The 57,671-nt window shown below is 67.9% G+C and carries 45 protein-coding genes and 6 pseudogenes (2 of these 51 cut by a window edge); 25 read left to right on the top strand and 26 right to left on the bottom strand.

From position 1 onward, the window contains the following. Together OG214_RS34965 and OG214_RS34960 are read left to right on the top strand one after the other, a co-directional pair. On the top strand, positions 1-1,198 hold the 3' portion of the coding sequence (locus OG214_RS34965) for a helix-turn-helix domain-containing protein (RefSeq protein WP_405987014.1). The gene continues 542 nt to the left of window position 1, outside the view; only the last 1,198 of its 1,740 coding nucleotides appear in the window; its start codon lies off the left edge, out of view; its stop codon occupies positions 1,196-1,198. A gap of 188 nt (positions 1,199-1,386) precedes the next feature. Beyond that, on the top strand, positions 1,387-1,809 hold the full coding sequence (locus OG214_RS34960; RefSeq protein WP_405987013.1) for a GNAT family N-acetyltransferase: 423 nt from the start codon (positions 1,387-1,389) through the stop codon (positions 1,807-1,809). A gap of 155 nt (positions 1,810-1,964) precedes the next feature. Here the strand turns inward: OG214_RS34960 and OG214_RS34955 are convergent, their stop codons facing one another. After that, the gene (locus tag OG214_RS34955; RefSeq protein ID WP_405987012.1) at positions 1,965-2,321 is read right to left on the bottom strand and encodes a DoxX family protein; all 357 of its coding nucleotides are present in this window, start codon (positions 2,319-2,321) and stop codon (positions 1,965-1,967) included. Positions 2,322-2,646: 325 nt separating this feature from the next. Here OG214_RS34955 and OG214_RS34950 point away from each other — a divergent pair, with 325 nt between their 5' ends. Continuing rightward, positions 2,647-4,242, top strand: a complete 1,596-nt coding sequence (locus OG214_RS34950) for an endonuclease/exonuclease/phosphatase family protein (RefSeq protein WP_405987011.1) — start codon at positions 2,647-2,649, stop codon at positions 4,240-4,242. A 234-nt stretch (positions 4,243-4,476) separates the two neighbouring features. Continuing rightward, positions 4,477-5,325, top strand: a complete 849-nt coding sequence (locus OG214_RS34945; RefSeq protein ID WP_405987010.1) for a GNAT family N-acetyltransferase — start codon at positions 4,477-4,479, stop codon at positions 5,323-5,325. Positions 5,326-5,507: 182 nt separating this feature from the next. On the opposite strand, the gene OG214_RS34940 is transcribed toward OG214_RS34945, so the two are convergent. Then, positions 5,508-6,896 carry an MFS transporter gene (locus OG214_RS34940; protein ID WP_363084901.1) on the bottom strand — a complete coding sequence of 463 codons (1,389 nt, stop codon included), beginning with the start codon at positions 6,894-6,896 and terminating at the stop codon, positions 5,508-5,510. Positions 6,897-7,768: 872 nt separating this feature from the next. Here OG214_RS34940 and OG214_RS34935 point away from each other — a divergent pair. Then, a complete protein-coding gene (locus OG214_RS34935; RefSeq protein ID WP_363084902.1) occupies positions 7,769-8,257 on the top strand; it encodes a lamin tail domain-containing protein in 489 nt (162 codons plus the stop codon). Positions 8,258-8,420: 163 nt separating this feature from the next. Beyond that, entirely contained in the window at positions 8,421-8,987 is a 567-nt protein-coding gene (locus OG214_RS34930; RefSeq protein ID WP_405987009.1) for a hypothetical protein, read from the top strand. Between the two features lie 158 nt (positions 8,988-9,145). Here OG214_RS34930 and OG214_RS34925 read toward each other — a convergent pair whose 3' ends face one another. The 3 genes from OG214_RS34925 to OG214_RS34915 form a co-directional block, all read right to left on the bottom strand. Beyond that, on the bottom strand, positions 9,146-10,141 hold the full coding sequence (locus OG214_RS34925) for a hypothetical protein (RefSeq protein WP_405987008.1): 996 nt from the start codon (positions 10,139-10,141) through the stop codon (positions 9,146-9,148). Between the two features lie 169 nt (positions 10,142-10,310). Next, positions 10,311-11,198: a helix-turn-helix domain-containing protein gene (locus tag OG214_RS34920; protein ID WP_405987007.1), complete on the bottom strand. Its 888-nt coding sequence runs from the start codon at positions 11,196-11,198 to the stop codon at positions 10,311-10,313. Between the two features lie 273 nt (positions 11,199-11,471). After that, a complete protein-coding gene (locus OG214_RS34915; RefSeq protein WP_405987006.1) occupies positions 11,472-12,020 on the bottom strand; it encodes a hypothetical protein in 549 nt (182 codons plus the stop codon). Between the two features lie 406 nt (positions 12,021-12,426). On the opposite strand from OG214_RS34915, the gene OG214_RS34910 reads away from it, so the two are divergent. Together OG214_RS34910 and gyrB are read left to right on the top strand one after the other, a co-directional pair. Continuing rightward, positions 12,427-13,266: a methyltransferase domain-containing protein gene (locus OG214_RS34910; protein ID WP_405987005.1), complete on the top strand. Its 840-nt coding sequence runs from the start codon at positions 12,427-12,429 to the stop codon at positions 13,264-13,266. Positions 13,267-14,155: 889 nt separating this feature from the next. Next, complete coding sequence (gene gyrB / locus OG214_RS34905; RefSeq protein ID WP_405987696.1) at positions 14,156-16,231, top strand: DNA topoisomerase (ATP-hydrolyzing) subunit B; 2,076 nt, start codon at positions 14,156-14,158, stop codon at positions 16,229-16,231. A 613-nt stretch (positions 16,232-16,844) separates the two neighbouring features. Here the strand turns inward: gyrB and OG214_RS34900 are convergent. Beyond that, positions 16,845-20,009, bottom strand: coding sequence for a discoidin domain-containing protein (locus tag OG214_RS34900; protein WP_405987004.1), 3,165 nt, complete (start codon positions 20,007-20,009; stop codon positions 16,845-16,847). A 344-nt stretch (positions 20,010-20,353) separates the two neighbouring features. Here OG214_RS34900 and OG214_RS34895 point away from each other — a divergent pair, with 344 nt between their 5' ends. The 4 genes and pseudogenes from OG214_RS34895 (at position 20,354) to OG214_RS34880 (ending at position 26,200) form a co-directional block, all read left to right on the top strand. After that, on the top strand, positions 20,354-20,884 hold the full coding sequence (locus tag OG214_RS34895) for an EamA family transporter (protein WP_405987003.1): 531 nt from the start codon (positions 20,354-20,356) through the stop codon (positions 20,882-20,884). 457 nt (positions 20,885-21,341) lie between these two features. Beyond that, positions 21,342-21,737: a hypothetical protein gene (locus OG214_RS34890; protein ID WP_405987002.1), complete on the top strand. Its 396-nt coding sequence runs from the start codon at positions 21,342-21,344 to the stop codon at positions 21,735-21,737. Between the two features lie 360 nt (positions 21,738-22,097). Beyond that, a pseudogene (locus OG214_RS34885) lies at positions 22,098-22,943 on the top strand (DUF3626 domain-containing protein); the annotation flags it as partial. A gap of 611 nt (positions 22,944-23,554) precedes the next feature. After that, positions 23,555-26,200, top strand: coding sequence for an NACHT domain-containing protein (locus OG214_RS34880; RefSeq protein ID WP_405987001.1), 2,646 nt, complete (start codon positions 23,555-23,557; stop codon positions 26,198-26,200). A 181-nt stretch (positions 26,201-26,381) separates the two neighbouring features. On the opposite strand, the gene OG214_RS34875 is transcribed toward OG214_RS34880, so the two are convergent. Next, the gene (locus tag OG214_RS34875; protein WP_405987000.1) at positions 26,382-27,215 is read right to left on the bottom strand and encodes a hypothetical protein; all 834 of its coding nucleotides are present in this window, start codon (positions 27,213-27,215) and stop codon (positions 26,382-26,384) included. 228 nt (positions 27,216-27,443) lie between these two features. On the opposite strand from OG214_RS34875, the gene OG214_RS34870 reads away from it, so the two are divergent. Next, positions 27,444-28,697 (top strand): IS256 family transposase, encoded by a 1,254-nt coding sequence (locus OG214_RS34870; protein WP_405986999.1) that lies wholly within the window; start codon positions 27,444-27,446, stop codon positions 28,695-28,697. Next, the gene (locus tag OG214_RS34865) at positions 28,694-29,212 is read left to right on the top strand and encodes a GNAT family N-acetyltransferase (RefSeq protein WP_405986998.1); all 519 of its coding nucleotides are present in this window, start codon (positions 28,694-28,696) and stop codon (positions 29,210-29,212) included. Before OG214_RS34870 ends, OG214_RS34865 begins: the two co-directional genes overlap by 4 nt. Positions 29,213-29,302: 90 nt before the next feature. Here OG214_RS34865 and OG214_RS34860 read toward each other — a convergent pair whose 3' ends face one another. Further along, the gene (locus tag OG214_RS34860) at positions 29,303-29,827 is read right to left on the bottom strand and encodes a GNAT family N-acetyltransferase (protein ID WP_405987695.1); all 525 of its coding nucleotides are present in this window, start codon (positions 29,825-29,827) and stop codon (positions 29,303-29,305) included. A gap of 254 nt (positions 29,828-30,081) precedes the next feature. Here OG214_RS34860 and OG214_RS34855 point away from each other — a divergent pair, with 254 nt between their 5' ends. Both OG214_RS34855 and OG214_RS34850 read left to right on the top strand, forming a co-directional pair. Next, a complete protein-coding gene (locus OG214_RS34855; RefSeq protein WP_331746046.1) occupies positions 30,082-30,930 on the top strand; it encodes an IS5 family transposase in 849 nt (282 codons plus the stop codon). Next, on the top strand, positions 30,927-31,325 hold the full coding sequence (locus tag OG214_RS34850) for a hypothetical protein (RefSeq protein WP_331746043.1): 399 nt from the start codon (positions 30,927-30,929) through the stop codon (positions 31,323-31,325). Before OG214_RS34855 ends, OG214_RS34850 begins: the two co-directional genes overlap by 4 nt. A gap of 83 nt (positions 31,326-31,408) precedes the next feature. Here the strand turns inward: OG214_RS34850 and OG214_RS34845 are convergent, their stop codons facing one another. Then, positions 31,409-32,497 (bottom strand): IS630 family transposase, encoded by a 1,089-nt coding sequence (locus tag OG214_RS34845; RefSeq protein WP_405986997.1) that lies wholly within the window; start codon positions 32,495-32,497, stop codon positions 31,409-31,411. 97 nt (positions 32,498-32,594) lie between these two features. Between OG214_RS34845 and OG214_RS34840 the strand changes: the two genes are divergently transcribed. Together OG214_RS34840 and OG214_RS34835 are read left to right on the top strand one after the other, a co-directional pair. Next, a complete protein-coding gene (locus tag OG214_RS34840; RefSeq protein WP_405986996.1) occupies positions 32,595-33,755 on the top strand; it encodes an IS701 family transposase in 1,161 nt (386 codons plus the stop codon). 198 nt (positions 33,756-33,953) lie between these two features. Continuing rightward, a complete protein-coding gene (locus OG214_RS34835) occupies positions 33,954-35,063 on the top strand; it encodes an IS630 family transposase (protein ID WP_405986995.1) in 1,110 nt (369 codons plus the stop codon). Positions 35,064-35,220: 157 nt separating this feature from the next. On the opposite strand, the pseudogene OG214_RS34830 reads toward OG214_RS34835, so the two are convergent. After that, positions 35,221-36,573 (bottom strand): annotated as a pseudogene (locus OG214_RS34830) (IS1380 family transposase); the annotation flags it as partial. Positions 36,574-37,303: 730 nt separating this feature from the next. On the opposite strand from OG214_RS34830, the gene OG214_RS34825 reads away from it, so the two are divergent. Continuing rightward, on the top strand, positions 37,304-37,594 hold the full coding sequence (locus tag OG214_RS34825) for a hypothetical protein (protein WP_405986994.1): 291 nt from the start codon (positions 37,304-37,306) through the stop codon (positions 37,592-37,594). 29 nt (positions 37,595-37,623) lie between these two features. Here the strand turns inward: OG214_RS34825 and OG214_RS34820 are convergent. After that, positions 37,624-37,773: pseudogene (locus OG214_RS34820) on the bottom strand (ATP-binding protein); the annotation flags it as partial. A 196-nt stretch (positions 37,774-37,969) separates the two neighbouring features. Between OG214_RS34820 and OG214_RS34815 the strand changes: the two are divergent. The 4 genes from OG214_RS34815 to OG214_RS34800 all read left to right on the top strand — a co-directional run bounded on the left by OG214_RS34815 (position 37,970) and on the right by OG214_RS34800 (position 40,929). Further along, positions 37,970-38,737, top strand: a complete 768-nt coding sequence (locus OG214_RS34815) for a tyrosine-type recombinase/integrase (RefSeq protein WP_405986993.1) — start codon at positions 37,970-37,972, stop codon at positions 38,735-38,737. Further along, a complete protein-coding gene (locus OG214_RS34810) occupies positions 38,737-38,982 on the top strand; it encodes a tyrosine-type recombinase/integrase (protein WP_405986992.1) in 246 nt (81 codons plus the stop codon). The genes OG214_RS34815 and OG214_RS34810 overlap by 1 nt, the downstream gene beginning before the upstream one ends. Continuing rightward, positions 38,979-39,293, top strand: coding sequence for a helix-turn-helix domain-containing protein (locus tag OG214_RS34805; RefSeq protein WP_405986991.1), 315 nt, complete (start codon positions 38,979-38,981; stop codon positions 39,291-39,293). The genes OG214_RS34810 and OG214_RS34805 overlap by 4 nt, the downstream gene beginning before the upstream one ends. 574 nt (positions 39,294-39,867) lie before the next feature. Continuing rightward, positions 39,868-40,929, top strand: coding sequence for an integrase (locus OG214_RS34800; protein ID WP_405986990.1), 1,062 nt, complete (start codon positions 39,868-39,870; stop codon positions 40,927-40,929). A gap of 17 nt (positions 40,930-40,946) precedes the next feature. Here the strand turns inward: OG214_RS34800 and OG214_RS34795 are convergent, their stop codons facing one another. The 6 genes from OG214_RS34795 to OG214_RS34770 form a co-directional block, all read right to left on the bottom strand. After that, complete coding sequence (locus OG214_RS34795) at positions 40,947-41,318, bottom strand: barstar family protein (RefSeq protein ID WP_405986989.1); 372 nt, start codon at positions 41,316-41,318, stop codon at positions 40,947-40,949. Then, the gene (istB, locus tag OG214_RS34790; protein WP_405986988.1) at positions 41,209-42,081 is read right to left on the bottom strand and encodes an IS21-like element helper ATPase IstB; all 873 of its coding nucleotides are present in this window, start codon (positions 42,079-42,081) and stop codon (positions 41,209-41,211) included. Before istB ends, OG214_RS34795 begins: the two co-directional genes overlap by 110 nt. A gap of 11 nt (positions 42,082-42,092) precedes the next feature. Further along, complete coding sequence (locus tag OG214_RS34785) at positions 42,093-42,908, bottom strand: Mu transposase domain-containing protein (RefSeq protein ID WP_405986987.1); 816 nt, start codon at positions 42,906-42,908, stop codon at positions 42,093-42,095. 159 nt (positions 42,909-43,067) lie between these two features. After that, positions 43,068-43,607, bottom strand: a complete 540-nt coding sequence (locus OG214_RS34780) for a hypothetical protein (RefSeq protein WP_405986986.1) — start codon at positions 43,605-43,607, stop codon at positions 43,068-43,070. Further along, on the bottom strand, positions 43,604-45,901 hold the full coding sequence (locus OG214_RS34775; RefSeq protein ID WP_405986985.1) for a tyrosine-type recombinase/integrase: 2,298 nt from the start codon (positions 45,899-45,901) through the stop codon (positions 43,604-43,606). The genes OG214_RS34780 and OG214_RS34775 overlap by 4 nt, the downstream gene beginning before the upstream one ends. 131 nt (positions 45,902-46,032) lie before the next feature. Further along, positions 46,033-47,208 (bottom strand): tyrosine-type recombinase/integrase, encoded by a 1,176-nt coding sequence (locus OG214_RS34770; RefSeq protein WP_405986984.1) that lies wholly within the window; start codon positions 47,206-47,208, stop codon positions 46,033-46,035. A gap of 314 nt (positions 47,209-47,522) precedes the next feature. Between OG214_RS34770 and OG214_RS34765 the strand changes: the two genes are divergently transcribed. Continuing rightward, positions 47,523-48,392 carry an acyl-CoA thioester hydrolase/BAAT C-terminal domain-containing protein gene (locus OG214_RS34765; RefSeq protein WP_405986983.1) on the top strand — a complete coding sequence of 290 codons (870 nt, stop codon included), beginning with the start codon at positions 47,523-47,525 and terminating at the stop codon, positions 48,390-48,392. A 6-nt stretch (positions 48,393-48,398) separates the two neighbouring features. Here OG214_RS34765 and OG214_RS34760 read toward each other — a convergent pair whose 3' ends face one another. The 5 genes and pseudogenes from OG214_RS34760 to OG214_RS34740 form a co-directional block, all read right to left on the bottom strand. Continuing rightward, complete coding sequence (locus OG214_RS34760; RefSeq protein ID WP_405986982.1) at positions 48,399-50,228, bottom strand: tyrosine-type recombinase/integrase; 1,830 nt, start codon at positions 50,226-50,228, stop codon at positions 48,399-48,401. Further along, entirely contained in the window at positions 50,228-51,250 is a 1,023-nt protein-coding gene (locus OG214_RS34755; RefSeq protein ID WP_405986981.1) for a tyrosine-type recombinase/integrase, read from the bottom strand. Before OG214_RS34755 ends, OG214_RS34760 begins: the two co-directional genes overlap by 1 nt. A gap of 751 nt (positions 51,251-52,001) precedes the next feature. Continuing rightward, positions 52,002-52,205, bottom strand: a complete 204-nt coding sequence (locus OG214_RS34750) for a hypothetical protein (RefSeq protein WP_405986980.1) — start codon at positions 52,203-52,205, stop codon at positions 52,002-52,004. Between the two features lie 1,442 nt (positions 52,206-53,647). Continuing rightward, positions 53,648-54,172: a lactococcin 972 family bacteriocin gene (locus OG214_RS34745; protein ID WP_405986979.1), complete on the bottom strand. Its 525-nt coding sequence runs from the start codon at positions 54,170-54,172 to the stop codon at positions 53,648-53,650. Between the two features lie 244 nt (positions 54,173-54,416). Continuing rightward, a pseudogene (locus OG214_RS34740) lies at positions 54,417-55,001 on the bottom strand (IS5 family transposase); the annotation flags it as partial. Here OG214_RS34740 and OG214_RS34735 point away from each other — a divergent pair. Then, positions 54,961-55,122, top strand: coding sequence for a hypothetical protein (locus OG214_RS34735; protein ID WP_405987721.1), 162 nt, complete (start codon positions 54,961-54,963; stop codon positions 55,120-55,122). The pseudogene OG214_RS34740 and the gene OG214_RS34735 overlap by 41 nt on opposite strands. On the opposite strand, the pseudogene OG214_RS34730 reads toward OG214_RS34735, so the two are convergent. The 4 genes and pseudogenes from OG214_RS34730 to OG214_RS34715 all read right to left on the bottom strand — a co-directional run. Next, positions 55,051-55,467: pseudogene (locus tag OG214_RS34730) on the bottom strand (hypothetical protein); the annotation flags it as partial. The gene OG214_RS34735 and the pseudogene OG214_RS34730 overlap by 72 nt on opposite strands. Next, positions 55,464-56,492, bottom strand: coding sequence for a hypothetical protein (locus OG214_RS34725; protein ID WP_405986978.1), 1,029 nt, complete (start codon positions 56,490-56,492; stop codon positions 55,464-55,466). The gene OG214_RS34725 and the pseudogene OG214_RS34730, both read right to left, overlap by 4 nt. A gap of 279 nt (positions 56,493-56,771) precedes the next feature. Beyond that, a pseudogene (locus OG214_RS34720) lies at positions 56,772-57,557 on the bottom strand (acetyl-CoA carboxylase biotin carboxylase subunit family protein); the annotation flags it as partial. 74 nt (positions 57,558-57,631) lie between these two features. After that, positions 57,632-57,671 carry the final stretch of a hypothetical protein gene (locus tag OG214_RS34715; protein ID WP_405986977.1) on the bottom strand. The gene runs 263 nt beyond the window's last position, so only the last 40 of its 303 coding nucleotides appear in the window; its start codon lies beyond the right edge, outside the window; it ends in the stop codon at positions 57,632-57,634.

The following is a 57,671-nucleotide window of genomic DNA, read 5'->3' as shown; positions in this document are numbered from 1 at the left end:
GCTGCATCTGCTGATGTCCGGGAACCTCACGACGGCGCATCAGATCGCGGGTGCCCTCGCGCCGCGCCTGTCCGATCCGGCCCGGTTCCATGTCGTCGAGTGCGGTGCCGGCCGGCGGGCCGAGGCGATCCGTGTCTGCGCCGAACTCACCGCCGGCCAGGCGTGGATCGTACGGTGTCCCGTCTACTCCGACCATGTGCTCATGGTCGCGCCGGCGAGCCTCGGCGCCGTCGGCGCCCGGCCGCTGGAGGCGGCGCTCGCGGCCGAGATCGAAGGCTGTGTCGTGGGGACCGGCGACGCGCTGGCGCTGCGTGACACGGCCGCCGGCTACGAACAGGCTTTCCACGCGCTCGCGGTGGCCCGTGGCCGTCCCGAGCGCTGGGCACGGTTCGACGCCGCGCTGGGGCTGCCCGTCGTGGCGGGCCGCCATGGCCACGCCTGGGCCGACCGTCTGCTGGCGCCGCTGACCGGGCATGTCCCCGCCCGGACCACCGCCCCCGACAGCCGCGCGCTGACCGACACGGTCCGGTCGTGGCTGTCCTTCTCGTCGGCCGCGACCCGGCATATGAAGATCCACCGCAACACCCTGGCCTCGCGCCTCCGCCGCGTCGAGTCGCTCCTCGGTCTGGACCTGGAGCTGGTGGGCGACCAGGCGAGACTCGATCTGGCCCTGCGGATAGGGGCGTTACCGCGCGTGGCGGACCACAGGCAGACAGGCACGGCAGGGCCAGGAGGCACGGCGGAGCCGGCGAGTACGGCGGAGTCGACGGACGCGGCGGACGCGGCGGACGCGGCGGAGCCAGTGGGCACGACGGCAGAGCCAGCGGGTACGACGGAGCCAGCGCGTACAGCGGGCGTCGCGGGCCTGGCGGGCCTAGCGGGCCCGGCTCCGGTCGAGGACGTCTTCGAGGCGCTGCTTCGCCTGCCGGCCGTACGGGAGTGGGCGCTGACGCAGTTGCGCCCCGTGCGTGAGGAAGCACCCGCGCTGGAGGCGACACTGCGTACCTGGTTACGGAACGACACCCGGCTGAGTGCGACGGCGCAGGCGCTCGGGGTGTCGGTGACGGGAACCCGTAAGCGGCTGATGCGGCTCGAACAGGTCATGCGCCGGTCGCTGGTGAGGGTCCCGAACGCGCGCCATGACCTGTGGCTGGCCGTCGAGGTCCTCGACCGCGGAAGGCCGGACAGGAACTTCTGAAACCGCCGGCCGGTCAGGCTGTGCACTTCGTCTCTCGCCGGGCCGCCGCACGGAACCTAGAGTCAGGGCCGTGTTCACGCCCCGGACCGGGGGCGGGGCGTGAACGCGACCACGGCAGGACCGGGTCACGTACGTCCGACGGCCGAAATTCCCTGCTCCGCCGGTGTCGTTCCTGCTAGACAACACTGATGGGCCACATCGAGATCCGTACCGCGAGCATCGTCGAGGTTCCCGACCTGCTGGCCTTCTGGGCCCGGTCGGCCGAGGGCACCAGCATCACCGACGACACGGACGGGGTCACCCGTCTACTCGCACGTGACCCGGAGGCCCTGCTGGTGGCCGAACGCGACGGATCGATCGTCGGCACGGTCATCGCCGGTTACGACGGCTGGCGCTGCCATCTGTACCGGCTGGCCGTCGACCCGGACCAGCGCCGCCAGGGCATCGCCGCCGCGTTGCTCGCCGCCGCCCACGACCGCTTCGTGGCACTCGGCGGCCGCCGGGCCGATGCGATGGTCCTGGACCACAACGAGCCCGGTCGGCATGCCTGGAGCGCCGCCGGCTACCACGCCGAGGAGCAGTGGAGCCGCTGGGTCAGACCGCTTGTCTGACAGTTCCGCGTCAAAGTCTCCTGTCCGACAGTTCGGCCGGAGTCCGCGGCGCACAGCGGGATCACATCCGCGGCTGGAGTGCCAGGGCACCTACCGGGTGGTGATCGATCCGCGGGATTTCCCTTCGCGGGCACGGAACTTCCGGGCCCCGCGGGTCACCGGAGGCCGTGGTGGACCAGACCCAGAGCCAGGGCGGCCACCGCGGTGGAGAGGAACGCGATCCCGCCTACGATGTCGCGGGAGCCCACCCGCAGATGGGCGGTGATCGCGCCGATGAAGTACAGCACGAGGCCGGAGGCGGCGAGGGTTCCCAGGAGCGGTACGGCGAACCCGGCCAGCAGCCCCACGGCGCCCGCCGCCAGCAGCGCTCCCAGCACCGGTACCCACTTCCGGGGCACGCCCTTCATGTCCGCCTGGGTCTTGGGGTATTCGTGGCCGATCAGATAGGTGACGGCGGCGGCACCGTTGAAGACCGCGCCGAGGATGGTGACCGTGACATAGGCGGCGAACACGATTTCTCCGTTTCTGCGGGGAACAGCATTGCTGGGCACTCCGTGGTGGCGTGCCGTTCTCGTGGATGACGAACCGGCGACTCGATATGTGACATCGGGTGGCAGCCGGGGAAACGCTGCCGCGGATCGCCCCTCCTCGCGGGTCCATCGCTCCCAGCCGCTCCCCCATTCATGTCAACGCGATTCAGGATTGGTTCGCCTGACATACAGGAGAAAAGGGAGGCGGCGGCTTCCTCGCCATTCCTAGCCTTGGGTCCGCTCCCGGCGATCCGAGAGGTGGCCGGCCAGAGACCGGTGCGGCCGGGAGCGTGACGAGGAGTGTGTAATGACTGCGCGCACAAGATGGATCGTGGCCTTCGCCGGAGCGCTGCTCGCGGCTGTCGGGCTCTCGGCTGTCGGGCTCTCGGCTGTCGGGCTCTCGCTCGGATCCGCTTCCGCGTTCGCGACGGCCGGGCATCAGAGTTCCGCGCCGCACGAGCGCGTGCGGGTGATGACTCTCAACACCTTCTACGGCGGCGACGACCTCGACCTCGCCACCGAGGACTTCTGCGCGACGCCGAACGGGTGCGCGGAGACCCTGAAGCAGATCGAGCGTGCCATCAAGGACGCCCGTGCCGACATCGTCGGTGTGCAGGAGTCGGAGCGCAACACCGAGCGGATCGCGTCGGCGCTCGGCTGGTACGGCAGCGACCGGGCGCACGTGATGTCCCGGTTCCCCGTCATCAACCCGCCTGGCGGCAACGGCCTGTACGTGTTCGTCGAGGTGGCGCCGGGACGGGTGATGGCCGTCGCCAACACCCACACACCGTCCGACCCCTACGGCCCGTACCTCGTACGGGACGGCGGCAGCCCGCGGGACGTGCTCGACCTCGAACGCGACGTCCGCCTGCCCGCTGTCCAGGACCAGATCGACGTGCTGCCCCGACTCGCCCGGCAGGGCATCCCGGTCACGCTCACCGGTGACTTCAACAGCCCGTCGCACCTGGACTGGACCCAGGCCGTCGCGGACGCGCGGCCGGACGTCCCCTTCGCGGTGAAGTGGCCGGTCAGTGCCGCCCTGGCGAAGGCCGGGCTGCACGACACCTACCGCGAGGCGCACCCCGACCCGGTCGCCGTTCCCGGCTTCACCTGGACGCCGGGCAGCCCGGAGGCCGACCCGCACGAGGTGGACGACCGGATCGACTGGGTGCTTCGCGCCGGTCCGTCCCGCACGATCGACAGCACCGTCGTCGGCGAGAGCGGCGGACCGGACGTCGGGGTGGGTCTGTCACCCTGGCCGAGCGACCACCGCGGAGTGGTGTCCACGCTGGAGGTCGAACCGGCGGTGCCACCGGTCCTGGTCGCGCCGGCCACCCGTTCGGTCACGATCGGCAAGACGCTCCCGGTCACCTACCACGCCCCCGGCAAGCCGGGTGAGCGCGTGGCGCTGCTGGACCGGCGGGGCCGGACCGCGGCGTGGCAGCCGACGGGCAAGACCGGACGGCAGGACGGCACGGTCGCCTTGCCGACCAAGCGCCTGCGCCAGGGCGAGTACGACGTCGTCCTCCGCTCCAACGGCGGCAAGGTGCTCTCGAAGACCCAGGTGTGGCTCTACCCCAAGGGCGAGCCGACCCGGGTGTCGGTGGGCAAGAGCACGTACCGGACGGGCCGGCCGATCGACGTCTCGTGGTCGAACGCCCCGGGCATGGGGCTGGACTGGATCTCGGTCTTCGCCTGCCCGAAGAACAAGTGCGAGCCGAACTCCGACTACCTCGTCTACACCTACACCGGTTCGCGGATCGAGGGCCACGGCGAGATCGGGCCGGACTCGATCGGAGCCGAGGACTCCTGGCCGCTGAAACCCGGCAGGTACGTGGTGCGCCTGCTGCCGGACGACGGGCTGCTGTCGGTAGCCGAGTCCAAGGTCTTCACGGTGTCCTGATCCCGGCGTCCTGACCCAGGTCTCCTGGCCCGTCGGACCTTCGGGCCTTCGGACCGTCGGGCCTGATCACCGGTCGATCGGCCGGGTCCCGGCCATGACGGCTGGTGCGCGACAGTGTTGCGCTGTGCTGTGCTGTGCTCTGCTGCCCATGCTTGATCGTCCGCGCGGAGGGCGGTCGCGGCCGAGTCGTAATGAGGTGGCGGTGGACGGCGACCTGGTGTTTGGATGCCCCGCGTGACTTCTGCGGATCTTGATGACTGCCCCGAGCGGATACTGCTGGACCAACTTGAGTGGTACTACGACGCGGTGCCGCGCCATGGTGCACGGGCCGAGGACTTCGGGCCGCTGACTCTGTTCGTGCGGGAAGGGCAGGGGTGGCCGTTCTACGCACGTCCGGCTCTGGGATGGTCCGGAGCGGTGAGTGCCGCCGCTGTGGACCGAGTCCGCGCCCGGCAGCGTGAGCTGGGGGTCCCGGAGAGTTTCGAGTGGATCGCCGAGACCACACCCTTGCTTCGTGTCGCGATCGAGGATTCGGGGCTCGTGGTTCACGAGCACCCCTTGATGGTGCTCGACCCGGGCGCGCCGGTGCCCACCGCGGACGAGTTGCCCGTCGGATCGTCGGTACGGATCATCGGGCCGGACGATCCGGCGCTGGCGAGCGCGCTGGCCGTGCCGCACCTCGCCTTCGCGGAGCCCGGAACCGGTGTCGGCTCGGCGGGAGTCGACGAACTGGCGGAAGCTGTACGTATACGAGCGGAGGACGGGTCGGTGGACCGCGCGGTGGCGCGGATCGAGGCCGGTCTGACCGCGGTCGCCGCAGCGGTGGAGAGCGGGACGGTGCTGTGCGCGGGCCAGCATCAGCCGGTCGGGGCGGTCAGCGAGATCGTCGGTGTCGGAACACTGCCCACCGCACGCCGTCGCGGACTCGGGCTCGCGGTCACCGCGGCACTCGTAGCCGACGCACGATCGCGAGGCGTGGAGACGGTCTTCCTGTCGGCAGGCGACGACGACGTCGCCCGGATCTACGCCCGGCTCGGCTTCCGGCGTATCGCCACCGCGCTGATCGCCGAGCCCGCTGAGTAGCGAGCCTGCCGAGTAGCGAACCGCTGAGTAGAGAAGCCGTCTCCGGAGGCCCGGTCAGCCGGACATGGCAACGGCCGTACGGGGTGGGGAGCTTGTGACCCGGTCGTCTTCGGCCGGACACCGCCGGCGTAGGCGACCAGCCCCGGTGTGCGGCCCGGGGCCCTGGCGCCCGCAAGGGAGGCTTACGGCTTCCTGGTCGTGGCGCGAGTGTGTGGCGAGGGAATGAGGGCCGCCGTCGGTGAACCCTCGGGCCGGGACGCCGTATTGATGTTCTCCAGCGACAGCCCTCTGGTCCGCACGCCGAACGCGACAGCGGTCGCGGCCAGCAGCATGGCCGCCGCCCCGACCATGTATACAGCCCCCACTCCGACGCCGTAGAAGAGCGGGACCATATAGAAGGGCGCTGCCCCGCTCGACAGCCGGTTCAGCGAGAACAGCCAGCCGTTGGCCGTGGTGCGCAGGCTCGTCGGGAACTGTTCCAACTGGTAGATGTGGGTGGCGTTGGTCTTGATGTTGGCCACCACGGTGAAACAGAAACCGAGAGTCGTGATCATCACCGCCGACCGCGCGTACCCGTAAGCGAGTCCGATCGCCGCCATGGCCAGCAGCGCCACACACAGGATCCACTTACGCTCGGCCCTCTCCACGATGTGCATGGACAGGTACGAGCCGATCGGCGATCCGAGGAACGACAGCGTCATGAACGTGAGCGAGCTGTCGAGATCGAACCCCTTCGCCTGAAGTGCGAGCGAGGCGAGGCTGCTGAAGCCGTAGTACCCGATCGGCCCGAGAGCCCACAGCAAGGCCATCAGCGCCGTACGGCGGGCCAGGGGCGCCCGAAAGAGCATGCGGACGGGCAGTCGCTTCTCCACGGGCGGAGGTACCGCCTCTTCCTGCATGGGCGCGGGCGGCGGCCTCCACCCCTCCGCCTCCGCGGCCTTCTCGAAGACGGCGGTCACCTTGTCCGCTTCCGCCGACCGGCCGACCGTCTCCAGCCACCGGGGTGACTCGGGCAGACCTCTGCGGACGAAGAAGGTCAGCACCGCGCCCAGGGACCCGATCGCGAACATCCACCGCCATCCCGCCACACCGAGCGGGGCCTTGTCGACGAGCAGCAGGCTCAGAAATCCGACAACGGGTACGGCGACATGGGCACAGGTATATGCCTTTGCCGCGTAATAACCGCGCCGGGCCGGCGGCAGAATGTCGGCCAGATACGCGTCGGTCACCGGGAGTTCGCCGCCGATTCCGACGCCGATGACAAAACGGCAGGCGATCAACGTCCAGATGTCCGGCGCGAAGGCGCAGGCGATCGTACCCGCCGAGTACAGACTGAGCGTGATCATGTAGGCGCCGCGCCGCCCGATCCGGTCCGCCACCCGCCCCACCACGACCGCGCCGAGGAAGCCTCCGACGACGGTCGACGCGAGGAACAGCGAGAGAGAGATTCCGCTCAGGGAGAAGGTTTCCTTGAGAGTGCTCAACAAGGCACTCATCAAGAAGAGTTCGTAGATTTCGAAGAAGTTGCCGAGCGCCATCACATTGACGAAGCGCTTATGGCGTGCTGTCACCGGAAGTCTGTCGAGTCGGGCCTCGATCGATAGTCCGGCAGTAGCTCGCGAACTGTGCATACGTTCTTCCCCTCAGGGCTCCGAGACGGAATCCCTTGGTCATGGGAATTACTTGAGCAGGGCGATCTAGGGAGAGAGTAAGGATGTTGGCGGCATGACACGCGCAACTACCCTCCGCACCCACTGGAAGCAGGAATCGACGCACAGCCGTACGAAGGTCCCACGGCGGCAAGGCACTTCGGCCTGGAAGAGGGATACAGCGGCGGCTGAGCGACTTCGGCCTGGTGGCGCGGCTGGTTACTCTTCGCATCCATCCGGACGTCAATCACATCAAGGCATTTACGGATGGACAGAGCGGTCCGGACCCGGCCGACGATGTCCGCCGCTCTCCAGAACCGCGGGAATGTGTCACCGCAATTGGCCGCCGATTTCCGTCGGAATTCTGCGGCGCGTTTCCGAGAAAACACCTCGCGGGATTTTCGCGGCCGCCGACGGTGACAACGGCTGCCGCTGCCGCGCCTCGAACACCAAGGACGTGCAGGCTCGAACACGGCACCGGATGAGCCGATCGCTTCCGTTACCAAGCACACGGCTCCCCCACGGCGGTTCATGCCGCGGCTGACGATGTGACGGGCAAGCGGTTGCCGCACGTTGACAGAAAGATCGATACATCGCACACGAACCGTCACGAAAGAACAACGGGCGACCGCTTGTATTCATATACGATGATTACGGACATGTCCGTGTTTTGTAACTTGGAATTAATTCGCCCGGAATAGGCGATCGAGGCGGACAGGCTGTAGGTCCCGGCATCGGACCGGGGAATCCGTACAGCGCACCGGCTCCGGCCGGTGCGCATCTGAGGGGGCATCATGTCTTCTTCCCGTACCGCCCGTCGCCTGGTCGCGGGTGTTCTGGCATCCGGCGCTCTTCTCGCCGCGGCGGCTCTGCCGGCCTCGGCCCACGACGGCCACGGCCGGCACCAGACCCCGCGCTCGACCGTGGCCCTGGGGGAAATCCAGTACGACAGTCCCGGGCGGGACAACGGCTCCAACCGGAGCCTGAACGCGGAGTGGGTCGAGGTCACCAACAACGGCCGCCGTGCGGTCAACCTGAACGGCTGGACCCTGAGCGACTCCGACGGCAACCGTTACCGCTTCAAGAACCTGTGGCTGGACGGGCGATCCTCGGTCCGGGTCCACACCGGTCCCGGCCGTGACACCCGCACCGACGTCCACCAGGACAGCCGCGACTACATCTGGGGCAACCGCGGCGACACCGCGACCCTGCGCAACGACCGCGGCCGCACCATCGACAGCGAGTCCTGGGGCCGCGGCCACCACGGCGGAAACCGCCACTGACCACTGACCCCCGCCTCACACTCCTCCCTCACGCCCGACCCGAAGGCCAGGGGACCGAGGCTCCGCGCGGTGTGCCACAACCCGACCGGTTGCGGCACACCGCGCCACCGCTTCCACCCACCATGACGAATCCGCTCGCGCACAGCCCGGCCCGGCACCCAGAATGGTCTCCGTGTCCAACTCATATGCGCAGCCCATCCTCAGAACGGCTGACCTCTCAGAGGGACTACGGGTTGTCGAGCGACTGCTCGCGCTCGCCGATCTCGAGGATCTCGAAGTCGATTTCGAGGTACGGATCTCCTCGGCGGGGACCCTCTCACCGCTCCTGGAGTTGTTTCCGGATGCCGAGTGGTGGGCCGAAAACGACTGGAAGCGCTCATCGGCGAAGGGCGACAATCCGTCGGCGCACCTGCCCATCCTGTTGAGGCGCTGGGCCAGGTCACCAGAGACCGTGAACCCGTTCCTCGACGCGGTGGGCGACAGCCCGGCCACAGTGCGGTGGGATTTCACGGCCTGGCCCGAGGCCCCTGAAGTGGGCCTGGGCAGAGGGGGGGCCAGAGGCGCGTTCGTAACGCTGTGCGTGAACGCCCGCGATCTCGATCTGGAGGAACCCGCGACCGATCACACGGTCTTCGTTCACGTCAAGGAGTTCGAGTCCGAACGCGCGCCGTGGCTGGCCGCGCAGGTCGGGCTGCGCGTGATCGGTGACCTGGTGATGGCTCCGTACTGAGCACCCGCGTCACGCAGGCCGCCCCATGTCAGGCCGACGCCGCTCTTCTACTCGGAACGTTCGCTCGCACCTGAGGCGGTGACGTTCGGGCACGTGGGGACCCACGTGCCCTCGGTCAACCGGTGTTCGCGGATTTTCCCGTTGCGGACGGTGTGGTCTCAGTCGTTGAGGTCGGCGAGGACGAGGTTGGGGTCTTTGGCGGTGGTGTAGGCGGCACTCAGGACGTAGACGGTGTTTCCGTGCAGCGCGACGGAGGTGGGGTTCTGGAGGCCGTCGGTGGTGGTCAGGACGGTGGTGTGGCGGCCGTTGGGCTGTATGAGCGCGACCTCGCTGGGGCCGTTGAGGGTGGCCAGGATCCGGTCGCCGTGGCCGGTGAAGGCGAAGTCGTCGATGCCGGTCAGGCCGGTGGCCCGGGTCTGCACCCGTCCGGCGTGCCCGCCGCGGAGGACGGGGATGCGCAGGAGCGTGCCCTGGTCGAGATTGGTGGCCCACACCGCCCCGTTGCGGATCTTCAGGCCGTTGGCGCCGAGGAAGCCGGTGGAGCCCAATTCGGGGGCGGCGGACCAGACGGTGGGGGTGCCGCCGGTGGTGGGAACGGTCCAGATGGTGCCGAGGACCGAGTCCGTGATGTAGAGAGTGCGGCTGCGCGGGTCCAGGGCAAGGCCGTTGGGCAGACCGCCGGCGGGCAGGGCGGCGATGCGCTGCGGTTCGCCACCGGGCCGCAGGCGCCACAGGCCCGTGAGGCCCTCGGTGCCGGTGGCGTACAGGACGTACAGGGTGCCGTCGTGGGCCCGGACGATGCCGGTGGTCAGGGCGAAGCCGAGGACCGGGGTGTGGATGCCGCCGTCGGCCGGCTCGGGCAGCGTGGCCAGGATCCGGGTGGTGCCCGCGGGCGTGACCCGGGCTATCTGGCGAGCGGCGGCGAAGGTGACGTAGGCGGTGCCGTCCGGGGACAGGGCGATGTTCTCCGGCATCCGCCCCTTGTCCAGGTCGAAGTGCGCGGCGATCCGTGCGTTGTCCACCGGGGCTGTGGCCGTTGCGGTGGCGGCCGACGCGGGAGCCGGACCGGTCGCCGCGACGGCGACGGCGACAGTGGCCGCGGCCGCGGTCAGGGCGACGGCCGACAGGCCGGTCTTGGAGAGCTTCTTCAACATGATGCCTTCACTGTTTTCTGGTTGGGGTGCAAGGGATTTACGGGATTTCGGGCATGCGGCAGCGGTTCGCCGACGCACGAGGGGGTTGGGCGGCTCCGAGCCCCGGGCAGGGCGGAGCTGGGCACGGCCGGTGGTGTGTTGGTTCGGGCCGACCCCGGTGTGGGTGGGGTCAGCTGGTACTGACGCGGGCCTTCGGCCGTGACGGGATGGCCGGAGCCGTGGCCTGGGCGAGCAGGGCCAGTGCGGTATGTGAGGGTGAGCCGGCCTCGGTGGTGGCGACCACGATGCTGGGGCCCGGTCCGTGACTCAGGGTCTGCTGAGTGACGGTCAGTGTTCCGACCAGCGGGTGCCGCATCTCGTAGTCGGCGACATCGCAGGCCTTGACGCGGTGGTCGGCCCACATCGCCGCGAAGTCCTCGCTCTTCGCGCTCAGTTCACCCACCAGAGCGTGCAGTGCGGAGTCGTCCGGGTACTGGCCCGCCACCAGGCGCAGATTCCCCACAACCGCCCTGGCCTTGGCCGGCCAGTGCACGTACAGATCGCGGGTGTGGGCGTCGAGGAACACCAGCCTGGCCATGTTGGGGCGCTGGGCCGTCAGGTCCGGGGCACCGGGGTCCAGGTGTCCGGCGAACAGCGCGTGGCCGAGCCGGTTCCACGCCAGTACGTCGCTGCGGCGGCCGATCACGATCGCGGGGACGTCCGCGAGGGCGTCCAGGAGCTGACCGGCCGCCTCCGTGACGCGTTCCGGCGCGGGTCGCCTGCCCCGGCCGCGAGGCTTGGCCGACCGGGTCAGGTCGTGCAGGTGCAGACGCTCGGACTCGTTCAGTCGCAGAGCCCGAGCGATCGCGTCCAGTACCTCAGGTGAGGCGTTCATCGAATGCCCCTGTTCCAGCCGGGCGTAGTAGGAAGGGCTCACTCCCGCCAGCAGCGCCAGCTCCTCACGTCGAAGACCCGGCACACGGCGGCGCTCCCCGTAGGTGGGCATCCCGACATCGTCGGGACGCAGCTGGGAGCGTCGTGTCCGGAGGAACTCCCCGAGCTGCGACTTTCCGTTCATGGATCCGAGTATGGGCCGCCCGGTACGCCGTCGCCTTTCCCTGCCGGGGATAGGCACCGGCGAGTGTGGCTTGCCTGGCGGGAGAGCCGACGGAGTGGGCGCGATACGGCAGGACCGGACCGCCGCACGCGCACCGGGCCTAGCGGTGGCCGCGCCGGCTCCGGGGCGGGCGACCAGGCGGGTGCGCGTGCCGTCTCGTGGGGTCTCGTGCGGGTCTCGTGCGGTCTCAGCCTGTTGCGGGCTCGCTGCCGGTACCGGCCGGCCGAAGGGGCCTCACCCCGGCGGCTCCTCTGTACGTACGGCTGCGTCAACGATGGAAGGGTTGAACAGTTCCCGGATACAGAGGAGTGGCAGCCCGTTGCTGTCGAGGATGTAGGTCTTGACCGCACAGGGGGTGCCGTCCGGCCACATGGCCCGGCCGACGTGCACGATACGTCGGCGCAGGGCCACTCCCGCTTCGGCGAGCGCGAAGCCGACCGGTCGCGAGGGGTCGGCGACGGCCCTGTCGACTCGCGGATCAACTCCTGCGCGGGCCGCGACCGTGTTGTCCGACACGGGCCGGCCCGTGACCGTCAGCAGGCGAGCCCGGCGGAGCAGGCAGTTGTCGGTGCTGTCGGGGCGGAGAGCCTCGCGGATGCCGGGCGGAAGGGCGGCCGGGTCGACGGTCCGTACGTCGCTGACCCGGGCCCGCAGGAGGCCGTGCACGAGCGCCTGGAGGAGGGGGGTGGTCAGGCCATCGCTGGTCAGGAGTATGCGTGTTGCCGCGGAGGAGAAGACCATGGCGGCAGGGTCCAGGCCGGGCTGGAGAGTATGGGGGGCCACGAGCGTCCTCGGTCTGGTCGACAGCTGGATATCGGCAGCCCAAAAAAGGGAACAGCGGCGATCCTGCGAGCCACCTGGTGTGGCGTGTGTGCCAGGTTAGACGTTGTGTCGCGGTTGGGGCGGATGTCTTCTGCGCGGCTTCGGTTGCCCGCTCTTGAGTCGGCCGATCCGATCGCTGCTGGTCAGAAGCTCGTCCCCACGGAGGAACAGGGCGCTCGGGACTGCCGCGAGTGTCGGGCGGCCCGGCCCGCCCCCACTCTAAAGTGCCGTGTGTCAGAAGGGTGTTCGGGACTGTTCCTGTGGGTGGGTTTGCCAGGGCGTCAGCCGTCGGGATATTGCTTCTCGTGACGAAGAAGTCACTATCTGTTGTGCGCGCTGATGATCGTGCGCGGCGAATCGAGGACACGTGAGCAAGGCACCGGCCCCAGTGCGGGACGTTGGTTCTACGGCGGTTGCCGAGTATCTGCTCGGGTCCTCGTCCGCCGAGCGGGAACGTCTCCTCGCCCAGTGCGAACTCCTGCGGCCGGCCTCCGCCGCCCTCCTGGACACGATCCCCCTGCCGCCGGACGCGGATGTGGTCGACCTGGGCTGCGGCCCGCTGGGCATCCTCGACCTTCTCAGCGAACGGGTCGGCCCCACCGGATCGGTCACCGGTCTCGACACCGACCGCCGGATGATCGGCTGGGCCCGGGAGTCCGTCACCGAACTCGCCCTCGGCAATGTCGAAGTCCGCCACGAAGCCCTGCCCTCGGCCACCGCCGCCGAGGCGCGGTACGACCTGGCCCACTGCCGGCTGCTGCTGATCAACACACCCCTCCCCCGCCGGATCCTTGACTCCATGGCAGCCGCCGTCAGGCCCGGAGGATGGGTCGCGGTCCAGGAATTCGACTGGGCGACCTGGCAGTGCGACCCGCCCCACCCCGCTTGGAGCCGCCTCAAAGACCTGCTCTCCGGGGTCTTCGGAGGCGACGTCCACATCGGCGCCCGGCTGCCCGGCCTCCTGCGCGAGGCCGGCCTCACCGACATCCAAGTCACCGCCCACGCGTACTACTGGCAGCCGGGCGACCGCTACCAGACCCTGCTCCTCTCCTTCGCCCATCTCTTCCGCGACCGCCTCCTGCGGCACACCGCGCTCACATCCGAGGAACTCGACTCCCTCACCAGCACACTCCACGACCACCTCGGCCGGCCCCACACCACCGTCCGCGAAAGCCTCCTCGTCCAGGCACGGGCCCGCAAACCCTGACCGCGACAGCCACAAGACCCGGCCGGAGCCGGCGTACCGCCTCGTCGACCTCGCTCGGACAGTGCGGCACCCTGTCGTTGAGAGCGTCCAGGATCAGGCCGGTGATGGCCGGGCGGGTAGCTGTCCTCGGGACGGGCTTCTCCTCGTCCGCGATCGCGCTGCTACCGCTACGCCATCGCCGCGTGTGCAGGATTGCGCATGCTCGCTACGTCAGTGACGCACCGTCAGCCCACCCGGGCCGTCGCGGCAGGACAGGGGGCGGTCCGGGTCCCGGTGACATAGCCGAGCAGCTCGGCGAGCTGCCATGGGAAGTCCTCGGTGTCCCGCCGACGCCCATGTGATCCGCCGGACCGATGCAGTTGCTTCCGGAGACCCGCGACCGCGGATACCGCTCAGCGCACCGTCGTCCCGCGCGAAGTTGCCGACTCGTCGGCGAGAGCACCGATCTGTACGGACTGACGCAGGCCGTTCGCGAGGCGGGCGAGACCACCGCCACCGGCGTCGCCGTCCTTGGAGCCGGGGCGACCGTCCGCGCAGGACGGCGAGCCGCCGCGTGCCCCCGGAGGCCGGCTTTCGACCGTGGAGTGTCACGCCCGAAAAAGCCCCTGTAGCCCGGCGCACCAAGGCGCCCAGAAAGCCTCCGCATGCCATTCTCCGGGGTTTTCCCGCTCTTCGGGCAGGGGGGATTGACCACCAGGCCCAACGGCGTCGAGGTGAGCCCCTGGACAGCTTCTTACCCCAGATCCGCACCGGACTTTCGGTATCTTGGAAAGCGTCTCGCCGCCTTCCCCGGCGCGAGATCTGCGGGCCTGAGGGTCTGCTTCGGCCTGCCCGCGACACGTTTCCGTCCAGCGATCCGACCACTCTCGCGCCCATGGCGCGCGGGGGCATGGTTCCCCATGCCCGAAAAGGGAGCATTGTGACTACTTCCGGCACTCACGCCGCCTCCGGCATCTCCGGCGCCGAGCAGAACGGCCATGCCGGGTCTGCCGCGTACGACGCAACCGCGATCACCGTCCTGGACGGGCTCGACGCCGTACGCAAGCGGCCCAGCATGTACATCGGCTCCACGGACGAGCGGGGTCTGCACCATCTGGTGCAGGAGATCGTGGACAACTCCGTCGACGAGGCGCTGGCCGGGGTGGCCGACCGGATCGATGTGACGGTCCTGGCCGACGGCGGCGTACGGGTCATCGACAACGGGCGCGGCATCCCGGTGGGGATGCATCCGGTGCGGAAGAGGCCGGCCGTGGAAGTCGTACTGACGGTGCTGCACGCGGGCGGCAAGTTCGGAGGCGGCGGATACGTGCTCTCCGGCGGTCTGCACGGTGTGGGCCTGTCGGTGGTCAACGCGCTCTCGACCAGGCTGTCGGCGGAGATCTGGACCGCCGGCCACCGGTGGACCCAGGAGTACGAGAACGGGGCGCCGGCCGCACCGCTCGCCCGCCACGAGGCCACCTCGAAGACGGGCACGTCCCTGACGTTCTGGGCGGACGGCGGCATCTTCGAGACCACCGAGTACTCCTTCGAGACGCTGGCCCGGCGGTTTCAGGAGATGGCCTTCCTCAACCGCGGTCTGACCCTGACCCTCACCGATGAGCGTGCGTCGGCCCGCGCGACGGCCGCGGCCGACGAAGCGGGTCCGGACATCGCCGGGGAGCAGGCGGCCAGGACGGTCTCCCACCGCTACGACGGCGGCATCACCGACTTCGTCGCCTATCTCAATGCCCGCAAGGGTGAGCCGGTCCACCCCTCCGTCGTCTCCATCGCCGCCGAGGACACCGGGCGGCTGTTGTCGGTGGAGGTCGCGCTCCAGTGGAACAGCCAGTTCGCCGACAGCGTCCACTCCTACGCCAACGCCATCCACACCCACGAGGGCGGCACCCACGAGGAGGGCTTCCGTATGGCGCTGACCACGGTCGTCAACCGGTACGCGCGGGAGAAGAGACTGCTGCGTGAGAAGGACGGCAACCTCACGGGTGAGGACATCCGCGAGGGTCTGACGGCGATCATCTCGGTCAAGCTGGGTGAGCCGCAGTTCGAGGGCCAGACCAAGACCAAGCTGGGCAACAGCGAGGCCAGGACGTTCGTGCAGAAGGTCGTGCACGAGCAGCTGACGGACTGGTTCGACAGCAACCCGACCGAGGCGGCCGACATCGTCCGCAAGGCGACCCAGGCGGCGACCGCCCGGCTGGCGGCCCGCAAGGCCCGGGACCTGACCCGCCGCAAGGGCTTGCTGGAGTCAACGGCCCTGCCGGGCAAGCTGTCCGACTGCCAGTCCAAGGATCCGGCGAAGAGCGAGATCTTCATCGTCGAGGGTGACTCCGCCGGCGGCTCGGCCAAGTCCGGCCGCAACCCGCGGTATCAGGCGATCCTTCCCATCCGCGGCAAGATCCTCAACGTCGAGAAGGCCCGTATCGACAAGATCCTGCACAACCAGGAAGTCCGGTCGATGATCTCCGCGTTCGGCACGGGCGTGCACGAGGACTTCGACATCGAGAAGCTCCGGTACCACAAGATCATTCTGATGGCGGACGCCGATGTCGACGGCCAGCACATCAACACCCTGCTGCTGACCTTCCTGTTCCGCTTCATGCGGCCCCTGATCGAGCACGGGCACGTCTATCTCTCCCGCCCGCCGCTCTACAAGATCAAGTGGAGCCGCGACCACCTGGAGTACGCCTACTCCGACCGTGAACGAGACGTCCTGCTGGAACGCGGCCGACAGGACGGCCACCGAGTAAGGGACGACTCCATCCAGCGGTTCAAGGGCCTGGGCGAGATGAACGCCGAGGAACTGCGCATCACGACCATGGACCAGGAGCACCGTGTCCTGGGCCGGATCACCCTTGACGACGCGGCCGTTGCCGACGCCCTCTTCTCCGTCCTGATGGGCGAGGACGTCGAGGCCCGGCGCTCCTTCATCCAACGCAACGCCAAGGACGTGCGCTTCCTCGACATCTGACCGCGTCGGCTCCTGGCCGCCCACGCGCCCACCCGTCCAGGCCGCACCCGCGGCCTGGGCGACCCGGTTCGAGCGTCAGACCGCGCTGGGCATCGGCCTGTTCCGCACCGACCTGGGGCGGCGGGGCGGGTGGAGACGGGCCCGGCACCGGACCGGGGCCTGAAGGGGACGGCCGTCGAAGGTGAATCACGTGGGAATCCCCGACACCCTGACAGTCCGTCGGCGGTCCGTCGGCGGCTCGTCGGCTCGTCGACACCACGTCGGACAGGCCTCCTGTCGTATGGGCCCATGCTGGTTTCATCGAAGCGCGACACACTGGTCGCCCAGGTCACCGGGCCCGTTCTGGGGCCGTAGGACGCCGGGTTCGCCGAGGAGTGCGCGCCCTGCGCGGTGGACAGCGCCGATGTCCAGGCCGCTGTCCGCTTCGTCGCGGCAGAGAGTCTGCTCGCCACAGAGTCTGCCCGCCGCAGCGCGTGGTTCTCTCCGGCGACCCGACCGTGCTCCTGGTCGAGTGGTCGCCCACCGGACGTCCGCAGAGTGGTAGCAGCGGGGCGGGGGCCCTCCCTTTCGCAGGGAGGGCCCACCCCGTTCGCGGAGGACGGTCCGTGGGGGCCTACGGAGCGAGCACGGACAGTGACAGCACCCGGGCGTCGTGCGTACCCCGCTGACCGACGGTGAGTGCCACATAGCGCGCGCTGCCCTTGGTGGTCAGCGTGCCGTTACGGCTCCTGACCCGCAGGGCTCCCACCGGTGTGTACGTCAGCCCGTCCGCGCTGAACTCGACCTTCGAGGTCGGAATCCGGCCGCCCGTCCAGGCCACCCGTATCTCACCGACCGGAACCACCGCACCCAGGTCCACCACCATCCGGCCCTTCGCGCCCGGGTTCCAGGAGGTGTGCGGATCACCGTCGACCGCGCCCGCCGGATCGGACATTCCCTGGGGCAGGGGTGTCGTCGGGAACGTGGCACGCCCGAGCGCGAGATCCGGCAGCGGATAGCCGGTGACGCCCGGTACGGACACCCGTTCCGTGCGCCCGCGGCGGACGTCGACACGTACGCTCCGGCCTCCGGGCGCCGTGAGGACGAGCCGGCACGGCGGCCCCGAGAAAATGACCGTCGCCGCGTCGACGACCTCGACGCGCACCCCGACAGGGATGCGCGCACGCGTGTCCGACCGCAGGGTGAAACGGGCCGGCGCGATCGCCGCGGACGCGGCGGCCAGCTCCGCCACATGGTCGGTGCCGGTCGCCGTGACGGTCTGGGTCCCTGCGTACAGCTGGACCGTGCGGGTGTCCTGGGCCACGGATACGGTGGTCTTCACCGCGGCGGCCGACAGGTTGAAGAGGCTGAGGTGTCCCCCGGCGACGCTGGCCTTCACCACTGCCGCAGCGGCGACCGGAGCCGGGCGGGCCGCGGCGGCCTTCACGTCCGACGCCGACCCTCCCACGTACCCCTCGACCACGATCGGCTCGGCCGGCCCGTCGGACAGGACGAGGATGTCGCCGGAGACGGTGAGGGGGTTCTTCGCGCCCCGGACGACAAACCCGGCCCTGCCGTCGACGGCGATCCAGCCACCGCCACTGGTGAGATCGGGACGCGGATACCTGATGAGATCGGTCCACGCCTTCCCGTCCGCGGAGCCCTGGACCACGTAACCCCGCCCCGCGGCCGCCTCCCAGCGCAGTGTGACGCGGTCGAAGCTCCGCGCCTCGCCCAGGTCGACGGCGAGCCAGCTGTCCGCCTTCGGACGGTCCGCGACGGAGACGGCCCAGCGGGTCGTGAGATCGCCGTCGACGGCGAGGGGCGCGCCCTTGCCGGTGTCCGCGGAGGAGGCCGTCGCGGTGCCGCCCCGTGCCAGATCGGCGCCGTCGGCGCCGTCGCGCACCTCGACCGCGTACAGCGAGTAACCGTAGCGGGGGTCAGGGCTGATGCCCTGGACCCGTAGGTGACGGTACGACACCCTGGTGAGGGCGAGGTCGTCGGTGCGCCCGGTCGTCGAAGGCGGCGCGGTGCCCGCGTCCTTGGCCGCGACGCTGACGCTGCCCTCGGCGGTGGTGTACGTACGGCTGCCGTCCAGCCCGGCGATGCCCGGCATCGTCAGGTTCCGCACCTCGATGTGGCCCTCGCCCGCCGCCGTTCCGCCGGTCGCGTAGACGACGTCACCCGAGGGCAGGGTGGTGAACCCGGCGTAGCCCGTGCCGAGTGTGAACACCGTGGCGCTGCCGTCGAAGCCGTCACGGACCCGGCTGTAGGTGGCGATGTCGCGTGTTGTCACGCTGGCCGCGATCGAGGGCAGGAACATCGGAGTGGTGCCGCTCAGCGCGAACAGCCAGTCATCGTGGGCCGGTTGCCAGCAGAACTTGACGAAGCCCGGCTTGCTGACGGCCGCGGCCCAGGCCGCGGGGGACTGGTGCGCCACCAGCCCGGGGCCCGTGCCGAAGTCCTTCACCCCGCTCGCCCGCGCGAACAACTCCGCGTCGGTGAGGGGACGGACCGCCGTACCCTGCCGGGCCCGCCATTCGTGCAGCAGATAACTGATGGCGACCTCGGCGCGGGCCTCCGGCTCGTACTTGGGCTCACCGGAGAACTTGGTGAGCCGGTAGGCCGGCGCGTACGCCTGGTAGGCCGCCAGGCGCTCGGCGAGCGCGGCCTCGGAGCGGGCCGCGGCCCGGTCCCCCAGCACCTGGGCGAGGAAGGCGATCGGGATGACGTCACGCCCGTACAGGTACTCACGGTCGTTGACCATCGGCATCAGCGGTTCGCCCGCGTCGCTCATGACGGTGAGCAGGGTGTCCCAGAGCGGACCAGCGTTGGGCTGCGCGGTGAGCACCTGGGGCAGCGGACGTCCCGCGGTGATGAAGTGGGCCGCGTTACGTCCCGATGTACGCCACAACTCCGCCTGGTAGTGCGGGCCGAAGGAGTTGTGGTTCTCGACGATGAACGTGTCGTACAGGTTCTGCGCCGTGTTGTCGCTGATCGCGACGCCGTCCACGAGGGCGGGATTGGCGCGGTCCGCGACCGGAAGGCCGGCCTCGTTGCGGCTCCACCAGCCGAAGGCGTCGCTCCAGGCGTCATGGCCAGGATCATCGGTGGCCCAGGCGAGACCCGGCGCGAGCGACTGGGCGTAGACGCCCATCTCCTCCAGCTTCGTGTCGCCCACGTGACCGCCGGTGAGGCCGTTGGGCGTCCAGCCGCCGGAGGCGGGGTCGTTGGCCGTGCCGAGCGCCGTCGTGTACGCGGCCTGGGCGCGGACGATGGTGTCGATGTTGGTACGGGTCGTGTCGTCCAGCTGGTCCCACAACAGCCGGGCGGCGAGCACGAAGTACAGCTGGAAAGTGGTGTCGAAGAACAGGGTGCGGCCCCATTCGGAGCCGCCGGTGAGGCGGTTCGACGCGGCGAAGTGCGCGAGGGTGGCGAGGGTGCGCGAGCGCAGGGTCTCCTTGTCGATCCCGGCCCGCTCGGCGTCGTAGGTAGCCCGGGTGAGCAGGAGGGCATGGCCGAGGACCACCGCGAAGCCGAAGTCCTTGGCGGTGTAGTAGCCCTTGGCCGCGTCCCACTGCGTCTCCGACCAGCGGGTGTGCGTGAGCAGCGCCTGATGGTAGGCGGCGGCGACGTCGTCCGGGGGCGCGGAGTGGGGCGCCTGCTTGTGGCGGTCGGCTGCCGAGGCGGGTCCGGCCTCGGCGAGGGAAAGCGGCACAGCGGCCAATGCGGCTGTCAGGCCGGCGAGTTGGGTGAAACGGCGCCTGTTCAGTTCGGCCGGTTGTTGGGTCACGCGCATGCACCTCCTGGGCACGAGGCTTCGACAACGTTGTCAAGCGCGCTCATTCTTAGACCACGCAGCCGGAACGTCAAGGAGTCCGACCGGTCTCCTCCCAAGGCGGCTTCAGCGGTCTGTGAGCTCCCGCGGTGCCGGATCGCGCTCTCTGAACAGGTCAAGGAACGCCTCCGCCGTCGCGCTTGGGCGCCGGTTAGCGGCGGTTAGCGGCGGTGGCGACCAGGCGAAGGCCGTGGCACAGGAGGGCGAGCCCGCGCCGCCGTGTCTGGCGTATCTCGACGAGGTTCACCTGGAGAAATGGACGGGCTACGCGCTCATGCGGCTCGGAACGGGCCGGTGGTGCGGCCGTGGGTGTCGGCGTCGGGACGGCGGGCGTCGTGCCGCTGTTCTGGAAGGACCTGGGCGGTGCTTCCGCTCAGGTCAGCGGCGCTCCGCTGGTCACCGCCGCGGCCTGCTACGCGGCAGGCGCGATCCGCATCCAGCAAGCCCTGGCGGATGTCCACCCGATCACGGTGGCGGCGTCGGCCCTGTGCGTGAGCTGCATCCTGCTGCTTCCCACACTCGCTCTCGTACCCGCCCGGTTCCCCAGCCCTGCTACCGCGCTCCGGCTGATCGTGCTCGGTACGGTGGCGACCGGCGGCTCATTGGCCCCTGTCCATGCGCTGATCGGCCGTGTTGGCTCCGTGCGGGCGAGTCTTCCCGCCTATCCGGCACCCGCGTTCGCTCGCCTCTACGACATTCCCCTGGGGCGCCTTCCGACGGCGACCGCGCTCGCCGGCCTGGCCCTGATCCTGAACCTGAACCTGACAGGCTCCGCCGCAGCCGCGCGCTCTCCCAGACGCCAGGAGGGAGAACCGCTTCCCCGCGCCGCGTTGTGACAACGCACGGAACCTCCAGCAGCCGCACCACCCGCTCAATCTCGTCGGCGTCGATCTCGTCGGCGTCGATCCGGCCGGCTTCGGGGCGAGGTGGTCGACGCTGACCGGCGGGGCTCGTAGCCTCTCGATGTGCCCGCATCCGAAACATCGACTCCTGGCAGCAGGTGGACTCCCGAGCTGACTTCGCCGCCTACCTCCTCTTCCTGGCCTTCGACTGCGAAACCGGTCACCCGGCGATCAGTAGCCCTGCAACTCTCGGTCGCGCGCATCTACGAGTAGACCCAGCCGGACCAGATCATCTGAGACGGCAAACGAATCGGAACAGATCATTCGAGACCGGGACCACATCGACTGAGACGGGACAGGTCGCATGCCGTGCACAAGGCCGCAGCCGAATGTCCCGTGAGAAGCGAAGATTGATCCATTGCCACCGAAGTTCGACTGCAAGCGAGGATTGATGAGCCGCCGTATAACCCAAGGTGCACTGATCGCGGGCTCGATCGGCATCTTGATCAACATCGTGGACGCGATCGGGTCGGGGCACCTGGAGCCGCACGATGCCTTCGCCGCGCTGGTCGCGCTCGGTGCGAGTGGTGAACTGCTCAAAGAGCGGCGCCCCCGGGCCGCAAAGGTGTTGTATGCCGTGACGTCGGTGCTGTTGGTAGTCGCCGGATCCATCGCGGGTACCCGGGCCTGGGCCTCACTCTTCAGGGGCACGACCTATGACTGGCTCGACCTCGGACTCGGGGTTCTGGTCGTGCTTTACGTTGCCGTCGGTGCGGGTCAGTTGCTTGCGCACCTGTCCCGCAGAGCTTCGAAGTCTCGCATGAATGCCGGCACGCTCAGCGAGTAGCGCCGGCACCGGTCAAACTTCGTTTCGTTGACAGTGGATCAACCTTCGCTGTCAGGGAACACCGGAAGCCACGCCCTACCCGCCCCTCACCAAGCGAGACGCCACAGAAATCGAGCGCGTGGTGGAACTATTCCCATGCAGTCTCCCTCCGCCTCCGCCGCAGACCGCGTGGAGCTGAGGAGCCGGGCCCAGGTCCTGGAGACCCGAGCACCGTAGTGGGCCTACGCAGCCGATGTCAGCAGCCGCCATAACGGCCCATGTTGAGCAACCCACTCCGTCAGGTACCGTGAACAGCAAGGTCATAGGGCTGCAAAGCCAATCCAGCTGCACCGGTTGATCAGGTTCGGGCACACTGCGCTCGTGAACGCCGATACAGCCAGGTCGCCACAGGAACAGGCCATCCGTCATGTCGCCTCCCTGTCGTCCGGGGCCCCTGTCGACCCCGCACTGCGGGTGACCCTGAACTTTCACCCGGACCGCATGGCGTGCGGTCGGCCGATCCTGCTCGTGCTGGCCGAGGACGGTGTCTATCACTCGCAGTTCGTCACGGGCACAAGCAACGGCGGCTTGACGGCCCACCCTGGCGGTGACCGGTGGCGCTGGGAGAGCAGGATGTTCGGTGGCGCCTATGACAACACGCCCGCACACGAGCGGCCTGTCTACGGCGCGCTGGACTTCCGGCGCAAGCCCCTCGGCGGAGCACCCCGGTTCGGCTCCGCGTACTTCCGGCTGACCGCCGGGATACTCCCACGAACCACGTTCTGCTACCCGGACAGCGTCTGCGAGCCTTCCGCCTTCGGTGTAGCGGCCGGCATGTCGCTCATCGAGCTGGCCGAGGCTGACGAGCGGGACGCGCTCGACGACTACATCGAGGCACAGGTACACGGACCACTCGTGCTGGACCGCGATGTCAAGGCACTGGTCCTGGACCCGAGCTATCGAGAAACGGAGGTGGAAGCCGCGGCCCGCCGCCTGCCATGCCCGCTCGAATGGCACCCAGGACTCCGGCTTTCCGTCGAAGAGCTCCGCCGCCACCCGGACTACCGCGGGCAGGAGTACGTGGACCTGGGCGCCGCGATCGCCGTTGACGGCTACCTCGATCCCCGGGTTGTCGGGGACGCTGCACGAACCGGGGTCCATGACCAGCAGGAGCTCAAGAAGGTGTGGCACTGTCTGGCGCGCTTCGGGGCGCCGCCGCGATCCGGTGTCCAAGAAGCGAACGGGCAGCGGGCCGCGACTGGTAGCCAGTCCGTTGTCCTCCAGTTCCGCAGGGCCGGGACCACCAACTACGTGAACGTCAAGGGCATCAAGTCCACCGGCACGGGCTCCCTGAAGACCACCGTCACCGCCGCCATCGACGGCTACTACCGCTTCACCTACGCGGGCTCGGCGACCGCCGGCGCGGTCAGCGCGACCGGCGACTCCATCGACGTCCGAAAGCAATCGCACTCGCGGACACACACCACACGCGGCGCCGGACCGTCCTCAGGGGCGATCCGGCGCCGCCCTCCGCTCCTAGTCCATCGCGCGTTCGCGCGCGCTCCACCACGCCGGACGCCCGAAGTACGCGGAGAGATCAGGCGCCTGGTGTGACAGACGCTGCGCGGCCCTTCCCGCCGACGGTGAACTGCGGCAGCAGTCCGACCTGCGGGTCGGTCGTCAACGGTGGTCGGCTCGGCCGCCGTTGGGCGCCTCGCACCGCGCGGAGACGGACCCACCCTGGGACAAGTCTGCTGGCTTCCGCGGCGAACAGTACCCCCGCGGGGACGAGACGATCCGCTGTGAGTGCCAGGGGACACGGTCGGGAGCCGAAGCGCGTGGGCAGGGAGTACCTGCTGCTGGTGGTGCTGGGGACCGTCGGAGCATTGGCCCTGACTCGGCACTTCGAGTTGGGTACCGCCGCGACGGCGGCCACACTGTTACCCACTCTGGCCCCCGCCTACCTGGCCTGGAAAGCTTTCCAGCACGACCGCGCCGAAGCCGCCGCCGTGGATGTGGAGAAGGCCGCCGACCAGCTCGCGCGAGCGGTTAAAGAGCAGTGGGACGACGAGGCCGCAATCCGCCGCCTGAACGACCCGTACCCACTGCCCGTCGCCTGGCGGGCCGCCGATACGGACCTGGTCGAGCCCTGGCCCCAACTGGCCGAGCTGGCCCACGCCTGGCCCGGTGGGCCGCCGGAGGATCCCGACCGGTGGCCGACGGTCGCCACGGGGCTGGCGGGCACCGATGCGCAGATCGGCGAGGTCTTCTCCCAACGGGTGCCCACCCGCCGCCTGATAGTCCTCGGTGAGCCCGGCTCCGGCAAGACCATGCTGCTGATCCGGCTGATGCAGGATCTGATCGCGCGGCGAACCGACGGCGGGCAGGTGCCGGTGCTGTTCTCCCTGGCCTCGTGGGACCCCGCCCGTCAACCTCTGGAGGGCTGGCTGGCCGAGCAACTGCGGCGCAGCCACCCCGGCCTCCGCGCCCCCGCCCCGGTGGCCGTGCCCGGGGTCGATCAGGAGGTCGACCTGGCCCAGGCCCTGCTGAAGGCCGGGCGGATCCTGCCGCTCCTCGACGGCTTCGACGAACTTCCCCCAGCCCTGCACACCTTGGCTCTCGATGCCCTCAACCGAGCCCTGTCCGCGAGACAGCCCCTGGTGGTGGCCAGTCGCACCACCGCCTACCGCGCCGCCCTGACCCGGCCCGACGCCATGGTGCGACTCAATGGCGCCGCCGGCATCCACCTGCTGCCACTCACCAGCGACCAGATCGCGGCCTACCTGCGCCGTGACGCGGGCGGCCCGCACACCCCCGCCGCCGACCGCTGGAACACCGTAGTCGGCCACCTGGGGGCCGGGACCCCCGTCGGGCAGGCCCTGAGTACACCGCTGGGCCTGTTCCTGGCCCGTACCATCTACAACCCGCGCCCGCACACCCGGGCCCCGTCCGGCCCCGCCTCCCACCCGGACGAACTGTGCGACACTGCGGCCTTCCCCACCCGGGGCGCCCTGGAGACCCAACTGTTCAACGCCTTCATCCCCGCCGCTTACACCCCTCACCAGCCCAACCCGCCCCGCTGGTCGGCACAGCGGGCTCACCACACCTTGGTTTTCCTCGCCCGTCATCTGGAGGCCCACCGCGGCGGCAGTCCCGATCTGGCCTGGTGGGAGCTCGCGTACGCCTTCCCCCTATACATTCGGCATTTCGTGATCGGACCTGTGTTCGGGCTGACTTTCGGGCTCGCGGGCGGCTTCGTGTTCGGGGTCTCCGGCGGGATTGTGGAGGGGCCCGCGGACGGGTTCGCGTTTGGGTACATGGGTGGACTCGCCGAGGGCCTTTCGGGTGGGCTCGCGATCCTTCTCACGGTTGGGCTCGCAGTCGGGCTCATGGTCCGGGACGCATGGCGGAACGCCCGGAGTGCGCGATTACGCTGGTCATCCGACTCGCTGGCCGTAGGACTGACATTCGGACTACCGGCAGGGCTTGCGGTCTGGCTCGCGTTCGGGCCCGTGGAGTGGCTCGCGGTCGGATTCGTGGACGGGTCTGAGATCGGGCTCGTACGGGGGGTCACCGCTGGGCTCGTGTGGGGGCTCGCGTCCTGGCTCGTGTTCGGGCTCTCCTTCGCTCTCGCGTGCGGGATCGCGATCTGGCTCATGCGCCGGGGCGCGCGGCGGAACCCCCGGGGACCACGGCAGCGCTGGTCGTACAACTCGCTCACGGCCTGGCTCGCGGTCGGCATCGTGGCAGGGCTCGCGGTCGGCGTCGTGGTCGGGATTACGGACGGGCCCCCCGACGGGTTCGCAGTGGGGGTCGCGGGCGCGTTCATGGGCTGGCTCGGGGTCGGACTCATGAGCCCGGATGTGGAACGGAGCACCCCCAGCACACGACTTCGCTGGTCGTCCAACTCGCTCACGATCGGGCTCGGCGCCGGGTTCACGGTCGGGCTGATGGGCTGGCTCGCATACAGCCTCGCCCAGGGGGTCGCGTACGGGCTTGTGGGCGGAATCATGTTCGGGCTCACGGCCGGGCTGAACTCGGAGAAGCCCGACCTGCCCACCGCGGTGGGTTCGGTCGCGCTGCTCACCCGGGACCGCCGCACCTTCCTCACCATCGAACTCGCGGGCGGACTCGTCGGCGGACTCGCGTTCGGACTCTCGGACGGGCTGGTGTACGGACTCGCGGCCGGGCTCGCGATCGGACTTGTCATCGGGCTCGCCATCGGACTCAAGCGCACCGCATGGGTGGACTTCGCCGTCGCCAGGGCCTATCTGGCGGTACGTCGCCGAGTTCCATGGCGTCTGATGACGTTCCTTCAGGACGCGCACGAGCATCGTGGTGTGCTGCGGCAGGTAGGGGTGGTCTACCACTTTCGGCACATCGACCTGCAACGCCATCTCGCCCGGCAGCCCTGGCCGCCGCGCGACCCGACCGACTCGACCGCCCTCACCGCCCCTGACGGTCCCGCTGTGACTCCCTCTTGAGCGGTCGTTGTCGTACCGATCCTGCCGACCGCACCCGCATCCGCACCCTCGCGCCCGTAGTACGTTCACCAGCCTGCATAACAGGCGAGGGCTCGGTCCGCGTACCGCTCCGGAATCGGGCACCAGGCTCATCACCCGGGTTCCGGGCGCGGGTTCCGGGCGTTCCCCGTGGCCCCGGCGGTCAGACCTCGCCCGCGTCCTCGAAGACCACCCGCGGGTCGGGCCGGGCGGGGTGCCTGTCCGGCATTCCCGGCGGGAGCACTGGCGCCAGGGCGCGGAACACCGCGTACGTACGCTGCTCGTCGTATCCGGCGAGCGTATCGCTGGCCTGGAGCAACAGCCCGCCGCCGCGCAGTTCCCGCACGGCGTGGAACGCGCCGGTCGCCTCCAGTGCCTGGGCACCGCCGAGCCGGGTGGCCAGTTCGGCGGGGACGCCCGTGACCCAGGAGTAGCCGCGCAGCATCGTGCGGGACTCCCGCAGGGACTTGCGCTGAGTACGGCGCAGGACGGCTTCCAGGTCCGTGGTGTCGTGGAAGTTGAGGTGGTCCACCCGGGCGAAGGCCGGATTGGCTCCGTCGAGAGCCGCGGCCAGGAAGTCCACGAGGCTCGCGCAGAACCCGGGATCACCGATCCGCTCACCGGCCCCAAGAGCCGCGGACAGTTCGGTGTGGCTGCCGCCGCTCACCTGCGTACTGCCGACGCGGCCGGCATCGTCAGTCCAGGAGTCCTCGTCCTCGGAGGGCTCGTGGAAGCATGCCGACGCGTAGAACGGCAGCGGCCGCAGCGCTTCGGCGAGCACCTGCCAGTTGGCCCGGACGTCCCGGACCCTGACTTTGCGGCCGCCGCTGATCGACTCCGTGACCAGCGCATAGTAGTCGGTCTTCGCGTCCGGGGAGAAGAGACGGTCGAGCGCGGTACGGAACCAGTGGACGAGGAGATCCCCGCGGGGGCCGGCAGCCGGCTCGTCCAGAGTGGCCCACAGGGTTACATCCATGCCGGGTGTCTCGTCGTGCACCCATGCCTCCTTGTGCGGGCGTCGGCCCATTGTGCAGTGCCGACGGCGTCCTGGCAGCCGCATACGGTGTCGGCTCGACTTGACCCGCCTGCCCGGCCGGAATAGCAATGCTTAAGACCTGTGGATCGGCCTCGGGTTGAGACGTGAAAGGGCGTAGCTTCCCGAGTGATCGATTTGAAGGTCACCGAGTAGGCCGACGGTGCGAACGTCGGCTGGGAAGGCACGCCCGTGCTCAGCGTAGTCAACGAAGACGGCACCACCGAGATTGGTTCTCTGATTGATGAGATCGTCCGTGAGGGGGCGAGACGGATGCTGGCGGCGGCCTTGGAGGCCGAGGTCGACCAGTACATAGCCGAGCTTGCCGAACAGAAGGACGAGCGGGAACGTCGGCTGATGGTCCGCAACGGCCGCCACCGCCCGCGTTCGGTGACCACCGCCGCCAGGGCCGTCGAGGTCGCCTTTCCACGCGTGAACGACAAGCGCGTCGACGAGGCCACCGGCGAGCGGATGAGGTTCTCCTCCAAGATCCTCGCGCCGTGGTGCCGCAAGTCCCCGAAGATCAGCGAGGTCCTGCCGCTGCTCTACCTCCACGGCCTGTCCACCAGCGACTCCGTGCCCGCGATGGAGCAGTTCGTGGGCACCTCGGCCGGCCTCTCTGCGGCCACCGTCACCCGGCTGGCCAAGCAGTGGACGGAGGACCACGCCGCGTTCCAGCGCCGCGACCTCTCGGCATCCGACTTCGTCTACGTATGGGCGGACGGCGTCCACCCCAAGATCGGCCTGTCCCAGACCCATTCCTGTCTCCTGGTCCTCATGGGCGTGCGCGCGGATGGGAGCAAGGAGCTCATCGCGATCGCCGAGGGGCTGCGTGAGTCCACCGAGTCCTGGGCCGACGTGCTGCGGGACTGTCGCCGACGCGGCATGAGCGACCCGATGCTCGTGGTCGGCGAGGGCGCGATGGGGTTGTGGAGGGCCCTGGCGGAGGTATTCCCCGCAGCCCGCCATCAAAGGTGTTGGGTCCATAAAACACGGAATGTCGTCAACGCCCTGCCGAAGTCCGCGCAGCCCGGCGCGAAGAAGGCCCTGCGGGAGATCTACAACGCTGAGGACCGCGGCCACGCCAAGAAGGCGATCACCGCGTTCGACAAGGCGTACGAGGCGAAGTGGCCCAAGGCGGTCAAGAAGATCACCGGCGAGGCCGACGAACTGCTTGCGTTCTACGGCTTCCCCGCCGAGCACTGGGGCCACCTGCGCACCACGAACCTGATCGAGTCCACGTTCAGCACCGTGAAACTGCGGACCAAGGTCAGCCGCGGCGCCGGCAGTCCCGCCGCAGCCCTCGCGATGGTCTTCACGCTCGTCGAGTCCGCTCAGGCCCGCTGGCGAGCCGTCACCGCACCCCACCTCGTCGCCCTCGTCCGCGCGGGTTCCCGCTTCGAGAACGGCCAGCTCGTCGACCATCCCGAGGCGGCCGCGGCGTGAGTCCCCTCGCAGCCCAGGCCATCAGCACCAGGCGGCTGGACCTGTTGCCACTGCACGCCGAGCACGCCGAGGAGATGGCCGCCGTGCTGTCCGACCCGGCCCTGCACACCTTCATCGGCGGCACTCCGGACACCCCGCAAGCCCTGCGCTCGCGCTACCAGCGCATGACCGCAGGCTCTCCCGACCCGGCCGTCTCCTGGCTGAACTGGGTCATCCGGGTCCGTGACGAGTCCTGCCTGACGGGCACCGTCCAGGCGACGGTCGGCCCCTCCGGCAACGGACTCGTCGCCGAGACCGCCTGGGTGGTGGGGACCCCGTGGCAGGGAAGAGGCATCGCCAGCGAAGCGGCCCGAGGACTCATCGACTGGCTCAGCCGACAGTCGGTACCGACCGTCATCGCCCACATCCACCCCGAACACCGTGCATCCGCCGCCGTCGCCACTGCCGCCGGACTCACAACCACCGCCGAATGGCACGACGGCGAGATCCGATGGCACCGGAGCATCAGGCGATAACTTCCACGATCCACAGGTCGTGACTATTACTCTTCGTCAAATCTCCACGCCCCACGAATGGATCATGGCAGATCCACTACTGAATCGGGCTCAGCGGAGCTCGCTCGCCAGCAGACCCATCGTGAACATGTCGTACCACTTGCCGTCACGGCGGAAGACCTGACGAAGCCGGCCCTCCTCAACAAAGCCAACCTTCTCGTAGACCTTGCGAGCGGCATGGTTCTCGGTGACCACGGTCAACGTTATCTTGTGGAGGCGCATGTCTTCGAAGCCGTAGCGGCAGATCGTCCGCACTGCATCCGTGGCGTAGCCGCGGCCCCAGTAGGTCTTCTCGCCCAGGTAGATATCGAGCTTCGCGATGCCCGTCTCCGGGTCCGCATCGTGCAGCATGACCAGACCGATGAGCGTGTCGTCGGCGAGCGCCTCAATGCCAAGGAGCAAGTCGCCGTAGGTGTTGCGGGGGCGCTCCTCCAGCCACGTGCGGACGCGCTCCACCGACTGGGCATACGCGTCGTCCATCCACCGCATGACCTCGGGGTCGTGGTTCCAGCGCCACAGTGCCTCGGCGTCTGCGGGACCCATGGCCCGCAGTTTCACCAGTTCCCCAAGCGCCATGCTCACCGACCTCTTGTTACATCTCGTGATCATCTTGCGAACCGTGAAGTGATACCACGACCGGGATGGCACACTCAATCGGTTTTGGCGGTGCCGAGAGCGCGGCCAGGGACATGTCGGGGAACTGCGTGAGAAGAAGCCGGACTTCTAAGTGGGCGGTTCGTGAGTCTTTGAGTGGTTCTGCTGTCGCCTGATGGTGTGGCAGCGGGGCGGAATCTGCCGGTCCGCGGTTGTTGATCTGGTGATGTGTTCGGGTGAGTGAACGCAAGCCGTATCCGAGTGACTTATCGGACGAGCAGTGGTCGTTGATCGAGCCGGTGATCACCGCGTGGAAGGGCCGGCACCGCTCGGTCAGCGGCCACCAGGGCGCGTACGACATGCGGGAGATCGTGAACGCGATCCTCTACCAGGGGCGGACCGGCTGCCAGTGGGCCTATCTCCCGCACGACCTGCCGCAGAAGAGCGCGACGTACTACTACTTCGCCGCCTGGCGGGACGACGGGACCGACCAGGTCATCCATGAACTCCTGCGCTGCCAGGTCCGCGAACGCGCCCGACGATTAGAGGACCCGACCTTGGTGGTGCTGGACACCCAGAGTGTCCATGTGGCCGCCGGGGTCCCCGTCTCCACGAGTGGCCATGATCCGGCCAAGCGGGTGCCCGGCCGCAAGCGGGGCCTTGCCGTGGACGTCCTCGGCCTGGTCATCGCGGTCGTCGTCCTCGCTGCGAACACCCACGACAACGCCGCGGGAAATCTCCTGCTGGACCAGGTCGCCGAGCACGCCGGCGGAAGTGTCCGCAAAGCCCTGGTCGACCAGGGCTTCAAGAACCAGGTCGTCGCGCACGGCGCCGGCCTGGGGATCGACGTCGAGATCGTCCAACGCAACCCGCAGGTCAAGGGGTTCGTGCCGCAGCCGAAGCGGTGGAGGGTCGAGCAGACCTACGGGATCCTGATACTGCACCGGCGCCTGGTCCGCGACTACGAGCACCGCCCGTCCTCCTCCGTCTCCCGCGTCTACTGGGCGATGACCCACGTCATGACCCGGCGCCTCACCGGCGCGAACGCCCCCACCTGGCGCGAGACGGCGGCGGTGGCGGCGTGAACCTCCGGCCCCTGCTCGATGCCCTGGACCTGCAGGAAGACGCCGCCCGGGCCCTGGCCGACGACCTTCGTGCGCAGATCGACGGCCTGCAGACCCGGTTGCGGGAGGCCGAGATGCACCTGGAGCACCTCGCGATCACCCGCAAGACCGTCACCAGCCTTGCCGACCGGCTCCCGGCCGTCGCGCCGGACCTGCCCGAGCATCCGGACTACCCCCGCATCCTTGCCGCCTTCAACCACACGACCGGGCCGCTACGGGCCAAGGACGTCTGCGAAGCCCTCGGCCACGAACTGCTGCCGAAGAACGTCGAAGGCACCCGCGCCAAACTGAAACGCCTGGTCAAACTCGGCATCCTCACCGAGGCCGACACCGGCAACTTCGCTCGAAAGCAATAGCCGACCGAACCTCCACCAGCGTCCTTGCTCCCACCTCAGCCAGAAAAGGACATCACCTTACGAACCGCCCACTAAAACACGCCCTAGTGTCCTGAGTCGTTAATTCGTGTGCAGTATGCGGCGAGGGTTTCGAGGATGTCGTCGGCGGTCTTCGTCCAGACGAACGGCTTGGGGTTCTTGTTCCACTCGTTGATCCAGCTGCGGATGTCCCGTTCGAGTTCGACGACGTTGTGGTGGGCTGAGCGGCGGAGTTTTCGGCAGGTCAGCTCGGCGAACCAGCGTTCGACGAGGTTGAGCCAGGATGCCGATGTGGGGGTGAAGTGCAGGTGGAAGCGGGGGTGTCGCAGCAGCCACTTCTTGACCGGCTCGGTCTTGTGGGTGGCGTAGTTGTCCAGGACCAGGTGGAGTTCGAGGTCCTTGGGGACAGCGGTGTCGATGACTTTCAGGAAGCGGAGGAACTCCTGGTGGCGGTGGCGGCGGTAGTGCTGGGCGATGACCGCGCCGGAGGTGATGTCCAGGGCGGCGAACAGGCTGGTCGTACCGTGCCGGACGTAGTCATGGGTCATCTTCGCGGGCGTGGTCGGGGTCATCGGCAGTACGGGCTGGGTTCGGTCCAGGGCCTGTATCTGCGACTTCTCGTCTACTGCCAGGACCAGGGCATTCTCGGGCGGCGCGAGGTAGATGCCCACCACGTCGCGGACCTTGGTCACGAACTGCGGGTCGGTCGACAGCTTCCAGGTCTCCACGATGTGCGGCTTGAGGCCGAATGCCCGCCAGATCCGCGAGACGGCCGACTGCGACATCCCCGCTGCCTGGGCCATCGTTCGCGTCGACCAGTGCGAATCGCCCGCCGGCGGTGTCTGGTCGAGCGTCCTGGCGACCAGGGCTTCGACCTGTTCGTCCGTGATCTTCCGTGGCGTCCCCGAACGCGGCCGGTCCACCAGACTCTCCAGCCGATCCGCGCAGAACCGGGCCCGCCACTTGCGTACGGTCTCCCGCGAGATCCCCAGATCCTGCGCGACCTGCGCGTTCGGCCGACCCTCCGCACACGCCAGCACGATCCTCGACCGCAACACCAGTGCCTGAGAGGCCGTCTGCTTGCGCAACCAGCCCCGCAGCACCCTGCGTTCGTGATCGGACAACTCCAGCAACAACGGCTTCGGACCGGGCATCACCCCACCCTACAACCGACCACAAACTTCCGACTCAGGACACTAGTACTGCAACGACACTCCGTGACGTGGTGTGTGCGGCGTCGTTGATTACTTCGTGGCGGAAGAGATAGCTGACGGGTGGTCAGATAGCTTCGGTGGTTTCGTGGCGCGGTTTGCGGGCCGGTTCGGGCGGGTGGAGCCGAGGCGGCGGATGGTGTCCTACCTGCGGGGACTGCTCAGCGAGGCGGAACGCAAGAACGGCTGGACCCTGGCTGAGGCCGCCGGTGACACCGGCCCTCAGGGCATGCAGCGGCTGCTGAACCACTACCTGTGGGACGCTGATGCCCTGCGTGACGACGTTCGTGAAGCGGTCGTGGAGCATATCGGAGATCCGGAGCGGGGAATTCTGATCCTCGACGAGACGGGTTTTCTGAAGAAAGGGGTGCGGTCGGCGGGTGTGGCCCGGCAGTACTCGGGAACGGCCGGCCGGATCGAGAATTCCCAGATCGGGGTGTTCCTGGCCTACGGTTCCGACCGGGGGCGGGCGCTGATCGACCGTGAGCTGTATCTCCCAAAGGACTGGACATCGGACCGCGAGCGCTGCCGAGCTGCCGGTATCGGTGACGATGTCGAGTTCGCCACCAAGCCAGACATGGGCCTGCGCATACTGAAGCGTGCCGTCGAATCGGGGATCCCGTTCGGGTGGGTAACCGCTGATGAACTCTACGGCCAGACCAGCCGGATCCGGCTGTGGCTGGAAGAACACGACATCGCTCATGTCCTCGCCGTCCCGAAATCGCAGATGGTCATGACCATGGAATTCTTCGGCCAGGCCCGCGCGCACAAGCTGGTCGGTGAGCTCCCCGACGACGCATGGACGCGTATGAGCTGCGGTGACGGTGCCCATGGCCCGCGCGAGTACGACTGGGTGGCGGCCCCGATCCGGCCCTGGCGGCGAGAAGGCCGGGACCATTGGTTACTGGCACGGCGAAGCCTCATGGATCCCGCGGACATCGCCTACTACATCTGTTTCTGTCCGGCCGGGACCTCCTTGGAGGAACTCGCGCGGATCGCAGGGTCCCGGTGGATGGTCGAGGAATGTTTCCAGACCGCGAAAAACGAAACCGGGATTGATCATTACCAGGTCCGCGGCTACCCCGCCTGGTACCGGCACATAACACTGTCCATGGCCGCCCTCGCCTTCCTCGCTATTCTGCGAGCAGAGGCAAAAAAGGGGATCCGGATACCGGCAGCGGTCGATATTTCATACCCGTGACCATGAACGAGGCCCGGCGGCTCTTCAACCGCGCCTCCTCTCCCATCCGCCAAAGCTTCCAGCACGCACTCGCCTGGTCACGGTGGCGAAGAAGAAGCCAGGCACGAGCCCGCATCAGCCACTACAAACGCAGAGGCCATCACGGAGTGTCGTTGCAGTACTAGTGTCCTGAGTCTTAAATTTCCGTAGGGTTGGGTCATGGCGCGTCCGGGACCGAAGCTTGTGCCGTTGGATCTGACTGATGCTGAGCGGTCGGTGTTGGAGGGTTGGGTTCGGCGGCGTAAGTCCGCGCAGGACATGGCGATGCGGGCTCGTGTGGTCCTGGCCTGTGACGAGGTCGGGGAGGACGGTTTCCCCGTGTCGACGCGTGTGGTGATGGAGCGGGTGGGGGTTTCCCGCGACACCGTGTCGAAGTGGCGTCGGCGGTTCCTGGCGGACCGTCTGGACGGGCTGTCGGACGAGCCCCGTCCGGGGCGGCCCCGCACGGTGGGGGATGAGCAGGTCGCCGATCTGATTGCCCGGACTCTGGAGTCGGGGCCGGAGGATGCCACGCACTGGTCGACGCGGTCAATGGCGAAGAGGACGGGACTCTCCCAGTCGACCGTTTCGCGGGTCTGGCGGGCGTTCGGGCTGCAGCCGCACCGCTCCGAGACGTTCAAGCTGTCCACGGACCCGTTCTTCGTCGACAAGGTCCACGACGTGGTGGGCCTGTATCTCGACCCGCCGGAGCGGGCGCTGGTGCTGTGTGTGGACGAGAAGTCGCAGATCCAGGCCCTGGACCGGTCTCAGCCGGCGCTGCCGATGATGCCCGGGGTGCCGGAGCGGGCGACCCACGACTATGTCCGCGCCGGCACCACCACCCTGTTCGCCGCGTTCGACGCGGCCACCGGCAAGGTGATCGGTTCGCTCCACCGCAGGCACCGGGCCGAGGAGTTCAAGAAGTTCCTGGGCAAACTCGACAAAGAGATCCCTGCCGGGCTCCAGGTCCACTTGATCTGCGACAACTACGCGACTCACAAGACCGCAGCAGTCAAGAAGTGGCTGCTGGCCCATCCCAGATTCCACATGCACTTCACGCCCACCAGTTCGTCCTGGCTGAACCTCGTTGAGCGATGGTTCGCCGAGCTCACGAACAAGCGGATACGGCGAGGCGTCCACAAGTCGGTCCAGGCGCTCGAGAAGGACATCCGCACCTGGATCGACTCGCGGAACGAGGACCCCAAGCCGTTCATCTGGACCAGGACCGCCGACCAGATCCTCGAATCCCTCGCCTCATACTGCCGACGAATTACCGACTCAGGACACTAGCCTCGATCTTGCATGACGGTTCGGCGGTTCATCCGGCGGACCCGTTTTCGCTTGCTGGGTGGTTTTGAGCAGGACGCTGGCCCGGCTGTCGTGTCGGGTGGGCGCCGGGTTCCACGGTTCCGGTTGCGGTGCGCTCGTAGGAGTGAAGAGCGGCTGGTCAGTCGGGGTTCGGGAGGGCTTCGAGGCGGCAAATCGCCTGTGTGATCACGTCTGTCCAGGGCCAGTGGCGGGTGAATCTGAGGTGCCGTCGCCGTGCTGTGGTGATGAGTTGGGCGGCGGCGGAGAAGAGGCGGAGTCGCATCCGTCGGGGCTCCCACCGGCGGGCTGCGCCGGTCAGGGCGAGCATCGGCATCCAGGCCAGGAGATCGAGTGCGATCTGGACGATCTCAAGCCAGATCTGGTTCTGGGCGGTGTCTTGCAGGGGCAGGTTGCGCAGGCCGGTGGCGCGGGCATTGCGGATGCGGTCTTCGCAGCGGGCCCGTCTTCTGTGGCGTAGTTCCAGCTCTGAGATCGGGATGGTCACGGTATTGGTGGCGAAGCAGGTCAGGCGTAGTCCGTCGGCGTCGGTGATCCTCAACTGGGCGCCAGGGTGGGGTCGTTCTTTGCGAATGATCAGCCGCATGCCGTCCGGCCATCCGTCAAGGACGTTCCCACTCAGTTCGGCGACCCAGGCTCCGTCCCGGATTTGGCCGTCACGCTCGACGGCGGGAGTCCAGGCGGAGGCAGGCACCCGCAGCACCGCCTGGTGGATCTCGGCGGTGATGGTCATTCCGACCGAGTAGGACAGCCACCGGCCGCGGCGGGCGAGCCAGGTCACGAACTCATGAGTGCCGCCGGCCGAATCGGTGCGGATGAGGGTCTGGCGTCCGCGCCGGTAGCGTTTCGGGAGCTGGGCCAGGGCCAGCTGTGTGGTCTCGATGTGGTCGGCGGCGGTGTTGCTGCCCGCATTCCCCGGCCGCAGGAGGGCAGCCACCGGCTCACCACTGCCGTTACTCCCGTGATCGACGAAAGCAACGAGCGGGTGGTGACCGTAGGTCCGCTTCCAGGTCGGCGCGGCATCCTGTTTGTCGGAGTGCGCCAGCACCAGCACGCCGTCCAGGTCCACGGTCACCTGCCCTTCTGCATCCGGGGCCGCGCTGCCGGCCAACCTCCACACCCGCTCGCGAACTTCGGCCCGTGCCGCACGGATCGCTGCCAGGGCCCAGGGCCCGGCCGAGGCAAGGGTGTCGATGAGACGGGAGACGGTCGGATCGGAGGCAGCCGGCCCGAATACCGCCGGCTCCGCCCGCAACATCCCCACATCCGCGAGACAGTCCCCGCCCAGCACGACCGCGAGCGCCACATCCAGCAGGATCTTCCCCGGATCATGCACCGCCCGCTGTTTGTGCCACGGCGCCAACACCGTCGATATCACACGATCCAATCCGGACTTACGGATCGTCTCGACCAACAGTGTTGCTCCAGCCTGCGAGACCACCGATCGGCCACTGCCACCTGCGCGAACCCGTGGTAGAACCCGGTATGGTTCATCACTTGGGAAGTGCCTCCGACAGTAGTAGGAACAAGGACCTCGACAATCCTTATTCTTGCTGGTCAGAGGCATTTTTCGTGGTGCTGATCATCTGTTGGACAGCCTGCTCGCGTGACTCTCAGCAGTCCAGCCGACGGACTGGATCCGCCTGAGGGTGATGAGGCAAGCGACCCTGTCCGCACCCCGGGTCCCGTTCTTTACCGTGCGGGCGACCTCACCGTTGTGATCGTATCTCGCCATGCGTAGCCAGTTGCGTGAGTGCCCATGCTCCGCTTCACCTACGAAGTGCCCGACTCTTCGCGGCCGACAGGCCCTCCGCGAATCCCAACCCCCCATGTCGGGGGCACTTCGACGCTAGGGATCAAGCGTTGCGCAGCCCAACTGGTGAAAGCCCGACACTAGGTGGCTGCGTAGGTTTCAAGCGAGAGCACTTGTCAGTGGGTTTCGGCATCACGCCATGACCGAAGAGCGCGTGAATGTTGGTGAGAAGTAAGAGCATCCCGGGTGGCGGGGGCTCGATCGTGCGTGCGGGGCCAGATGCGTTCGTGGCAAGATGACGGCATGTTGATCAGAAAGGGCGATGCCGCGTAGGCGCCCGAAGGCCGTCCGTGATGAGCGGTGGCGGCCTCGCAGACACGTTGTAGTTCAGCGGATCCGGGGCGTTTCCGCGAGGACTCGTGCAGCTGTCCGCCGCGTCGAGGATGAGCGGATGTGGCCTGGTGCAGTTGCTGACGCGCTCGCCCGTTTCGAGTGGGCGTTCAGGCAACCCGGCCGTTATCTGAACGCATCCCAGGTCTGGCAGCCCGGACTGGAGGTGGAGTATGCCCGCGATGATCTGGAAGAGGTCATGCTTCACCTCCCTTGCGGTGCCCAGCGCGATCTCGGCCGGCTGGTTGCTCGTATCGACGATGAGTTCGAGCGTCGCACTCTGCCGAATCCTGGGCCGGTGAACGCCTTCACGGTGGGTGGCTGGTGGTGGTCAAGGATCCGTGAGCACTGAGGATGCTCACAAAGCCTCGTGCGCCCAGGTCAGCTCGTGGCCAGCTGTTGTTCGGCGCGGGCTCGGGTGGTGGCAAGGCGGTAGGAATCGGTTCCTGTCTCCATGATGTTGCCGCCGAAGGTGAGGCGGTCGACGATGGCCGCGCAGAGCCTGGGGTCGGTGAAGGTCTTGGTCCAGCCATCTGGGGCCGGCACATGTTCCTTTTCGAGGATCGCTGCTGCCACCGGCCCGTATCCATCTCCTGCGGTCCTCGTTGGTCTTCACGGTGGTGCTCGGATTCTCCAGGTGCTGCCTTGATCGGCGAGGTGCGAGGAAGGTGTGCCGGTGACATCCCAGTTGCGGGTGATCGAGGGTGGTGCCGTCCTGCTGGAGCCGGTGACCGCCGATCCGTGGGAGTTCCAGGTCGAGTGTGTCGAGGCGTTCGTCGCCTCGTGGCGGGCCCGCGGGTTCAGCCCGGTGACGGTCGAGAATGACATTGGCCTGCTGGAACGGACGCTGAATGCGCTGGGCCGGCCCGCATGGGACGTCACCCCGGAGGACATCGACCGCGTCGTCGGCGACCTGGCCCTCGCCGGGCGGGCGGCATCGACCCGACGCGAGTATGTGCAGATCTTCAAGGGCTTCCACCGGTTCCTGCAGGTCCGCAAGGCCGTTGAGATTGAAGTGGGGTTCGGTGTCCGTCTGGTCTGCCCCGTGGACGAGTTCAACGCCTCACGGCATGTCGGGGACGATTCCCCGGCTCAACTGCCGCCGCCGACCCCGGAACGGGTGGCGGAGTTCTTCGACTTCCTCAAGGCCCGGATCGCCACTGCCCGCAAGTACGGGCCCGCGGCCCGTGACTATGCAATGTTCCGGACCCTCTATCACGCCGGCCTGCGCTCGGAAGAAGCCTCCCTGCTGGAGCGTCCCGACGTCCACTTCTCGCGGTGCCCGTTCGGAAAACTCCACGTGCGATTCGGCAAAGGCGCCCACACCTCCGGCCCCAGGCCGCGCTGGGTGCCCATGCTGGACGGCCTCGACCTCGTCCTGCACTGGTTCCTCGACGACGTGCGGGGCAAGTTCCCCAACTCGCCGGTGCTGTTCGCGGACGAGTCCGGCGGCAGCCTGCACCGCGGGACGATCCGCAACCGCCTCGCTATCTGATGGAACTCGAAGGACGCCCGGCCACCGACCGGTTCAGCCCGCATGCCCTGCGGCGGGCCTGCGCGACCCACAACTACGAACGCGGTGTGGACCTCGTGGCGATCCAGCAACTCCTCGGTCACTGGACGGTCAGCTCGACCATGAGATACGTCCGTCCCTCCGCAACGTTCATCGAGGACGCCTATCGCCGCGCGGTGACCACCACGCTAAGCGAACTCACCGCCGAGGAGGGCAGCCCCGCATGAAGATCCGATGGCGCCTGCGGATGGCCGCCGCCCAGCGTGAGGTGTGGACCGGCACCAAGCTGCAGCGGCTCCTGGCCGAACGGGCCGGCCTGCAGATGTCCTCCGCGTCGGTGTCCGCGCTGTTCACCAAGGAGCCCTCCCAGGTGAAGATGTCCACCCTGATCGCGTTGTGCACCGCGCTCGAATGCACTCCCAACGACCTGTTCGAGGTCGACACCACCCCCGTCGAGCGTCCTGCCGCCCCACCACGGCCAGTCGCTGACCTGCCCAAGGCGGCCTCAGCCCGCAGCCGTTCCATGCCGCCGCTCTGACCCGAGTGGCATCGTGGGCATCAAACAGAGCGACTGCGTCGGCTGCGGAGCCCCGGTCGGCTTCCTCGACCGGCAGCACTGCTGTCGCTGCACCACCCGGCAGAAAGAAGCGGCGGCCAGGGCCGCTTGCCCCCGCTGCGGCCAGCAGCGTGTCCTCCAGGAGAACACCGGCCGGTGCATCACCTGCTCACGTGTGTGCACCACCTGCGGCCATCCAGTCAGAGACAAGACAGCGACGTTGTGCCGGGACTGCTCACGCACGGCTGAACGCGACGCCGCCAAGGCACCCTGTCCTCGGTGCAGTCGGCCCGGCTATCTGCGCGAGGACACAGGCTGGTGCGGGCACTGCTCGCGTCCCCGCCAGACCAAGCAGCCGCCCCGGCCCTGCCGCGAATCCGGCCGCGTGCGACGGCATGCCGGGCTGGGACTGTGCTCAGCCTGCTGGCAGCGTCACCCCGACCGGCCCTTCGTCCGAGCGGAGAGCCTGATCGCCGAACTCGGTGAACCCCCGGACTGGCTGCGGGACTTCGCGGCTGACCTCACCGCCAAGTACTGCGTCGGCCGCGCCTGCACCATGATCACCTCCCTGGGACGACTTCTCCTGGACGAGCAGCCCAACCACCCGCAGGCTCTGCTCGAACGCTCCCGTCGTTCGGGACGCTCAATGGGCTCCCTCGCCCGCGCACTGGAAACCTTCTTCACCGCTCACGGCATGGCCATGGCCACCGATCAGGCCGAACGGCTCGCCGCCGGCCGTCGGCAGCGCCGCATCGATGCCGTCCCCGAGACCCTGAGGCCAACGGTGGAGGCATTCGCCGACTTCATGATGCGCTCGCGCGAGAGAGCCCGCCGTGCCGGAACACGCCCTCGCAGCGATGGAACCATCGAGACGGCACTGGCCATCATGCGTGACCTCGCCCGCTTCCTCGCCGGCGAACGCGGCAAGCAGGACTGGGCGCTGACCGATGTCCACGACGTCGAAGCCTTCCTCGCCGGCTCGCCCAAGGCCCGGAAACGTCGGCTGGTCGTACTCGGGCAGTTCTTCCGTTTCGCGCGTTCCCGGAAGATCGTGCTGGTGGACCCCACTCGGGGTCTGACCTCCCGAGGACCGAGCGGCTTCACCGGAGCGACGCTGACACTCGACCAGCAGCGCGTCCTGTTCTGCCGCTGGACCACCGGTCCGGCCGTCCACCCGCGCGAGGCCCTGCTGGGCATGCTCGCGTTGTTGCACGGCGCATCGAGCCGCGAGGTCAAGATGCTGCAGACCGCTGACCTCGACCCTCACGCCCGGACTACCCGGCTCGGCGACCGTCCGCATCCGGTTCCCCCGGACCCGGCGTCATGGGCCGTGCTGGAACGCTGTCTGGCTCACCGCGAAGCCCAGCGGACTGACAATCCCCACGTCATGGTCACCCGTCAGACGAAGTCCGGCCGGGGACCGGCATCCACCGCCTATGTCAGCCACGTCCTTGGCGCCTGCGGCTTCCCGCCCCGCATGATCCGCTGCACCCGACTGCTCGACCTGGTCAACACCATGGATCCCAAGCTCGTCGCCGCCGCGTTCGGCATGGACCCTGAAGCCACCATGATCTATCTCGCAGACCACGTCGATGAGGGCCGTTTGCCTGCGCGGTGAAGTCCAGGCATTGATGGTTACTGAAGTCGCAGGACGCCAGGGGCACGATCCTCGAAGATCGTGATCAGCCAGTCGAAGACGATCGGCCCGTGCTCTGTATGAGCTGCAGCCAGATCCGCGCTGACAGCAGGACGGTTCGTGGGATGGCACCGTGAGAGGCGAATCTCCAGCTGGCGAGCCGTCTCCGGATAGCCCAGATACTCGCGAGACGCCTGGTGGTCACGCCATTCAACAACGTAGTCGTCATCGTCGGGCTGCCCGAAGCCGCCGCTGAGGCAGTCAGCGAAGGCGTCGAGGTTCTTGCCGAAGTAGCCTCCAGGGCCATTGACCGCCTCGCCGATGAGTCGCCAGAAGTCTTCCAGCGTCCTCACCTGGCTGCCGTTCAGCACGTATATCGCCGTCACGGCACGAAGGATACGTCCAGCTCGATGATCTACCTCTCCAATTTGAACCCGTGCTGTTCAGCCGCTGCCTGGCACGGGTTCGCCGGAACATGTGCGCTTTGGAGAAGGACTCGTTGGAGGCGATGGCGACGCTGTTCTTCTCCTCGCGTTCGGTCAGGACTTGGAAGAGGAGTTCGGCGCCGCGACGGTCGAGTTCCATGTAGCCGAGTTCGTCGATGCAGAGCAGGTCGACGCGGCCGTAGCGGGCGATGGTCTTGGTCAGCTGCTTCTCGTCGGCGGCTTCGACCAGCTCGTTGACCAGCTTCGTCGCCAGGACGTACTTGACCCGGTGGCCGGCCATCGCGGCCTCGGTGCCAAGCGCGATCAGCAGGTGAGACTTGCCCGTCCCGGAGTCGCCGATGAGGCAGAGCGGCAGGCCCTTCTTGATCCATTCGCACTTGGCGAGGGTGTGGACCATGGCCGGGTCGATGTTGGGGTTGGCGTCGAAGTCGAACTTGCGCAGCGACTTGTCCCGGGGGAAGCCGGCGGCCTTGATGCGCCGCTCGGACCGGCGGCGGGCCCGGTCGTCGCACTCGGCCAGGAGGAGCTCGGAGAGGAAGCCGAGGTAGGACATCTGCTCGCGGCCAGCGGTTTCGGCGAGCTCGGGGAACTGGGACCGGATCGTGGGCAGCCTCAGCATCCGGCATGCCTGGTCGATCGCGGCCGTGGCGGCCTGCTCGGTGAGTCCTCGCTGGCGGGGGATAGACACGCTGTTCTCCTTCAGGGGGTGGGACGGTCGCGGCGGAGCCGCAGGAGCTGGTCGTAGTGAGCGACGGAGGGTAGAGGTCGTTTGTCGGGTGGCAGGCAGGCCCGGACGGCAGCTGGCAGCGGGGCGATGCTGTTCCGGTTTCCTGCTGATGGTTCTGGAGCCTCGGCAGGGGCGGTGTCGGCGTCTGCTGCCTTGCGGGCTTCAAGAGCGACGGCGTCCGCCGTCAGCGCGTCGGTCTTGAGAGCCGCGGCGAGTCCGGTGACCAGGTGCTCGTGCGGCAGGTGCCGGCCGAGAAGAAGGACCTCGATCAGCGCGCGGGTGCCGTCCCGCTCGCCGTGGGCCTTGACGGCAGCGTCCCACCAGGCGTCGTAAACAGGAGTGAACCGGCCTGCGGAGCGGGCCTGGTCGAGCGCGGTCGCTCCCGGGAGGGCACCGGGCTTGCGCACGAGAGCTTCAAGGTAGTGGTCCAGTTCGAGGCGGGTGCCGCCTTTGGCGATCAGCCGTTCATGCCGGGCGACTTCGTCTCGGCCGTCGTAGACCACCAGCTCGGAGGCATGGAGTATCGCTCTGATGTTCCGGCCGATCAGCCGGACGGGCACCGAGTAGCGGTTGGTGCGGACACTGATCTGGCTGTAGCGGTCGACCCGCAGAGTGAAGAGCCGGCCCGTCTCGAAGGGCTCCTCCGGCAGCGGCGTCAGCAGCGGCTGCTCGGCTGCGAAGTACTCGCCGATCGTGCGAGGACGGGACCGGATCCGGCGATCCCCGTCCTCCTGGTCCCACCGGTCGATCATCGCGTTCAGCTCGGCGATCGTCGCAGCCTCGGGCACCGGGACGAGGTGGTTGCGACGGAACCAGCCGATCTGCCCCTCGACCCCGCCCTTCTCGTGGGCGCCGCGGATTCCGGGCTGGCAGTAGAGCGCTTCCAGGCCGTATTCTCTGAACTTTGAGATCAGCGTCGAGGAAGTGGTGTGAACTCGCGGCTTCGGTCAGGGTAGGTAATGGCGAGTCTCTATCCAGGCGAGAAGTTGATCCCGTACTGGGCTGGGTTGCAGGTAGTCGATGAGCCTGTCCAGATGGGCCGTCAGGGTCTTGTGCCGCCGTAGCTCGCCGATCTGCTCGACCGCGAGGTCGCGCCAGTGATCGGCGAGAGCACGGGCCTCAGCAGGGGTGAGAGCAAGTGCGGCAACGGTGTCTGCCGCCAGCGTCTCGGGGCTCCAGTCATGATCCTCGCCGTCAGGGCCGAGCTGGTCGATCACCCACATCCGGAGCATGAAGTTCTGCTGAGCCGCTCGGGCTCGATCCCACGGACCGTCGCCGTGCAGACGCTGGTTGGCCTGCAATGACAGCTTGGCCCACTGCTGGCGGGCTTCAAGGGGTTCGTCGGCGCGATAGGCATGGCCCTGCGCGACGACACGTACTGCCTCAAGCTGCTGGCCTTGGGCGTTCTCGACGAACGACTGAAGGCGATCGATCGTCCAGGTGCTGAGGTCGCGGCTTGGGTCTTCGTGATCGGCGTCGGCGTTCAAAAGTCCTCGTTCCTGATGGTGGGCATGCCGAGGTCGACTTCGGCTCCCTTGTGGGGACGCCGGTCGACCTGGGCAAGCTTGTTCTCGGCTCCCGCAAGGCTGACACGCAGTCCTTCGACTTCGCCGAGCCACCCCTCGCGCTCAGCCTCCGCGATTCGGGCGATGAGATTGTCGCGGATCTCGACCAGCCGGTCGCGCTGGGCAGGGTCGGGCCAGAGCATCGGGCAGCGGACGCACGCGTGTTCGTGGATGCGCGGAGTGCCGAACGAGCGTCCGCAGGTCCCGGTGGAAACCTTGCGGCGTTCGAAGTGGCCGAGGAACTCGGTCCATTCCTCATCGGTAGGGACGCGGTATTCGTCGCTCGGCCGCATAGCTCGCCTGCGGGCGAGAAAGGCCAGGTGAGCCTGGACGGCCTCGTCGGGATAGACGGCCTTGTAGCCGAGAGTGACGTTGATGTCCTGGTGCCCGGCGATGACCTGGTCGATGTGCGGAGGCAGGCCGCTCAGGACGGCGTCGGTGATGAACAGCCTGCGGAAATCGTGCGGTGTGAAGTGCAGAGGGCCGCCGGCGACCGAGTCGGTCAGCCCGGTGTGCGCGAGCGCGGTCGTCAGCAACTTCCGGATGGCGCCGGAGCTGATCGCCCGGTTCTCCCCGCCTCGGTGCCGCTGGAACAGCAGGGCTGAAGGCGGCAGCCAGGTGCGTTCGTAGTGGTCGTAGGCGGGAACCCGGGGGACTTTCCCGTTCGTGTCTCGGATTCGGCAGATGATCGTGGAGAGCACGTCGGCGAGCTCGGGACTGACGACCAGCAGCCTCTCAATGTCCGTCTTCGACGGGATGATCTGCAGCAGTGGGATGAGCTCGCCGGTGGTCGGCAGCCGGTATTGGATCAGGCTGTGGTGGGAGAGCTCGGTGAGTTCCTCGACGCGGATGCCGGTGGCCCGCAGGACCTCGACGACGGCGAAGGCCCAGAAGGCGTGATCCTCCTCGCGGCCGAGATCGCGCCGCTGTCCGGTCGCGGGGTCCTCGGCCAGGATCTTGGCAGCGGCCGAGCGGCGTGGGGTGACGCGTACCAGTGTCTGCCCGGCCGCGGTGAACGTTTCTCCCGGTGCCGAGTCGCGGGCGGCCATCAGCAGGGCGGCGGCGTCTTTGCGGCGCCGGTCGACGCTGCGGACCAGGACCGGCAGCACGGGAAGCCGTTCCCGGGTGCGGGCATCCATCCGGGACTTGCGGCGCCGTTTGTCCTTCTTGCGGTTGATCTCTTCGCTGCCCACCGGGCAGGGTGTGACCCACCGGGCCCAGCGTGAGGGCTCCTCGACGGCCCAGTGGGCCAGGTCCAGGTAGAAGGCCCGTACCGGGGTGAGGCACTCGCGGTAGTTGATGCGAGGTGCCTGGGTGGTGATTCGGCGGCCGTCGGGGGTGCGGACCGTCTTGTCCACGGTGCGAAGTCGCTGCTTCCATGCGTAGGCGACCTCGGTCGGCAGGTGGAGGCTGTCGATGCCCGGGTGGTGCCGTTCCAGGTCGGACCAGAAGAGCTTCGCGAGGTAGTAGGACAGCGCTTCCAGGCTGTTGTAGTCCAGCGCGGGCTGGCGCTCGCGCAGGTAATCGACGAACAGGTCGCGGATGGGACGGCAGGCGACGTCGTAGCGGTCGATCAGTTCCTCCGGCGTGCGCTGACCGGCACTCCTCAGCTCACGCAGCGTTGCCGGGGCCTGGTCTCCGAACACTCCCAGGTCGTGCAGGACCCGATAGAACAGGTGGGTCGCGCCGACCGAGGTGCCCCGCAGTTCGGCCTCGACCTCCAGCAGCTCTAGGACGTCGCCGGGGGTGATGTCGGAGATGCCGCCGCCCTTGGCGGCGAGGATCTGGGCGGTGCGGTAGGCGACGCGGGTCGCGGAGGCCGTGGAGACGCTCGAATCCTCGCCACATCGCTGCCGCAGCCGGGCAAAGCCAACGCTGTCGCGGTACTTCTCCATCGCCCGGGGCAGTGCCCCGCGGCGAAGCGAGGAGGTGACCAGCCACGTCAGTGAGGGGCGAAAGAGGTCGGCGGCGAGGGCGACATTGACCGCCCGAAAGAACGCGTCCTGACGGGAGACGCTGGTGTGGCCCCGATCTGAGAGCCACTGCAGAGGAATTTCACGCCAGCTGCCGTTCGCGTGGTCGGTGTCGGCTCCACTGGCCAGCCACCGGTCTTGCCAGGTGACGCCGGGCTGTTCTTCGAGCCAGTTCAGCAGCAGCCCGAGGCCCGCCTTATGACCACTGTTGTCGCAGCCCACGAGGAACGGCAGGGTGGTCATTCTCGCCCAGACCGCGTCTCGGTCCTGCACCGTGACGGGCCAGGACTCTTCATACGTTCTTCCCCGCCCGTACGTTCTCTGCAAAGGCAGCGGCGTGACCGCGCGTGGTGCGGCGTCCAGCGTGGTAGCCATCAGCGAGCCGTTCCGAACAGAACGTCCAGCGACTCGGACCGGTAGCCGGGCGCGGGGGCGGGCGTTGTGCGAGCCGCGGCCTGCCGTGTTTGTTCGGCGTGATGGACCAGTAGCCGCCGGATCACCTCTTCCTTGCGGGGAGCGAGGTAGATCTGGGTGGTGGTCAACTGGGAATGTCCAAGGACGAATTGGACATCAGTGAGGGGGAGATTCGGGTCCTCGGCCATCCGGTAGGCGGCGGTGTGCCGCAACGCGTGCAGCGTCGCCGAGGTGCCGGCCTTGTCGTTGACTCGCTCGAACATCCGGTGGGCCGCGTGATAGGTGAGTGGCCGGGGCGGATTGCGCAGTGTCCACCACAGCGGCATCCGCCGGCCCTTCGGGATGAGGTCTTCCATTTCCAGCTGGTAGAGCCGCAGCCAGACGAAAGCGTCGGTCGAAGCGGGGAGTTCCTGGACCTCTCCGGTGCCTTTGCGGACCACGCTGATCAGCTGACGGCCCGGGTCGGCCCCGCCCTGCCACGCGGTCAGAAGCTCGCTGGCGCGGGCCCCGGTGGAGACGTAGAAGGCCACCAGGGCTCGGTCCCGGTGCGAGGGCAGCCGCGCGAAGATCTCGTTGAATTCATCGTCCAGAACACTGCGAGGAACCCGCTGTGGCAACCTCGGCCGGTAGAGGCCGACACGCTCGTTGCGGTGCGGTTCCATCGGGTTCCGGTGGGCGTGTGCTCGTCGTCCCCGCCGTGAGCGGTCCAGCGGGAACGGGTTGAGGACCGGGCCGGTGCCGGCATCACGGTGGAAGTCGTAGAAGGTTCGCAGAACCGTCTCGCTGTGTGTACGAACCGACGGCGCGTACGGCTTTCCGCCTGGAGCCCACTGGCCGACCGAGTCGGGGCGCCGCCAGTGAGGGCGCGACGGCTGCCCTGCGACCTGCAGCCAGCGGGAGAAGTCTCTTGCCTCGACGCGGCTGGCCCGGTCCCACGGCACCTCGACAGCCCAGAGGAAGCGGAACCATCGGAGTAGATCCATAGCGTAGGAACGAGCCGTCGTCGCCGGCCGTCCCGCCGCCTGCAGGTCCCGTAGGAAGGCAGCAGCCCCTTCAACAGGTGCCCCGGGCGCATCGACGAGCCGGTAGGGCTCCCACGGATCATCCGTGGTGACCAGCTCGCCGACCAGGGGCACGGACAGGTTCGACAGGTCTCTTGATGACTCCACGGCCAGACCAACGACGCTTCCGTCAAAGGGTCACTGACCTGCGGGAACTCCGGCAGTAGTTCAGTCAACGGGTAGTGGGAGCGGAACGCGGTCCAGCGCTCGGCCTCGACGCGATGCCGTGAGAAGCCCAGCACCTGGGCGACCGCGGCCCTAAGGTTGTCGTAGCGGACCTTCCCGGTCGGCACCCCTCTAATATGCGGGTCTCGATGTCAAGCCTCCGGTTGTGTCTGAGAAGCTGCCAAGACGTTCTTTGACCGCGACGCGTCGAGCTGGGGGAACACGTGGACGTTGCTGAGCACGAGCTGAACCATCCCTGGGATGGCGTTCTTGTTACGCCCGCTCACGGTAGTGACGTCGGTGTTCTGGTCCTGGCCGGTTCCAGCGGACGCATCGAACACGAGAGAGCACGCATCCTCGCTCAGCAGGGCATCATTGCTCTGTCATTCCGTTGGTTCGGCGGACCAGGACAGTCCCCGGGAATTTGTGAGATCCCCTTGGAGACCTTCACCGCCGCGGTCGACCTCCTCACCACGAGCGGGGCCCGGCGCATCGGCATCCTCGGCGTCTCCAAGGGAGCTGAAGCAGCTCTGCTCACCTCTGTGCACGACCCGCGCGTGGACGTTGTCATCGCGGTGTCACCCACCTCGCGAGTCTGGTGCAATGTGGGCCCGGGCCTCGATGGGGAACAGCGCCCGTACCGCTCCTCGTGGACATGGCAGGGGCAGCCACTGCCTTTTGTTCCGATGGATGATTCCTGGACCCCCGTCAACCCGGGAAGCGGTCCGGTCGCCATCCGCGGATGGTACGAACTCAGCGAGCAGAGCTTCGCTCACCTGCTTCCTCGGGCAGAGATCCCCGTCGACAGAGTCCGGGCCGATCTGGTGCTCGTCGCCGGCGGCGACGACGCGATGTGGCCCTCTCTCCGCTTCGCCGAACAACTGGCAGAACGCCGACGCTCAGCCGGGACCACTGCGCATCTGATCGCCCGCCATGATGCCGGCCACCGACCACGCTTTCCCGGCGAGAGCCCGGCGCCAGCCTCCCCGCACTTCCTGTACGGAGGCACGCCCGGAGCTGACGCGCTCCTGGGGGAGGCTGCGTGGTCGCACATCCTCGACAGGCTCAGCAGCACGGCTCCCCTCAGCTACTGATGTTCGTCAGGAGGCTTCTCCGTCGAGTCTGCTGAGGAGTCCGTCGAAGATCCGCTCGCGGGCGACTTGTCCCTTCGCTGTCGCGTCGTCTCGCTGGCGTTCGAGGGTGGGCCGGAACTCGATCGTGGTGACGAAGAATGTGCAGGACTCGCAGATCGACTCGAAGTGGCAGTCCATCTCAACGGGGCGAGCGCAGTAGCCGTTACCGAGCATCCGGCGGTGCATCTCCCGGCGGAGCTTGGCCATCTCCGTGCCCTCGGCGTCGGCCGGTAGCTGGCGCGGGGCGTCGTAGAGTGCCTCGACCTTCTCCGAGACGGCGAAGTACTCGTCGGCGACGGTGCGGTCGGCGATCCGCGCGTAAACACGTGTCATGGACAGCGACCGGTGTCCAAGGAGTGCGGCGATGGCTTCCAGGGACATGCCCCGGTTGATCGCCTGGGTGGCCAGAGTATGTCTGAGCTGGTGCGGAGTGACCCGGCCGAGTCCGGCCTGCTGGGCGGCCTTGCGGACCGCGGCCTCGATGCGGGAGGCGTTGACGGGGCGGCCGTGGTCGGTGAACAGCAGGTTCGAGCGCAGGCCCTCGGGCCGGTGCAGCAGCCAGTCGTCCGGCAGCGTCTTGAGCTGCGGATGCAGGGGGACGTAGCGGTCGGTGTGCATCTTGCCGACCGGGACGCGGAGCCAGTAGGCGGAGCCGATCTGCACGACCGCGTCGATGGTGAGGCCGAGCATCTCGCTGCGGCGCATCCCGGTGCGGGCGAGGATCTCGATGGCCAGCCGAATGAACGGATCGGGGTCCTTGCGGGCGGCTGCCAGCAGTTTGGCGGCCGCGGCGTCGTCCAGGAAACGGGGCAGTGGTTCGTCCGCGATCGGGAAGTCGCTGTCGAAGATCAGCTGGCGGGGCGGCCGGTCGGTGGCGTCCCACTCATCCAGGCGACGGAAGAAGCCGCGGAGTTTGCTGAGGCGGTCTCGGACGGTGTGCCGGTGCAGCGGTCCTCCGCGGGCGGCCGGCCGCTCCAGCAGCCACTGGCGGTAGCGTTCGATGTGCCTTTGCTTGAGCTCGGCGACGCAGGTGACGTCCGTGTCTTCGTCTGCGACCAGGAGGGCGAACTCCCGCAGTGTCAGCTCGGTGTTCTTCACGGTTCCCGGCCGCATTGTTCCGGCGATCTGCCGTAGGTAGTGCTGCATCGTGTCCGCCATTCCGGCGGGGACACGGGACCACTCCCGGGCCCGCATGTCGGCCCGGTCCGGCGAGCGACGACGCGGGAGCTGGTCGGTCAACTCGCAGTGGAAGAGCGTCGCTTCAAGGTTGAACAGGGCTGTCGACAGGGCCTTGACCCCGCGGTTGGGGATGCGGCGGGCGGCCTCCAGCAGCAGGCGGCGTCCCTCGTCCCAGTCGCTTTGCTGCAGTTCGTGTGGCTGCTTGCCGAACAGGGCCACGAAGTGGCCCAGCAGGTTGAACTGGGTCATGGCCAGCGCGTCGCGAAAACCGAGGGACCGGGCCGTCTCCATGAATCTCAGGTGCAGTTCCGGCTCCGTGCGAGCGAGCACGATGCCCAATCGTGGGCGTCGGGCGACCAGGTAGTCCGCCTCGGGTTGCAGACGTCCGGTGACCGAGAGCCAGCTGATGAATCGGTGGGTCTCGTGGTTGAAGGCGAGCTGGCGTTCCAGCGGCAGGCGGCAGAAGTCGCTGAGGTCGGGCACTGCGGCGAGCAGAGCGCGGGCTCCCCAGCGAACCTTGTGGTCGGTGTTCATGCCCTGCGCGGCCCGGTGGGCGAGATAGAAATCGACCAGGTCCGGGTGCACGATCGGCAGGGCGGCGGCGGGGGCCCGGCGCATCAGGACTCCGTCCGATCGGCGTCGATGGCGGCACTCGCCTGCAGGTACTGCTCGACGAGCCAGCTGTTCGCCAGGTGGAGGTAGATCCGGGTCGATTCGATGGAGCGGTGTCCGGCCTGGGCCTGTACCGCTTCCAGGGCCATGCCCGCCTCCCGCAGCCGGGTCAGGCAGGTGTGGCGGAGCTGATGACAGGTCAGCCTCGGTAGTCCGGTTCGCTTCCGGACACCATCGAGGATCTCGTCCAGACCATCGGCGGAGAGCGGTCGGCCGCGGGTGGGCCCGCGCAGCACCACGAACACTCGATCGTGGTCGACGGGTGGACGCTCGCGGTCCAGGTAGTCGCCGACCGCGCTGAAGAACTGCGCGGAGACGGGTATCAAGCGCTGATGACCACCCTTGCCCTCGCTGATGAAGACCCGACGTTCGCCTGGTGAGAGGTCGCCCAGCCGCAGGCCGAGGACCTCGCAGCGGCGAAGCCCGCCAAGCAGCATCGCGAGGACCATGGCCCTATCCCGTGCGGTGTTCACGGCGCCGAGCACCGTTTCGACCTCAGCCGGGCCGAGAACGCGTGGGAGGGTTCGGGGCGTGCGCAGGAGCGGTGCCCCACGGTTGCCGCTGCGGCGGCGGTTGGCCAGCCCCGTCGGCGCCGGGTTGCGATCAACGGCCAGGTCGTCGCGGGTCATGAGGTAGCCGAACAGCCCGGAGATGCTGGCGAGTCGGCGCTTGATGGTCCGAGCCGAGAGTCCTGCTTCACCATCTTCGAGCCAGACGACCTTCGGTCCCCGCCGCGGCTTCTTCTGCGCGGTGATGAACGCGAAGATGTCCGCGGTGACGACGTCTGCCGGCTCCTTGGGCACCACCGAGAAGAAGACCTTCAGGTCGTAGGCGGTGGCCAGCAGAGTATTCGGGCGGCAGCGTGCCGCCACGAACTCCAGGTAGTCGTCGACCAGGGCGTGCCCGAGCGATGCCGTGGGGTTGCCCGCGGCAGCGACGCTTCGTACCAACTGCGGCTGCCAGACCATCCGAGCTCCTCGACCGGAGCAACCATCCTGACGGGCAGCGCGAGATCGCGGAAGAGTTGTCACCCGCATAACCGCCCAGCACGTTGAGAGCGTGGACGTGGCCCTCGAAGAACGCCTCCTGCCCTGCCGAGGCGAAGATCCGGTGGACGGCCTTGCCCGAGTAGGACAGCCGGAACGCGAACAGGTAGCAGGTCACCAGCTCGCCGGCCAGCCGCACCGTCACGTCGCCGAAGTCGACCTCAGCCTCCGCTCCGGGCTTGTGCGTCTGCGGAACGAAGGCTTCCACCACGCCTCGTCCGGCCTGGACCCGGATCTCCTCACGCCGGTCAGCGACGTATCCACGGACCATCTGGTACGAGATCTCGTCCGCACCGTGCTCGTCGAGAAGCCGCTCGAAGATCCGCTTCACTGTGTGCCGCTGCTTGCGCAGCGCATCCAGGTCGGCCCGCAGCATCTCGTCGATCAACGGCTTGTAGGGCTGAGCTACAGGCGCTCTCGCTACTGGCTAACAAGGCCAGTACGCGTGAGCCGCGCACCACGTCAGCGTTCCGCTGACGCGTCCGGTCGGCGCGCTGCGGCATCCCTGCCGCCACCGGAGGATTTCTCGGCCCATTCCAGACGCAGGGCCCGGATTTCCGCTGACTGCCGGGTACACAGCCCCAGCGCCTGCGCGACCGCGCTCCAGGAGGCAACCCGCGAGCGGGCCGCCCGGATCAGATCGAGCTCCAGGGAGTCCAGCTGCGCGCGAGCCTCATCCGCCAGTCAGCGCGACCAGCACATCCCGCACCGGCACCTCCGGCGGCTCCTTGCCCCACCGGGTGAAGGAGCCGCCGGAGGCCTGGGCGCGCACCGCCCTCCCCGTCATGGTCCGCTCGAACGCGGCCCGGGCGGCGGCCGTCATGGCCTTGCGTGCCGCGTCGGCCTGGTCCGCGTACTGAATTCGGTATCGCCTCACGCCGCCCCCGGATGATGCGCGTCGCCGTCCGGGGACCGGCGGTCCGGTCCTTCCATGGCGTGACAGGACGCTGTCCGGGCCGGACAACGCCAGCTGCGGCCAGCCGAGATGCGATGGGTCACCGGCGAACCGTACAACACCGCTCCTCACCGGTCGGGATGGACGAGGACCGGTGCCAGACCGTCGTCGCCGACATCGTGATCCGCTGCTACGTCGGCGGCGATGTCCTGGTGGTCACCATCGTCCGAACCGTCCGCCCCTGAGCGCGGCGGGCGGTTGCGGGGCGGGCCGGTAGTCGACAGCCTGCTGCGGGCACGTACTCGCGTTCCGTGTCAGTGCCGCGCGCTCCGCCTGGTCGACGGCGAGCCGCCAGCGGAGTTTCGTGCTGATCCAGTCGCCGATGTACGCGCAGTGCGCGTCGGCCAGCGGCGGCAGCCACGTCGCCGGCTCCTAGTCTGATTTCGACCGGTTGGTTTTCGCGGTGACGGCCACCAGCGAGCGGTCCGCATCCAGGCCGTTGGCGTAGTCCACACGCTGCCGGATCGGCCACCGCCCCTCGACGGTTGACGTCTGACCTGAGGGTGTGGGTGAGGGCTGACGATCAGCGTGGCGATACTGTGATGCGTCAGAGCTGCTTCGTCGGTGTGCCAACTTCCGCCTGGCCTCCGGGCTGGCTACGCCGAACACGCCAACCCCAGACCGTGTGCACTACGAGAGCCACGGCGACAATGGCTGCAACGACGCGAATTGCGTTCCATGTTATATCGACAGTCGGTCCTTGCTGTTCCGCTACACTCAGCCGTTGAGAGGTTTCAAAGAAAGCGATCAACGGAACGAGTAGGCGGAACAGAAGGCCCCCGATACCGGGCGTTCGCGCAAGATTGCCCATGAAACCCACGGGTACACCGCAGATAAAAGCGGCAATTCCCCAGGCCAGGATTCTGGAAGCAAGTTCTTTCCCGGAGCCACCAGAGATATCCCCTGGAATTGGAGCAGTAGGGCTCAGAAACTTGAAGAAGTAGTACACGACCACGCCGATGGCTAACGCCGAAGAAGCCAGGAGCGCTGAATCGATTCTAGACCGGCGAAAATAGCCTACCAAGAAGGCGAAACACGCCCACGACCATCCCCCGGAAAAGACCAGGCTTGCAGCGTGACAGATCGGGTTGTCAAATTTCCCCGCCAGTGGGCCGATTATACCAAGAGCCGCACCCGCCCCAAGAGCCATCGTGACGGGGACGACGCGAGCGCGCGGTAAATACATGATTTCTCTTGCCCTATTCTGTGGTTAATTCCTGAGGCGGAAATTCGGCTCTGTCAGGGTTTCTGTGCTGGCGCCAGCACAGAAACCCCGACGTGGCACGGGCTCCCCCGCCCCGGCCCTACCGCATGCCTACGCCACACAGGGCAGCGGGCTCAGCTGGCAGAGCGCCGGGACAGCACTAGTTTACGCTGTAGTAGGTTGAGCACGTGTATGCGAGACCTGCCGAGAGGTGCGCGTTGGAAGTACCGCCAGGCGCGGCCGTGCCGGTGAGGTGGGTGCCGGCGAGTGTCACACTCGACGAGTGGTACTTGGTGTTGTGGAAGTAGTTCGAGTAGCAGTACTTGAGGTTGTTGCGGAGTTCCCAGCCGTAGCTCCACGTCCCGCCACTGGCAGGGACAACGGTCTGCGTAGTAAAGGGGCCCGTCGAGTCGTCGATCGTGAACGTCGCCACACCCCATTCTTCGGGGTTGCCCAGCTCTGCGGGCGGCTGCGTGCCGTCCCCGCGGGTGTGGAACTCGACTGTGCTGGAGACGCCGAGCTGCGACCCGGCCGCCGCAGTCGGCGTGCCGAGCTCAGACCCGGCTGCCACAGCCGGCGCACCGAGGACACTAGCAGCCAGAGCTGCGCTCGCGACGGTGAGAACAAGTAACTTACCGGACATTTTCACGAAAACCCCTCCCGTGATTCCCCTTGTTGGGAACACGAAGCGATCTTCTGCAGGTCCAGATCTACTTGCAATGGGAATTTTGAATCAGTTGGCCAAAAGCCTTCCCTGGCCGAACTGTGCACCAAACGGATATTCCACATTTCACAATGTCCACTTTGAGGTATTATCGTTGACATTTGTTAGGCATTGATGCCCCTCACTCCCTTCCGCCTCCAGCTAGGATCGAATGGCTGGTACTTACACTCGGCTTGCCGATCTCGGCTTTGAGTAAGGCGGCGTCCTATGTGGTGAGTCGGGTGATTCGTTTGCAGCAGCAGAGGGTGGCGGCGAGGCCGAGGAATGCCAGGTAGTTGCGGGGGTGGTGTTCGTAGCGGTGGTTGAGTCTGCGGTAGCCGGTCAGCCAGGACATGGCCCGCTCGATGACCCATCTTCGGCGTCCTAGTCGTTCGCCGGATTCGATGCCTTTGCATGCGATATGGACGCCGATGCGTTTACCGCTAAGCCATTTCCGCAGGTCAGGTATGTCGTAAGCTTTGTCCGCGCGGAGCTCGCCAGGCTTGTAGTGCCAGCCGTTCTCGGGGTCGTGTCTCGATTGGAGGCCGCCCACCATAGGCTTCAGTTCGTGGCTGTCGTGGGTGTTGGCGGCGGAGACGCCGACGACCAGGGGCAGCCCGGCCGCGTCCGACAGACATGCATCTTGGAACCGGGCTTACCCCGGTCCACGGGGCTCGGACCTGTGAGTTCACCCCCTTTTTGCTCGGACATGGGCGGAGTCGAGGACCACTCGGGAAAGGTCGAGCAGACCGCACTCGCCGATTCTGTCGATGACAGCTTCGTGCAGCCGTCCCCAGACGCCGGCCCTGGACATCCGGGACCACCAGCTCGCCGTCGAACACCGCCGTGCGGCCACGGAGCAGCCTGCCAAGTTCCGCGAGTTCGGGATAGCGACCGGTCACGTCGTCGCCCGCCCGGCTGCTCAGCCGTAGGGACCCGTCGCGGTCCACAGCGGCGACGCAGCGCGCACCGTCCCATTTGGTCTCGAATGCCCACTCCGCTTCCTCTCTTACACCTGGTAGTGACCGGGTGTCGCCAGCATCGGCCTGACGAGAGGAGGCGGTTCGAACGGCTCCATACCTTCGATGGTCTCGCTGTTCCGGGGCTTTTGCAGATAAGTGCAACCGCTGTCCTGCGCCCGTGTCTGGTGAAGGGGGCAGAAAACCGAGCAAGTACCGCGAAGAGCTTGCTGGCGCCTTGTGACAGCTGGTGCTGCCCGGGCCGCACGGGCCCCGGCCGGGTGGCCCGGCTCCGTCTGCCGTAGAGGGGGGTGTCATTCTTTGATGGACTCTTCTTCCAGCTCTCTCTCGTCTGAAGTGGCCCACCAGAGGCCGAGGCGGAATCGGTCGCCGGCTTCGATGCCGAGTGCGTCATAGACCGGACTCAGGGCGTTGGTGACCGTGCGTGTGCTCACTCCGAGGCTCTTGGCGATGACGTCGTGGGTCTTTCCGACGCTCATGGCGTTGAGGATGGTCCGGGCGCGGGGGGTCGTGATGGTCCCTGTCGTCCGTGGGGTGTTTCGGCCCGCCCAGGGGTCGGCCACGTGCCACAGCAGCTTGAATGTGTCCTGGATGAATCCCAGCATCCCTGGGTGGGTCACCTTCCAGCCTGTCCGGCTGTAGGCGGGCACGGCCTCGCGGTCGGAGATGAGAGCGAAGGCATCATCGATGATGATCATCCGCGGGAACGGAGCCGCTGCGGTCCTGACCTCCGCGCCGTGCGCGGTGACTGCTGCGACCCACTGGTTCTCGGGTGCGCGGGAGAGCGCGCTGTCGGGATAGACGGTCCGTAGTCTGACGCCTCGTTTCAGACGCTCGATGTCACTGACCTCGGAGATGGTCAGCACTTCCCGCGGACGGTCCTTGGGGTGTGCGGTATAGACGTGGGATCTGACGGTGGCCACGGCGGCGGCGACGGCCGCGTTGGCGTCGCGGGGACTCTTCATGAATTCGATGCCGCCGCTGTCTTCACCCCCTGTTGCCGTGGGCGGCAGCATCGCGAAGAAGCGCGGCAGCCCTCTGAGCCGCTCGACCGCTTGTTTCAGCAAATCCCCCGAGTGCTCGATGGTGGCTCGTTCCCGGTCCACGAGACGCTGCCAGACGTACTGCCGGCCAGCGGGCAGGTAGAGGTCGGTCTCGAAAATGTGCGGCAGCACGAGGCCAAGGGAGAGCAGTTCCTCCAGCGCCGGCGTTCCGGGTTCCACATGTCCGTCGCCTCGGGCGATGCGCTCGTACAGGATGAGGGCGTCGTTGGAGAATGCCAGTGGGTCCGGCGTTCCGTCACTTTCTACCGCATCTGTCATTGTTCGGGCCTTGCGTCTTGTAGAAAGTGCGCGCACACGCAACGATTTTTTCTTGCTATCGACGGACTGGAACGTGGAACCTACACGCAGCGACCACGGCGCTCATTCAGTTTCATCCTCCTCGTGGTCGTTCGCATGCTGATCATGGTCCTGCCTTGAGGCGGGAACCCAGTCGGGACGGTGGAGTCCGGCCGGTGAATCCGCTGGTGGCAAGCGTTGCCTCCAGCACTGGACGAGAGGTGGGAATTCAATGATGAACCGTCAGGAAATACGGGTCCTCAGGCGCAGCTCGACGTGCTGCACGCCGTCGGTGATCCCCAGGGCCTTGACCGCAGCAGCGGCTGCCGGGGCGACCTGGGCCAGGAGCGGGTCGGTGGCGTCGACGGTGTGTCCGGTCTCGTCGAAGTACGGCGCGGGGCCCAGGTGCTTGCGGGTCACGGCGACCGCGGTGGTCGCGCCGCGGTGGGTGACGCATTCGACGGAGACTTCCGGCCCGTCGAGGTACTCCTCGACCAGAACGCCGGTGTCCTCGCGGCTGCGGCTCGCGCCGGCCGAGGCGAACGCGAACGCGGCGGGAAGCTCTTCGGGCCGGTCGACGCGGATCACGCCGATGCTGCCGGCGAACGCGGCGGGCTTGATGACGGCGGGGTAGCCCAGTGTCATCGTCGCAAGGCCGGCCTCCAGTAGGGTCCGCGCCTTCATCGAAGCAGCCGACGGCACCCCGTGGCGGGCGAACAGGGTGCGTGCGACGGACTTGTTGCGGCAGGCCCGCATGACCTCGACGGGCGTCGAGGGCAGACCGAGCGCGCGGGCGAGGCGGGCGGTGGGGACGAGGTGCCGCTCCTCCCAGGTGACCACGCCTGCGAGGTCATGGCGCTCGGCCAGGGCCCGGCCGGCGGCGAGCAGGGCTGCGGGGTCGGTCAGGTCGACGACGGTGTGGTCGACGATGAACGGCTTCTCCCACGACGGCTCGGAGCCGGTGAGAAGGACGACGTCGTACGCGGCGGCCACCTGCTCAAGGCAGTAGCCGCGATAGGTCTCGTCGCCGGGAGAAACGACGAGCACGAGGGGTCGAGCGGACAAGAAGGGGTTCTCCGTATCGGTGGACGGCAGGACGAGAGATGAAAGAAGGGGGTGTCTCAGGCGGCACGGCGGCGGCGCAGCTCGAACGCCCCGGCC

This window comes from Streptomyces sp. NBC_00872 (assembly GCF_045161915.1).
In the GTDB taxonomy this organism is placed as follows: domain Bacteria; phylum Actinomycetota; class Actinomycetes; order Streptomycetales; family Streptomycetaceae; genus Streptomyces.
This window is presented reverse-complemented; position numbering and strand designations above follow the sequence as displayed.

What these genes read in the sequence shown, in the direction of transcription:
- OG214_RS34805 (WP_405986991.1), top strand. Translation starts at nt 38,979, where the DNA reads ATGAAGATCCGATGGCGCCTGCGGATGGCCGCCGCCCAGCGTGAGGTG.
- OG214_RS34760 (WP_405986982.1), bottom strand. Translation starts at nt 50,228, where the DNA reads ATGCGCCGGGCCCCCGCCGCCGCCCTGCCGATCGTGCACCCGGACCTG.
- OG214_RS34890 (WP_405987002.1), top strand. Translation starts at nt 21,342, where the DNA reads ATGAGCCGCCGTATAACCCAAGGTGCACTGATCGCGGGCTCGATCGGC.
- OG214_RS34725 (WP_405986978.1), bottom strand. Translation starts at nt 56,492, where the DNA reads ATGACAGATGCGGTAGAAAGTGACGGAACGCCGGACCCACTGGCATTC.
- OG214_RS34845 (WP_405986997.1), bottom strand. Translation starts at nt 32,497, where the DNA reads ATGCCCGGTCCGAAGCCGTTGTTGCTGGAGTTGTCCGATCACGAACGC.
- OG214_RS34960 (WP_405987013.1), top strand. Translation starts at nt 1,387, where the DNA reads ATGGGCCACATCGAGATCCGTACCGCGAGCATCGTCGAGGTTCCCGAC.
- OG214_RS34920 (WP_405987007.1), bottom strand. Translation starts at nt 11,198, where the DNA reads ATGAACGGAAAGTCGCAGCTCGGGGAGTTCCTCCGGACACGACGCTCC.
- OG214_RS34835 (WP_405986995.1), top strand. Translation starts at nt 33,954, where the DNA reads ATGGCGCGTCCGGGACCGAAGCTTGTGCCGTTGGATCTGACTGATGCT.
- OG214_RS34810 (WP_405986992.1), top strand. Translation starts at nt 38,737, where the DNA reads ATGGAACTCGAAGGACGCCCGGCCACCGACCGGTTCAGCCCGCATGCC.
- OG214_RS34800 (WP_405986990.1), top strand. Translation starts at nt 39,868, where the DNA reads ATGATCACCTCCCTGGGACGACTTCTCCTGGACGAGCAGCCCAACCAC.
- OG214_RS34860 (WP_405987695.1), bottom strand. Translation starts at nt 29,827, where the DNA reads ATGGCGCTTGGGGAACTGGTGAAACTGCGGGCCATGGGTCCCGCAGAC.
- OG214_RS34755 (WP_405986981.1), bottom strand. Translation starts at nt 51,250, where the DNA reads ATGGTCTGGCAGCCGCAGTTGGTACGAAGCGTCGCTGCCGCGGGCAAC.
- OG214_RS34825 (WP_405986994.1), top strand. Translation starts at nt 37,304, where the DNA reads ATGTGGCCTGGTGCAGTTGCTGACGCGCTCGCCCGTTTCGAGTGGGCG.
- OG214_RS34930 (WP_405987009.1), top strand. Translation starts at nt 8,421, where the DNA reads ATGGTCTCCGTGTCCAACTCATATGCGCAGCCCATCCTCAGAACGGCT.
- OG214_RS34925 (WP_405987008.1), bottom strand. Translation starts at nt 10,141, where the DNA reads ATGTTGAAGAAGCTCTCCAAGACCGGCCTGTCGGCCGTCGCCCTGACC.
- gyrB (WP_405987696.1), top strand. Translation starts at nt 14,156, where the DNA reads ATGGTTCCCCATGCCCGAAAAGGGAGCATTGTGACTACTTCCGGCACT.
- OG214_RS34950 (WP_405987011.1), top strand. Translation starts at nt 2,647, where the DNA reads ATGACTGCGCGCACAAGATGGATCGTGGCCTTCGCCGGAGCGCTGCTC.
- OG214_RS34735 (WP_405987721.1), top strand. Translation starts at nt 54,961, where the DNA reads ATGACAGCTTCGTGCAGCCGTCCCCAGACGCCGGCCCTGGACATCCGG.
- OG214_RS34900 (WP_405987004.1), bottom strand. Translation starts at nt 20,009, where the DNA reads ATGCGCGTGACCCAACAACCGGCCGAACTGAACAGGCGCCGTTTCACC.
- OG214_RS34775 (WP_405986985.1), bottom strand. Translation starts at nt 45,901, where the DNA reads ATGACCACCCTGCCGTTCCTCGTGGGCTGCGACAACAGTGGTCATAAG.
- OG214_RS34935 (WP_363084902.1), top strand. Translation starts at nt 7,769, where the DNA reads ATGTCTTCTTCCCGTACCGCCCGTCGCCTGGTCGCGGGTGTTCTGGCA.